Source organism: Aliiroseovarius conchicola (assembly GCF_041403445.1).
GTDB classification, from domain to species: domain Bacteria; phylum Pseudomonadota; class Alphaproteobacteria; order Rhodobacterales; family Rhodobacteraceae; genus Aliiroseovarius; species Aliiroseovarius conchicola.
The window spans coordinates 1-55,520 of record NZ_JBGEHL010000014.1 but is presented as its reverse complement, the minus strand read 5'-3'; the positions used below and the strand labels follow the sequence as shown (position 1 = coordinate 55,520).

The following is a 55,520-nucleotide window of genomic DNA, read 5'->3' as shown; positions in this document are numbered from 1 at the left end:
TCCGCCCGGCGTCGCGCGTTCTCGGGGTCAGCCACTCATCTGTCAGCCGTCATTTGCGAGAGCTTGAGGACTGGATCGGAACCGATTTGATCGACCAGACAGGCAACCGTCGTCCACTCGCATTTACAGCTCAGGGTGTTCAGTTGGGTGAGACGGCGCTGCGCACCCTCTCAGACTTGCGCAAAGTAACCGACAGTTTGCGGGAACGCCGTTTGAACAACTCGGTTCTGGTTGACACTACCCCATCATTTGCTGCGCGTTGGTTACTGCCTCGGCTGCCCGCATTTGAAGCTGAAACACCATGGGTCGAGGTCTCGGTTATTGTTGATCAGCGGCAACGCAGCCCAGATACGCTTGGCTGTGATTTGTCCATTCGAATGGGCCCGGGCCCTTGGGAAGACAGATTGGCCTCTCCACTGATGCCTGACCGGCTGATACCTGTGGCGAGCCCGAGATACTGGAGCCTTAACCCAAAACCGAAAACACCCGATGATCTCAAACGTCATAGTTTGTTGCATGACCGTGACCCCAACACCTCTTGGCAACGCTGGTGCGAAATACATGGCCCGTCCGATCTGGATACGCGCAAAGGACAACGCTTTGGGTCATCCGATCTGGTTATACGTGCTGCCGAGCAAGGGTTGGGCGTAGCACTTGCCCATCGTCAACTGGTGCAGGACAGCCTGACATCTGGCTTACTTGAACCGGCATATGGGCCCCTGTCTCTCGATCTGAAAGATGCCTACTGGATCATATTCGCCCACAAGGAACGCACCAAAGCAGTGACCGCATTTGGCGATTGGTTGAGGGTGAGTGCCGCAACGTCGTAGTGGCGGTTCAAGCGTCCGTCTCGTTTTTGATTGAAATCAGGACCGCAACCAGAACAACAGAACCGCCAAGCAACGTTGCTGTGCTGGGAAACTCTGCAAACACGATAAACGCCAGCATCGGGGCAAGCGGGGTCTCAAGGGCGCTAATGAGTGCCGTCTGGCCTGATGGAACACGCTTTGCTCCCTCGGCGAGGGTGACGGATGCAATGGCGAACAATAGGCCGAACGCTGCCAGTATGAATATCTCGAATGGGTCTGTCTGGAACGGCGCGCCCAGAATGAAGGAAGGTGGCAATAGGAACAAGGACTGCAAAACCGATGGCCCGGCCCCCGGTGTGTTTGGATATTTGCGGTAGATAACCATGATTGTAGCCATGGCAGCGGTCATAACAAGGGCGAGGGTGTCGCCCTGAAGGCTGATCTGGCCCAGGGAGCCAGACACAATAATGCCGACTCCGAAAAGCGCGCATATTGATCCAAGCATGGTACGGCCAGTGATGCGTTCACCGATGGCAAGCCAAGCCAGAAGTGCTGCGATCATGGGCGCAACTGCATAGATCAAAGAGACATTTGCGATGGACGTTAGCTTGAACGCGGGTATGAAAGCTGCCGTGCCAATTGCCCCAACAATGCCGACAACCCAACCGCTGCGGCCCATTTCAAAGAAGTTGTGCCGGAATGTGCCTCGGTTGATGGTCCAGCAAGTTGTGAAAGCCGCTGCAAACAACCCACGCCAGTATATCACCGCCCAAGCCCCGGCAACGACGCCTTTGGTGAAGATGCCTGCTGTACTATAAGTCACGGCAGCAGCAATCAGTAGGAGAACACCGATGGAATATTGCGATCTCGTGCTTGTTGCTGCCATAGTTTCTGCTCAATGTTGTATTTAATCTAATCCATATTCTAGACGCACAAACAGCTATTCTGGATTATCTTATTCATTCAGGTATATATATTTGCAATCCAGATCATCTGACAAACGACAATACCTAAGTCGGTACAATAGAAAAAATAATGTATACCACATGACACGCAATCTCCCTTCTCTAAACGCGCTGCGTGCCTTTGAAACCGCTGCGCGTCATCTCAGCTTCAAGATCGCCGCCGACGAATTGAATGTGACCCCCGCCGCTGTCAGCCATCAGGTGAAAGCACTTGAAGACCTGCTTGGCACGGATCTGTTCTATCGTTTGACCCGCGCCTTGCGATTAACCAAAGCGGGTCAAGCGGCGTTACCGGTCTTGATCGAGGGATTTGACAAACTTGCTGAAGGCGCGGAGCTGATGCGGGACTTCAGCCAAAGAAATATACTGAGCGTCAGTGTCAGTCCTTCCTTCGGTTCAATGTGGCTGGTCCCAAGACTCGACCGATTACACCGGAAACACCCCGACATTGAGATCAGAATCGATGGAACTGACCGCATTGTGGACGTAGCGGGAGGTGAATTTGATGTAGCGGTGAGATACGGGCCAGGCGACTACAAAGGAGTTGAAGTGGATTACTTGTTCAACCAACTCAATACGCCGGTATGCAGCCCCAATCTTTTAGAAGGCGAAAACGCGCTGTTGCGTCCCGAGGACTTGGCTCAGCACACGCTTCTGCACATTGATTGGAAAGATGCGGAAGCGAGCTGGCGTATGTGGCTGCTCGCGGCTGGCCTTCACGATGTCGACCCGAACCGTGGACCACGCTTCACACAGGAAAACATGGCAGTACAGGCAGCTCTGGATGGGCAAGGTGTGGCACTGGTTGGGGATAGGTTGGTGTCTGACCACCTAGCAAACGGGCGTCTCGTATGTCCGTTTGGCTCGGACCTGATGACACCGCTGACGTTCTCATACTACCTGCTAAGCTCACGGGGTAGCTCATCGACCCCCAAGGTATCGGCATTTCGGAACTGGCTGATTGAAGAGATTGGTAGGGCAAATACAGCCAAGTAGCTGCCATTGGTAGACAGCTCAGCATTCGGCACTTTGGGCTCTCCTGACACCTTAGCCGCGATCTACACCAAGGGCCGGTTTGTTATGGATCGACTTTCGCTGCACGCCGCATGAACTGGCACGACGCGGGACAAAGCGACTGTTCGGTGCCAGTGTTTGAACGGCTGCTATGAACGCGATGGCTGGGGGCTAGTCAGTAGTAGGATCCCAAAAATGCACATCGTGATACCTGACACCCGCTGCATAGTTGGAAGCTTGTCTGAGGCGAATTTTGATGCAAAGCGGCCCGCCAGAGCATAGGCAAAGATTGCTACTGCTTCCATTAGCAAAAACGCTGCACCCAACATTGCATAGCTTTGCCAGTAATTTTCCAGAACGACGAATTGTGGGAAAAATGCTGCGAAAATGAGGATCGCCTTTGGATTACTCAGGGCCACCATTGCCTCGCTCCTGAACGCCCGCCCCAAGCGTGCAGGGTGCGCACTGATCTGTGCGACCTCCATCGTGCGCGCGCTACGCCACAGGCTTACCCCAAGCCAAATCAGATATGCTGCACCGACCGCCTTAACTATCCCGAAAACCAATGCCGAGGCTGTGAGGACGACACCAAGACCCAGCGCACTCACAGCAATCATCGGGACAAAAATCAGCAACCGACCAAGAGCGGCCTTCTGAGCGAAGCCAACACCTGCTTTTGCACCGTGTGTCATGGCAAGGAGATTGTTGGGGCCAAACGCCAAGTTCAGTGCGAAGCAAGCCGGAATGAAGAAAATCCATTCAATCATGTTGTTTCACCCTTATTCGCATGGCCCACTTCTAGGCACCGCTTTGCCGCAATCACGGGCGAGCTACGGACTGGAATACCTGTATCCGCTAGCTTGGCTTCAGCCTCACGCATAGATGCCTGAGCCAAAACAATGCTCTTTATGCCCGGTTCCGCTTCAGTTTTTGATTTAATGGATGCCGCGATTGACGCGGCGTAGGCTTCCATATCTCCCGCTTCAAAGAAGGCCCACGCATCACTACAAATTACGACGATGGGGGTGATGTTTTGACCCGCGTCTTTCGCACAATCCCTGAGCAAATTGAGGGTCGCCTCGCGCGTGCTTTCCAAGCACAGGGCGACCAAGACCTTGTCGCCATCCGCGCAGGCCTGCTCCATCAATGGACGATCAATTCTTACAATAGCGTTAGACGACTTTGCGGCATCATCTGCCAGCGGCCCCAACGTGGAGCAGGTGCAGAGCACGGCATCAGCTGTACTTAAGTCTAAGAGCAACGTTTCGACATCTGCACGCACAGCATCGATCCCATCTCGCCGCGCTCTTTCGAGCAAGCTCGCATCGACGTGATGTGTGAGCTGAACATCGCTATCTAAGCTGTCAAAAATCTGATCGAAGGTCGCGACGTGAACGTCAGCGGTATGAAGAAAGGCAATACGCATTGTGAATCTCGTGAATTACTGGAAGGCAGACCTTCGCTGCAAAGCAGAAGGATTGCAATAAGGGCTCAGACCCGCCTTTCGCCACGAAAAACACGAAGGGCCGGTCTGGGATGACGCGCCGTTCGCCGCGCGGCGCACAAACTGGTCTGATGCGGACAAAGTGAGCTTTCGCTGCGGTTGCGCTAACGGCTGCTTCCGTTAGGTGGCGATTGGTTTCGAATGAACGGTTGACTCGATTAGCGTCGCCCGCCTGCGCTCGTGTTGACGAATGCTCTTGCCGACCTTCATATATGAGCATTGCACCTATTGCAGTATCGGGAATTAAAAAGACGCGAAAAAGAGGTGACATGGCCAAACAGTTCGATGCATTGAATGCGAGCCATCGCGATTTCATAAACAGCCAGCAGGTTTTTTTCACGGCCTCGGCGACCCACGACAGTCGGGTCAACGTCTCTCCTCGCGAGATAGGAGCGCTTCGCATTGTCGATGACAACACGGTCATCTATTTGGACCGAACCGGAAGCGGGAATGAAACAGCAGCGCACATGCTGGTCGATGGGCGCATGACCATAATGTTCTGTGCATTCGCAGGACCACCTAAGATTATGCGCCTTTATGGCACAGGTTCTTCGCTGGGTTGGGAAACCACCGAATTTTCTGCACTTATCGCAGAGCACTACTGCGGCGTCATTCCTCTTGGAACACGGCAAATTATGAAGCTCTCTTTTGAGGTGGTGCAAACCTCCTGCGGCAATGGAGTACCGTTGTTTGGCTACCAAGGTGAGCGAGCCGCAATAGAAAACTGGCACAATCACAAAGGTCCCGAAGGTATTAGGGTCTACTGGAAAGAAAAAAATCTCAAGAGCATTGATGGGCTTCCAACGGGTCTCAAGGTGCCGGAGAGCTGATCACCAACCGAAGGCAAGGTGCTGCACCTTATGATTGGTTAGCTTTCTCGCTGGCACGTTATGCCGACTGGCGAAAACGCGCAGCAGGTTTTTTCTACGCTGCAGAAAGGCCGCCATTCGCACACCGCGCAGCATTGGGGTCGACTCTCGCTCGGTGCAGAATAGGACGGTAAGGGTCTTAGCTCGGAATGATAATATATTGCCCCTTCTCTACGTCGTGTCTGAACTGAAAAGATGCGGACAAACCTGACATTTGCGAATTAAGAAGGTATTGTAGATCTGACCGCAGATTGACGTCTGCTTGAAGAGCACTGGTTCGTACATATGGAAGAACTCTGGCTAGAGTACGCAAAAAGACTTCAAGCGCTTGCATCGACAGGGGCTGCATTTACTCGTGATCAGTACGACCGGGAAAGGTACGACGAGATTGCTCAAATTGCCATGGAAATGATGGCTCGGATCGGCGATGTTCCAGTTTGTCGCATCGAGGCGTTAATCGGTCCCTATGCAACAGGTTACATGACGCCCAAGGTCGACGTTAGAGGAGTCGTCTTTGAGAACGACCGACTTTTGCTTGTAAAAGAGAAAAGTGATGGGAAATGGGCACTTCCAGGCGGCTTCGCAGATGTCGGGCTTTCACCTGCTGAAAACATATCGAAGGAAATCTTGGAAGAAGCAGGGCTTGTAGTGGATGTCGCGGCACTGATTGGTGTCCGGCATAAGAGCATGGGGCGCTCTGAACCCGATTCAAGAGATTTCTACAAACTGTTTTTTGCCTGCAACGGTAAGGGCAAAGCGGCTGGGCCCAACGACCCCAGTATTGCAGACCATGCCTACTTTGGGCGCGACACCATTCCAGATTTATCAACTGGCCGCACGACCCTAGTCGACATCGAGATGGCTTTCGACCACCTCAACAACGTCGGAAGAGCAGCTTCCTTTCACTGATTTCTTGGGTGAAAAGGGCTCAGACCCGCCTTTCGCCACGAAATACACGAAGGGCCGGTCTGGGATGACGCGCCTTTCGCCGCGCGGCGCACAAACTGGTCTGATGCGGGACAAACGCGACCTTGGATTTCCAACCTTCGCTGACGCAGTATCTGTTCGCAGGTGCAGCATGTTCATCGCTGCGATGTAGCTGATGTCGCTAGAATGGTCGTCAAGTCGGGCAAAAATAACAGTAACCCAACCTATTGAATTTAATATGATAAAGCTCGTTGACCTCAACTTAACTTGAAGTTTTATGCTAACCCTCTGTATTGTCAGAAAGGACTAGGATGAGCCGACTAACGTACTTTACTCTCGCTAACTTTCTATCCTCGGTCTCTATGGGAGTGTTTTTGATTGCCCTACCATGGTTGATCGTGAAGGCACTCGGGGGCAATGCGCTGATCGCAGTCAGTGCTTTGGCGATGCTGGTACTATTCCTTCTAAGACGGAAAAGCGGAGCGCTCGTAGATTCTGCACCGCGCGGCAGGTTGTTCGCTAGCGCAATGGTTGGGATGGCCCTGCTCCTTGCTGTGCTTGCCGTCGCGCCTACGGATACGGCGTTAACGCTCACTGTATTTTTCTGCGGTCAGATTTACTTATTCTTCTATTATGTCATCCGGTCTGCAATCACCCGTGAGATCGTGCCGGAGGGTCAATTTGGCCGCTACAATGGAATTCTCGAAATTGAGGGACAGGTATCCACGTTTTTGGCAGGAGGAGTGGCGGCTTTCTTCTTCGCGCAAAATACGGAGTCTCTGTCACCAATCTTGTGGACCTCCGCAGCGGGTATGCTGATCTCGTCGCTGATCGTGCTTATCAAGCTGCCCACCGCCGCGCCGCAGCATAACTTTAACGAAACTGAATCGGAAACACCTGCATCGCAGGCCTTTCCGCTCTCTCTGATGCTCTTAGCCTTCTGCGGGAGCATACCATTTATCTGCGTGATGCTACTCAACGTGATCAAGCCAATAGTTGTTGTTGATCTCCTGCAACTCTCGGGGGAAGTACTCGCCCTCACAAGCGTGTTCTACACTATCGGTGCCATTGGTGCCGGCGTGTTCGGCGGGCGTGGCTGGATCGAAGCAGGACAGAATCTGGTTATCAGTACGACGTTGCTTGGCTTCCTGGTTTTCTGCCTACTGCCAGCTATCGCACCTACACCGGTGGTCCTTTATATCGTAAGCGTTGCATCTAGCCCCCAATTGGGGTCTTTCGATCAAGCAGCTGCCGCAGTATATTGGCCTCACGGCCAATATATAAAGCAACAATTTGAACGCGTTCGGCCCATACCGGACTCTCAACACCTTTATCGGATGCTGCGGTCGCAGCCCGCATAGCAGACATTGACCCGTGAGTGCAGCATTTTGACGTGCTGGATGACCGCTTTCTGGGATTGTTCCGAAAGGACTATGACCGCTCGTTACTGCAACCCGTGATGGGGTAAAGTAAACTAATCAGCAATGACCGCGTCTACTTCAATTTCGACCAACCATTCGGGGTTCACAAACCGTGTGACTGCCATAATAGTATCGACAGGACGGGCATCGATGCAGTACTTTTTTCGTGCTTCAATCGCTTCTTTCCAAGTGTCGATATCTGTCAGAATCACTCTGTTGCGGACGATATCCTGCAAGCCCGAGCCAGCCTGCTCCAAAGCTACTTTGATAATTTCAAAGCACTGCGTCGTCTGAGCAAAAACATCCCCTACACCAACCGTTTTACCATCCGCATCCACCGGAGCAGTGCCGCCAACGGAAATATAAGGTCCCACCCGGACCGCTCGGCTGAACCCGACGATTTCCTCCATCGGGTTCCCATTCGAAATGAGTTGCCTTGTCATTTTCAATTTATCACCTTCCTGACGCTGTGCATTGGACCGTTTTCAAAAGCCGAGCGAACTAAGCTACTGTTTCATATCAACCAAGAGGTCATTCACCGTAACCTCAGGCGCAGATGCGAAGTGCTGGCTAAAAGCTGACATCGTGCTTTTGAATTTTTGGCTTTTACTCATCCGCCGGTATGAACCTATATCGCTCCAACTTGCTAAGACTGTCACGATATCGGTTTCACTATCGAAAATCATTTGTGCACCATGCCAGTCCGGCTCATTTTCAACAAGGTCTGGGTTACTTTGTCGAAATAGATCAGCGCATTGTTCACTGGTGCCGGGATGGAGCCTCACTCTGGTCATCACAACGTACATAGATCTCCCCCTAACCAAGTTTCGCCAATAAAGGCAAAAACCGTCACCAATGCAAATAGCCGGGACCATAGGGCTCTCCTCGAACGTGAGCAGAAAGTGGAACCGTGGGCGGCAACGCGGACCTTGTTGCCGTTCGCTTCAACTGCTTTGGTCATTCTTCTCGACTCAAAGGGTCGTCACAGCCATAGTCTCCAGATTGATAAAAGGTCATCCTTATGAGTTATTCTGACAAGATTTCGAAACACTATCATCATGGAAACTTGCTATCGGCCATTAAAGCTGGCCTCGAAAAACAAGGCATCAAACCAGAGAATGCCAGTGTCGAAGACCTTGGGCCTGTCGATGAATTTCACATCGGTGGACGGCTTGCGAGCGTGCATTTCTTGGATCAGCTTGAGATTACTGCACCCCAAAACATCCTTGATATCGGTTGTGGCCTCGGTGGCTCGGCCCGATTTGTGGCAAAAAACTATGGCGCAAAGGTTACGGGGATCGACCTGACACCTGAGTACATTGAGACCGGAAAAGCGCTTTGTGGTTGGGTTGGGCTTTCAGATCGGATTGAACTGCTTCAGGGCAATGCGCAAGCACTGCCTTTTCAGGATGCAAGTTTTGACTGCGCATACATGATGCATGTTGGCATGAATATCGAAGACAAGTCAGCGATGTTTGCAGAGTTGTCGCGGGTCCTCAAGCCGGGTGCAAAGCTTGGTATATACGATATCATGGCAACCAGTGATGACGATCTGATTTACCCTGTTCCTTGGGCAACGACATCAGAAACAAGCTGGCTGGCAAAACCAAAAGACTATCGAGCGGCCTTGGAGAACAATGGGCTACATGTGGTCAAAGAAACGGATCGCCATGACTTTGCGATAGATTTCTTTGCCAAGATGAAGGTGGCAAGCGCAGCCGCCGATGGTCCGCCACCCTTGGGTTTGCATTTGCTTATGCAGCAAACAACGGCCGAAAAAATACCTAACATGGTCGCCAATTTGGCAGCCGGGCGTATTTCACCAATCGAGATGATCGCAACAAAGCCTGTCTGAAGGATCGGTGGTCACCGATGAAAAGCAAGCTGCCACATTTCAACACGGACCTCTATCTGACCTATACGGGGATGGAGACCGATCTGCTTTTCACACAGAACGTCGATCTTCCCGGATTTGCGTCCTATCCGTTGCTAGAAACCGACCACGGGCGGGCGCATCTCAGTCGATATACCGCCGACCTTATCGCGCCAGGACAAGAACACAGTGTTGGTGTCATTTTGGAAAGCGCGACGTGGGTTGCAAACCCTGATCGAGGCGCGGCCATCGGCTATACGCCTGAAAAACTGATTGAGTTGAACAAAAAAGCCATTGCGCACGTTAGCGAGGCGATAGACAAGTTCGGTCAACCGGTGTCCGCCGATACTGTTTGAAAAACTCTTCAACACGAAATTCGCCTCGAAAACTTGGAACTGTGTTCTCGCCAAGAGCCGTCTGGTGAACCTCGTTTGTGATATCGCCATTTTTCGGAAGGATGTTCCGCTGAATTGACCGCCATCGCCTGAACAACGAGTTTTTCAACACAATCCGCCCGATCAAGCGGCCTGCTCGTAGGGAGCGTGTATATATTTTTCAGTTGGCGAATGCCCCATGCGGCAATGTTTGGGTGCATTCCATGGGAGAAGCTCGTCATATCTGCTACGGGGCAGCTTCTTGGAAATCTGGTTCAAAACCCAATACAGGTACTTGTAGCTATCAATCCCATGCATCTTGCAGGTTTCAAACAGGGTTGAGTAGATGGCCCATGCCTCCGCACCATCAGTACTCCCCGCGAAATAGCTGTTCTTCCGCGTTCGAATAATCGGCTTGAACTGTCTCTCCACAGCATTGGTGTCGAGATCCAGGCGTCCATCATGAATAAACTTCGTCAAGCCCTGCCACCGCTTCAGCGTGTACCGGATCGCTTTGGCCACATTCGCTTCACGGAGATGGCGTTCCAACGCTTTCTCAAGCCATTCCTTGAACTCATACAGGATAGGCTGCGAACACTCTACTCGAACACGCACTCTGGCATCAGGGCTGTGGCCTCGAATGCTCTTCTCAATCTTGTACAATCGCTTGATAAAATCCAGGGCGGTGTAGGCGTCATCTGCCTCGGTGATGATCGCCGCATCCGAATAGTGTCGTCGTGCATGTGCCCAGCAGTCCGCCCTGTTTTTGTGGAAATTGTATCCAGCATATCCATCGGTCTGGAGAAGTTCTGCGTAATCTCCGAGGATTTCCTGTATGTGATAGCTAGCTCGCGTAGATCGCGCAAAATAAGCGGTTATGGGTGGGCTGGTTCCGCCGAATGTTCTGTCATCACGGGTGATCGCATACATGTAAAACTTGGCCACCTTACCCGTCCCGGGAGCCAGAATGGACACCGGCGTTTCATCCATGGTCAATCGCGATGACGTGTTGAGCAAGATTGAAATCACTCTCAGATAAATCGGCGACAGCGCCTGCAGTGCAACGCGATTGAGATATCTGTTGCAGGTCGAGCGATCCAAGGTGATGCCGTTATTGCGCATCATTTGTTCCTGCCGGTACCCGGGGAGTCCCCAGACAAACTTGTTGACTGCAACACCAGCGATCAAGGAGTTGTCAATGTTTCCACCGGGTAGGACTTTGGGCACCGACGGAATGGAGTACATACCTCGATGCTGGCAGCGGTAGTTGGCATACCACCGGACCTCGATTTCGTACCGACCGGGAATATAGATGACAGATTTGCGTGGCTTAAAGCTGCGAAAGCTGCCTCCGCAGCCGCAGGGGCATTTGTTGTCCGCGGTCTTGAACACACGATCTTCTTCAACGGCGTTCTCACCAAAGTTGGCTTTACCCTTGCCTTTGGGCTTTTGCTTCGGCAGGCGCTTCTTTTTGCTCTTGTTTTGAGTGCCGTTCTCTCCCGATTCATCTGGATTTTGCTGTCCATCTTGCGTCTGACCGGGAGGGTGGTCTCCCTTCGGACCGTGTTCGTCGCGAAGTAGTTTTGCGATCCTGCGCTGCAGATGCTCATTCTGTTTAGCGAGTTTCTGGTTCTCAGCAATGAGGGTGTTGATGACCCCCATGACATCGTCAAAACTGACCGTCAGGCGCTCGCCAACGGCAATCAACCGGCCATCTTCCGACGACAACATCTCCTCAAAGGTCTTCTGATGCTCTTGCACCGGATCCATGGATATAGCTCATCCCTCATGTGCTGCGAGCGCAGCTTGTTTGGCCGCGCCCGATGTGCCGGGCGCGTTTGCTCTTGATTTCCGAACAAGGAAATGGGATGAAAAGGGAAGAGATCGTCGACCAAACGATTTTACGAGCCCGGTTTTTGGATGCTAGTCCGCCGGGCTCAACCTTTTCAAAGCTTTGATTTATGTGATGAGACTCAGATCATGGCGTTTCCTCCGTCTGATCGGAGTAGTATTCCGGCCAGATTTCCCAGAGTTCTTTGCCGATGGTATCTGCTATGGCCTTCTCAACGCGAGCGGACCGAGTGCGGCCATTGGCGACGGTCTGTACAGTGCTCACACTGAGCTTCAAGCTCTTGGCAAGCGATGTAAAAGATGATCCGGCTAAATTTAGCTGGTGCCGGATTTCCAGCCGACGCTGTCTGTTTTGCTCGTTCATTGGCGGTCCGAATAATCGACTGATTCGGTTTCTTGTCGCGCAAAAAACGGAGCGGCGCAACGGATAATATGCACTCAAGGCATAAAACCGCACTGAAGCGGCGTCTAATACCATCATTATCTAGAATGAGGATTAGACCGGGTCAAGCGCAAAATGTAACAAGTAGAATTAAAAGTAGACTTATCAGGCGTTGGGTTCTGCGTTCATTTGATTGATGCCAAAGCCCAAATATGCGGCGGGGACCGTATCGGTCAGCCATACGCCATTGTCGGCCTGGAAGAACTCATACCCGCCCGTATACATTCCCGCACTATCGACGCGAAGAACTGTCGGCTTCCCGTGTCTTTGACCGACACGTAGTGCGGTATCCGGATCGAGCGACAGGTGAACCTGCTGACGGCGACCCGGCTTCAGGCCGTCCACGAAAATAGAGTCCAGATTGGCGCTCGCAGTTCCGTGATACAGTTCATTGGGAGGCTTCTCGGGCGTCAAATTGAGATCTACCTCAATCGAATGCCCTTGAGCGGCCCGAATGCTCCGGCCATCTTCCGACAGGGTGAAGCGTCTTTTGTCGTTGGTTTCGACGAGCGCAACCAGCCCCTCGTGAGATAGCCGCCGTCCAGCTTTTTTCATTCTGCGAAGCAGGTCTTCGATATTTGCCCAGCCGTGCCGGTCCAAGCGCAAACCTATTTCTTCAGGCTTGTGCCGAAGGACAAGTGACAGGAATTTACTCTCTTTGCTCATAACGCGCGTCTCGAGATTGGTGCTGTTCCCGGATAGCATGGGGTTCACAAGAGTTACACCGCAGAAATATGAAGCGGCCGGTCCGAGCCAGAGCCTCGGCCATTCAGGCTAGCTGCAGAGAGTGACAGCTTAGAGCCCTCAGCGGAAGTGTCAAAATTTTGCTGCACGTGCACTCTGCGCAGATTTTTCTGCACAAGCACGAAATTCCATGACGCAGCGCGACAGTGAATTCGGACATTCGCAAAACGCGCAGCACTTTTGAAGGGGTAAATTTACAGTTCGCAGGACTTTGCTGCCGTCGCGCATCAAGCCATTGTAGAGACTCCTGAAGAAGATATCTTTCGAGGACTTAAAAATGGCAACACCACTCGGGCGGTTAGTGATCTACACCAAGAAAGTCGATCAAATGGCAGACTTTTACGCAAACTACTTTGGCTTCTTGGTGGTGCGATCTGAAGACGACCGGATTGTCGAACTAAGACCTCAAACCTCTGGTGTGGCAATTCTTTTGCACCCGGCAGCGTCGAAGCAAAAAGAAGGTCAGGTTCTGGTGAAACTGGTGTTCGACGTTGAGGATGTATCGGCCTTTTGCGAAGCTGCCAGCGCTAACGGGCTTCAGTTTGGCAAGGTCCATAAAGCCAGCGGGTATGAATTTGCCAACGCTAAAGACCCTGCAAACAACTCAATTCAGGTGTCGAGTCTTCGTAGTGTGACGGTTTGGGCTTCTGTGGTTGCCGCCCAGGATGCAAGAAGTTTCTGACTGTCTGGGAAGGTGATCGAGTGCGGTCTTCTGTCAGGCCTCAGTGTGCGGCGATTTCAGAAGCCCAAACTACACGATGCTGCACTCTGCGCGAAGGTCAGCTCTGGCAGATGGCTGATGAAAGAAGAGCAAAAGAATGGCTACGGGAGCTGCCAGAGGGGCAATTGTGAGGAGGGTAAAAAAGGGTCGCAGCCGTTCTGTAGAACAGCGGTTTAGTCATTTTGAGCCGCGCTAGATGTGTGACAGGTCCGGTCAAGTATTTCCATCCGTGGTTTGTGCCGATGCTTGTATAGGAACTTGGCCCAAACCGAGAATGGTCTAGTGAACCAACCGGCATCAATCTGAATCGTGTCCGAAAGAGTGCAACCTGTTTGGGTTGACGTAACTTGCAGCGTGTGCTGCCAGCTTTTCACGCCTGCCCCCCACTCTGACGATACAAGCCGCATCGCATCGTCATCAAAGTCGACAACTTCCATGTGGTAGGGCTGCGCAGGTAATTTGCCAAACAGGGATACCATGACTGTCATAGATTGGCTTGCTTGCACCTTGCCGTTGGGCAGCCCTTCAAACCGAACGAGGCCATCCATTGCCTCGGCAAGGTAGTCATAGTCGATAGCGACCTCCCAGACTTCGCGCGCGGAATATGGGTAGTCGTGGGTAAGGCGGATCGTGCGCATGAGGTTCAGTCCGGGTTTGCGGTTTCAAGCAAAGTCGCGATATCAACGGCGAATCCATCGGACAGATCATCCAAAAGACCCGTCGCAAAGGCGCGTCCAACAAAGGCCCAAGTGAGAAGAACACTTCGATCACTTGCCGCCGATTTCGACAGACCATGTTCCAACAACAGCGCAGTCAGATAATCTGCGCGGATCCGGTCCACCTCAGCCAAGGCTCTGGCTACATCTTTATTCGCGCCACCCCAACGGCGCATGCCGCGTTCCAACGGTTGTGGTGTATCAATTGTTTTTTGTAGTAGCGCGGCCAGTTGTTCGTCGGTGTTGGACATAGCCTGCAATTCGGCGATGACGTCTTCGGTGTTTTGCGTGCGCCAGGCATTCAGAAGGGCGCTTTGGAAGTGCTTGAGGCTCGAAAAGTGCCAATAGAAACTACCGCGCGACACGTCGAGCGATTTGCACATCGTGTCGGCTTTCAGCATTTCGTGACCTGGTCCGCGCAGTACGTCAAAGCCGTGGGCGATCCAAGCATCCTTAGTCAGTCTTTCTGTCATCCCTTTACCATACATAAGTGTCTTGTTGTGTCCAGACAGTAGTGTATGTTTTGTTAGCATTCCTTCGATCGCCTGCCATTTGCATTCATGCCTGCGCTAAGCCCAGCCTGATGCTCCTTCAATATCCCAATAATCTGTTCTTCGCTGAAACGGCTTCTCTTCATCGTCTGTCTCCTTCTGGGAGAACAGGCTAACAATTAACACCGGACTTTTCAGGGGAGCAGGTCAGGGTTTGTATTCAGCTGCCGCCGCATTCTTGTTTTGTCGTGCGAAGTTGTGGGTTAGTGTTCACAGGAAAGGAAGAGAACCATGCCATCTCTTGAACTCCTATTAGCCTTTGCCACTGCAACAGCGGTCTTTGCCTATTTGCCCGGACCAGCGATGCTCTATACGGCCGCGCAGACGATGGCACGAGGCCGTAAAGCTGGTTGGTTGGCAGCGGTTGGTATCCATATCGGTGGGTATGCGCATGTTGCAGCCGCGTCACTAGGGCTGGCAATCTTGTTCGAAGCGGTCCCTATTCTTTACACCGTGCTCAAGTTCACTGGGGCGTTCTACTTGCTTTATCTTGGTGCCAGATTGTTTTTCTCACCCGAAAACATCACCACATCGGTTCTTGAGATGGACGCCAAATCGCCAAAGCGAGCCTTTTGGGAAAGCGTGACTGTTGAAGTTCTCAATCCAAAAACTGCGATTTTCTACGTAGCATTTCTTCCGCAGTTTACCGATCCTGCGGCGAGTTTTCCGATCTGGTTGCAACTGTTCATTCTTGGCACGGTCGTAAATGTCATGTTTTCAAGCGCTGACGTAATCGCGGTGGTATTGGCGGATAAGGTCACTGCAAGCCTCAAACGTTCGGTCGCGGCCGCTAAGGTTATCCGCAGGGTTGGCGGGAGTATTCTCATCGCGCTCGGACTGAACGTCGCGCTGTCTCGCCAATAAGCGCCAAGTCCACAGACACTAGCTTTCGGGCTTCCAATCTGGTTGGGTCGCGAAAGAAACCACATTTTCTCCAAGCCGATCCCAATGAGACTTGTCACGCTCAAATATTACAACTTCAACATCCAGCCCGCAGGCGTTGTCCATCGTGCCAAGCGACAAAGTGAGATGATTTGGTATTCGCGTGTTCTTCCCATAAATTGGGCTGCCACAGTTTGCGCAGAATGCCTTGGTTACCGCAGAGCCTTTGTCAGATGAGTAACTGAACTCACTCAGATTTCCCCTCACCGTTACTGCATCTGATGCGAACATGGCACCTACGGTATGACCTGTTCCACTTAACCGGCGACACTCTTCGCAATGACATTGAGCGACGACGACGGGCTGCCCTACGGCAGTATATGTCACTTCGCCGCAAAGGCATTTTCCAGTGTAATTCTTAGCCAACTGTCGGATCCCATATCATAGTACGAAGAAAGAAAATAAAGTGAAAGGCGGTCTCCGGGCATTGCCACCAATTCAGCCCAATGCTCGCTCAGGAGTATACGACTTGCCCCAAGCAAAGACCGCATCAAGCACGCTTTCCAACGCTTGACCTTTATCCGTCAGAACATATTCAGCCCGAGGCGGATGGGTTGAATACATCTGACGGTTCAGTATGCCAGATTGCTCCAGGTTTTTAAGTCGCGCAGACAGAGTATTTGGCGACAGCCCTAACTGCTCCTGCAAGTCAGCGAATTTCTGCGGCCCCTCCAGAAAGAACTCTCGCAGGATCAAGATCGACCACTGGTCACCCATCTCATCGGTTGCCCTGAGGATTGGGCAGTTGCTTCGATTAACTGTTTTCATCATGGCAAACATCATAGCAGGAAAATCCAGAATGTGAATTGACTATAAAAAGAATAGTGACTATTGATTCAGTATCAACCTTGGAGATTCGACATGGTCATGAAAAAGTTCGAGGATCGGATTTTTCAGAGAGTAGCGCCCAAGGTCATCCGCTATCTGAACAAACCAAACCTCGCGCCCACCAATCCGACATTGCGTGCAGTGTACCATCAAGCCTCACAAGAGTTTCAACTAGCGCCTCCGCTCACCATCCACAGTGCCGATCCGGAGTTACTCGCCGGACTCTGGCACGCCACGCGCGAAGTATTTATCGTCGCCCCCAAAGGCCGAGCTGTGCGCGAAGCGGTTGCAGCTGCAGTGTCAGAGGCCAACTCATGCCCCTACTGCGTCACTGTGCATTCGGGCATGTTCTCGGCGGCAGGTGGCGGTCAGTTGAGCCGAAACAACGCTGAACTTCCAGCCAACGTCAGGGACGCACTCGACTGGGTCAGGGCATCACTTAAGCTGCAAAATAAAACGCCTATTCGTACCGCGATTGCCCGGGCTGACAGACCGCAAATCTTCGGCACTGCTGCTCTTTATCACTACCTCAACAAGATGGTCAGTGTATTCCTCGATGAAAGCCCCGTGCCAATCCCTGGCTCAGCCACCCGATCGGGTCAGTGGCTAGCGCAAGCGGCGATGAAGATCATAGGTCGGAGGATTGCAACCCATATCGCCGCACCGGGTCAGGCGGTGGTGATCTGTGACGCTAAGCTCCCAAACGCTTTTGCGTGGTCCAAACCCAATCCAACCGTAGCACGCGCGTTCGCCCATTTCGCCCAAGCTGCAAGATACGCTGGGCAGGAAGCAGTGCCTGAACCCGTGCATAAGATCGTGCGTGATCATCTCGCTTCATGGCGTGGCGAGGCGGCACCGCTGTCGAGGGTTTGGGTTGAAGACGCAATGAGTGGTCTTGCCGAGGTCCACAGACCCGCTGCTCGACTAGCGCTTCTGACCGCACGAGCGCCTTGGCAGGTCAGCGACGCGCAAATCTCCGCTTTCCGCCAATTCACCAATGGCGATAGGGCGCTGGTTCAAACCACCGCTTGGGCGGCCTTTGCCGCAACCGAATGTCTCGCGGCACGGTATCCGTCTTGAACTGGATGGGGCTGAAACAAGTCAATCAACTACAACGAGACCCGGAAGCCCCGGAGTATCTAGGCGATCAGGAAAGGACGAAGAATGCAACGCATCGAAACAACACCTCAGGCCGTCAAAATAGGAAACAAAGGAGTTATGTTAGCGATCGTTCTTTGCATGATCTGGGTGATTGCGACCTCAATCGCTGGTGCGTTTGACTTCTACGAAGACATCCGTAGCGGATCGCACGCACGGGTCCTCGTAACTGTATTCCTGCCTTCAGTATTCTTCGCCATTCTATTCATGCTACGTCCCGCCGTCCGTGATTGGACCCGCCACCTCAACCCCGCAATGCTGGTCTTACCGCACGCCTGGCGGACAGTGGGTTTCACATTCCTGGTGCTCTGGGCCTACGACATTTTGCCCGCTGGCTTTGCTGCTCCTGCTGGTTTCGGCGATTTTGTGATTGCCATGGCAGCGCCGTTCGTTGCTGTCGCATTGTGGGTACAGTGGAAGGGCGCAGTTCGTACGGCAATCTGGTTCCATGTGCTCGGCTTCGCCGACCTATTCATTGCATTGCTGACTGGAATTACAGGGTTTGGCATGCAAACTGCGCAGATGGGACAGATCGACCCGATGACAACCTTTCCCCTGGTATGGATTCCGACTGTCGCGGTTCCTCTCCTGATCGCCGGTCATCTCATTGCGCTTTTGAACCTTTACATGAATAAAGTAAGCAGATGACGGTCAGGCACTGGGGTATGATCTTGCTGGCTGCGGCGCTTTTCGGGTCGTCATTTGTGTTCATCAAAATTGCCGTAGCTGACATCCCGCCGCTCACCATCGCCGCCGGGCGGGCAACGATCGCTGCGATCGTGATCATTGCGTTTGCTCATGCCCGGGGTACGCACCTTCCACCAATCGGGCCCGAATGGAGGCCACTTGTGATCGTGGGTGTTTTAACCGCGATCATTCCGTATGTCGGAATCTCGTTCGGGCAAGCCCTTATCGACAGTGCCCTCGGTGGTATTCTTTTTGCTGCAATCCCGTTGTTTACGGTCTTCCTTGCACATGTTTTCCTGCCCAATGAGCGACTCACCGCCGTTCGTCTGGCTGGTGCTCTGATCGGGGTGGCTGGAGTGGTGGTGGTTCTGGGACCGGCAGCACTGGCAGGGTTGACAAACCAGATCACCGGAGCGGGGTTGACCTTGGTGGCAGCCGCAAGCTACGCGGCCGGGGCGATCTACACTCGCACGCAGTCGCAGATTGCGCCACTGATTATGGCTTCAGGACAAATATTTTCCGCGGCCTTGGCCCTGACAGCACTCAGCATAGGCATCGATAAGCACTGGACACTTGCCCCACCCACTAGCGCAGTGGCGGCGCTGATTGCTGTTGGTTTGATTAGCACAGCCGCCCCTGTCCTGCTGTTTTTTCGCATGGTGTATGAGATCGGTCCAGCCCGCACCTCGACCCTGACATTCTTCATGCCGGTCTTTTCAGTTCTGTTCGGCTTTGCGTTCTTGGGCGAGACTCTCAGCTCTACGGCCTTCTTTGGCCTCGCCCTGATCATCGTTGGGGCTGCAATGATCAATCGACGGCCTACGGATGGCTAATGTAGCGTTGAGTGATCCCCTGATGTTCAAATTCACGGATATCGCAACTGGCACCTCGGAATCTATCAACGCGAAAAACCCGATATGAATTGATGAGATTGCAAGCACGTAATTTGGGTTAGATTGATCACAAGTGATTGCTCGACTAGTCAGTACATTCGTTCTTTGCCGATAGGTGCTAAATTGAAGGCTAAAATTACGTTCACACGGCTATCCAAAATTGAGCCCGCCGAAATAGTCGACCACATGTCCGACCCTCGGGTTGCGGAGCACATGCCGCTCATGACTTTCGAGTGGGACGCAGTAGCGGTCGCCAATTTTATTGCAACCAAGGAAGAGCGATGGGCACAGGACGGTCTTGGACACTGGGCGATCCTATCTGATGGCAAATACATCGGTTGGGGTGGTTTTCAAAAGGAGGGTCACGAATGGGATTTTGGTCTGGTCTTGAGGCCAGACGCATTTGGTCTTGGCACACGTATTTCAAGAATGGCAATCGAATTTGCCGTCGCCGACGAACGCATCCCATTCGTGACCTTTCTTCTACCGCCATCTCGCATGAATTTAAGTGCTCTTGAGAGACTCGGGGCAAGACGTATCGATGATATCGAGTACAATGGTGTAATGTTTCTCAAATTCCGGTTAGATACTCGGTGACGGAATCACCTCGCTTCTTCGCGATCATGGTCCTCGTAGCCGGGTTTTTGTCACTGTCGCATTTTTGAATAGGCCTGCCATATGACAGGACGTCCAAAACTCGCCGCACTTGCTGTCGTAGTCAGAGACGGTCGCGTACTTCTCGTCAAACGGCGGAACCAACCGGAGGCTGGTTCCTGGGGGTTTCCGGGTGGGCATGTTGATTTCGGTGAAACCACAATGCAGGCTGCAGTGCGTGAGTTGCGCGAAGAGACCAGTGTTCTCGGGCGCCCAGTCTGCCACTTAACGAACGTAGAAATGATTGACCGGGACCATGAGGGGTTTATCCGCTTCCATTTCCTGCTGGCTGCAGTCAAGTGTGACTACCTCTCGGGCAAACCCATAGCTCAGGACGACGTGAGCGCTGCCCGATGGTGGGTGGTTTCAGATGTCATCAATGGAAAAGTGGAATGCAGTAAACACGTCGATCTGGTCACAAGTATCGCTTCTGGCTGAAAATGGAAACTTGCTCAATTACGACTAAACCTTCGTTCGAGGATGTTTTGGACCTGTCGCGGTTTGATGCGCCCCTTTGATAGCATTTACTGCAGCAAAGGAGACGAACTATGGGATTGAAACGGACGGACGAATTCCGTGCCGATGCGGTGCGGATTGCGTTGACGAGCGGGCTGAGCAGGAAGCAAGTGGCCTCAGATTTGGGCGTTGGCCTGTCGACGCTGAACAAGTGGGTCACGGCGCATCGCGACACGGATTGGTGTCTGACAAGGACTTTGAGCGGACGTTGGCCTTCAGATCACTAACGACGGCTCCGTCCGCGTCAGCGAAGGTTGAAAACCCAAAGTCTGTTTCGTCCTGCGTCTCGATTGTCTGAACCAGTCGCGGCGAAAGGACGGTCTCAAACTTTTTTGTGATCAGCTCAGGTGAACGGCTCCTTTGGTGAAATCCGCTGCGCTGCCGCAAATGCCACGCCGCAAGTGCGATGGTTTTCCGCGCAAGCAATAGCCGCGTCAGCAAAAGGCGGCTCCGTCCCGCGTTGCAGCAGTTCGCCCAACCCACACTGAATGTCCGTTTTCTACGCGATAAGCTCAAACCCGTGCGGGTCGTTTAGTCCGCCGTGACGCGACGCGTTTCCAGTCAAGCCCTTCGAACAGTGCTTCGAACTGTGTTTTGCTGATGGAGATTACGCCGTCCCGCATCTGGGGCCACTCAAACCCTTTGCCCTCGATCCGCTTGTAAACCAGTACCAGCCCGGTGCCATCCCAAACGATCAGCTTCAGCCTGTCTGCCCGCTTGGAACGGAAGATGAAGATCGCACCGCTAAACGGATCGAGATCAAACTCATTCATCACGATCGCCGCAAGACCATCCATGCCTTTCCGGAAATCGACCGGTTTCGATGCCAGATAAAGTTTGAAATTGCCCGCTGGAGAGATCACGCCCGGTTCTCCATTGCCAAAATCACTTTCACCAAATCCTCCACCGGATACGCAGCTGGTAGTGAGATTTCGATTTCACGGCCGCTGAGATGAATGAGACTATCTAATTTATCCTCGTAACATTCATTTGTCGCGTCTTCTTCTATCAGAACCTCTGAAAAGAATTGTTTTTCGTGAACAGTCTTGGTCCTGACACGCGCGCGCTTCACATCTGCCCGCCATTTGTAGACGAGAGATTGAGAAACGTTGCATTCTCGCATGACTTCACCCACGGTAAGCTTCCCTTGGTCGAGCTTTTCTTTGATGAACCGCTTGAAGCTGGGAGGCCAAACTCTGCGCCCACCGGCGTGGACCTCAATGGTGAAGCCGTAAACGTCAAAAGATTGAGGAAACCTGCCCATAATTCCTGCCTTTCGTTTTCGGCACTATGTCACAGAGCAAAACTGCTGGTGAGGGGGCAAATAGGGGGCTCTATGCAACGCTTACTTTATATCAGCTCAGTCATCTGGGGTATCAGCAACGGATTGAGCCGGATCACATGGCAGACAGCAGCCATGAGCCAGATCAGTAATCGGAGGATTGGAAACTTTTTTGCCACAGTGAACGCTGGAGTTGGTGTCATGCGTATCGGCCTACTGTTCGGCTATTGGGCGATATCCGCACTTTGGGGGTATGAGTTGTCATTCGGCTATCTCGCATTGATCTGCGCCATTGGTTTCGCCGTATTTGTCACAGCGGGCTTTAGACCGCGAACCTTCTAACGATTGTATCGAAGATCGCCTTCGTCGTTATGGTTGGGCAATAACGCCCGCACACCCTGCTGCAATACAGCATGATATTTCTCGCTGTTGCAGTGGTGGCAGCGCTGTAAGCGCGCGTAGCCAGATTTGGGCACTTCCGGTTTGGGCTCACAGCCGACATCGGAGCAAGAGCGGCATCAACACTATCCGACGCCTACTGGTAGGTGATCCCGGCCCAGAGCCGACATTCGCCTTCCTTGGATAAGCCGCGCGTTAGTTTCTACAAAGCCGACATTGGTACCAGTTTGAAAACTCGGATGTGCCAAGTGACCGCAGTACGGAGCAACTCGGTTATTGCTAGCTGACTTCAGCCTGTTCCGCAGTCTTATCAATACAAGTGACGTTATCTTCACCAAACCATAGTTTGGCCTTTTCGATGGATACCGCCGAAGGCCCGTTGAAATACACTACGAGTTCTTCCCGTGCGCGAGTACAGCAAACGTAAAAGATTTTCCGACTTCGTTCTAAGACACTGGCGGTGCCGCTCTCGGAAAATAAGTATTCGAAATTATAGAGGTTCCAGTTCCCGTTATCTAAAGCCACGAAAACTCTTTCGAACTCGTTACCTTTGACTTTATGTTGTGTTGAGAACGGAGTCCGCCCTTCGAGGTACTCAAACAAATTCATAAACTCTTTGTATCGCACCGCAGACAGCCGGTGATATAGATACGGTTTACTTGTCTTGAACACCTTAATCCGATCATCCAAGCGACGCAGTCCGGAAGTATCGCAAAATTCCAAAACCTCTCCAATGCTGGAGTCAGACATACCTCGAAGTTTGGTAATCGCGTCAGCAAGTCTTTGTTTGTCGGCCAAACTGTGGACTTTCAGGTCTGTTCTTTTAAGGAATTCAGACACCTCTCCGCGACTATACAAGAACAAAATCGACTGGATCGAGAACAAGTGCTTTATCAAATCATCTCGTGTCGATCGGGTTGACCCTTCCTCATTCTCACTGTCTTTTTTGTCGTCAATCAGTTGTTCTTTGGAAACAAATAGCTTTCGAAAAACCTCATAGTCTTGAGCCCGTGCTAAAGCGAGTAATTCGGGGTTCTCATCTATAAAACGCTGCATTCCTGCTGTCGGTAGCACCTGCTGTTTGTTTGCAACCGACCCAACTAGGGAATCAACTACTTCACCAAATGTCTTACCCGAGAAATCTGTCTCAATGCCCTGCGTCTTAACATACCTTGAAATCCGCTGCTTATAGTCAAGGATTTTGTCCTTGTCATAAATGTCCATCAGGGCCGGGTAACCTGCCCTGGGCGCATTCAGGTTATGTGTCAGATTCAACTCTTTGGTGTTCTGAGCGTCAGAAAAATCCCAACCGAGGCCGTTTCTTACTTCATCCGTGTCGAGGGCTGAATCCATCGAATAAATAAATCGAACAACTCCCATCTTCACCTGACCGTCAGTCATGTTGGGCGCGCTTTCATCAGAGGAAGGCAGCTGGGTTAGTCCGTCGTTGCGAACAGCGTTTGCGATGTCGATAACAGATTGCGGGTTGCGGCGGTTTTGTTGCTTGACGACCTCGCGAACTCTTCCGCATTCAAGATAGTCATTAAGATCGCCGACCGTTTTATCGTATATGGACTGCATGGAGTCCCCAAAAAAACCAACAACTGCAGACTTACCGCTCGATCGAAAGTGATCGAGTAGAATTCTTACAACATCAGGGGACGTATCTTGGTACTCATCTACCAGGATGAGTGGATACATGCTTTGTGCGATGTGAGAAAGTTTCGGATAACTAGCGAACAAAGCCTCGGATATCTTAATCACCTCATCGTGCGAAACAATGCCTGAGCGCACCGCAACGTATTCTTTATATTCAACTTTCTCTTCTTGTAAGTCCTCTAGGGCTATGTCGGTCCCAGTGTAGCGTATTCGATCATCTTCTGTATCGTTGTGAAGTTCCACGAGAGTCTTCTTCAGCTCTCGCTGAAACGGTCTAACGATGCGCCAAAGGAAATCGTGTATCGTGCCGACATCAAGGTTTTGATGATCAATCCGCTCTAAGACTTCTTTAGCCGCTGCATTCGTGTAGGTCATACACGCAATTTTGATCGATGGATGCTGGCGAAGAGATTCCTGAATGACCTGAACTAGTGAGTAGGTCTTTCCGCTCCCTGCGCCCCCGCTTAACAAGAAGTTCTCACCATTATCAATGAGCCCAAGTATATCAACTACTTCTTTTTCCAGCATCAGCTTTGCCTCAGCCAGATCAGACCAGCTTGGATGTACTCAGGTGTATTCCAATTTCCGAACAGATGAAGGTGGTTTTGCTCTTCGAGCTCTAGGCCTTCATGCGGCTTTACTGTCTTTGGTTTCTCCTGACTGTTTAGCAAGACTTCGATCGCAAATGATGGTTTGCTGTCGATGCCGTTTTCAGCCATTTCATAGGCTTTCCCATTGGCCAAGAATGTTCTGAGATGCTTGTTTGTTAAACTTGGAAAAGGATGATCTTTTTTGACAGCCCCATCGTCCATGGTGCAGGCGTCGCTGAGTAGATCGTAGTTCACATGCAGGAAGGCATCTTCAAAACTACGCGCTTGGTATTTGGTGCCCTTTGAATTGGTCTCTTCAGTTTGGAACGCAACGCGCAGTGTTCCTTCCTTATGCCCAATCCAACTACCGTTTTCAGCAAGAAAAGCCTTCTTTCCAAATGGCATATCTTTCAAGTTCTGGAATGAGATCGGGCTTGTTCCTTCGGGAACACGGAAGAACTGCTTCAACGTCTCGTTAGTTGTCAAAGTAGCGTTATCAGTTGCGCAGATTTCATTTCTTTGCTTTTCAGTCCCATCTGCGTTTTGCTTCGGGTTCCCATCATCGTCGAGTACCGGAACTCTCCGTCCACCGTCCAAATCAGTAATCACAAGGCACTTCAGGCCAATAAACTGGACAAACTTCTCAAAAGTTCTGAAGTAGTTGCCTACCTCGACTATAGAAATGTTTTGAGATCGGAGCGGCAAACTGAGGTCGGTTCCCGACTCCAGTTCTTCGATTAGGCAATCTTGATCGGCTTTAACAATCATCGCCGGCATCAGGATACGCTCTGTATCACCCTCGATGAAAATTGCTTTGTCCGCGAAAAAGAGCTCGGAACGGTGAACAGTCAGATACTGCTTTAGAAACTTAAACCAACCCGGCCTGTCTGAGTATCTGTTCTCCAAATCCTTCAAGTTTAGTGCTTCAACTTCTCCTTCATTGCGTCGCAAGTATTTGATGTCATCAAAGCTGCTTTCCGAAACGATATGTGAGGAGTGAGTTGATAAAATAGTTTGCAGTTGAAAGGCAGGTCGCCCGACTGGATTGCACGATCTATTCAATAACTCTTTGATATTCTTGATGAAGACATACTGAAGTTGTGGGTGCGTATGCGCCTCCGGTTCTTCAATAAACAAAAGGTTGATGTTCGCCGGGGGCGCTTCCACTGTTCCGGAAAAATCTTGCATTACCCCCCTCAGCTCAAAAATCATACTGATTAGATTGAGGTAACCTAAACCATTGTGGTTCTCCGGCAGATCGTGGCCGTCATGACCGCTGGCATATTTGACGATAGTATTGTCCTTGAGAAGACGGCTGCTCCGTAAGGCCGAAACTATCTTAATTCGGCTTTCATCTTTCTGTACCCCACCGAATTGAGCGACATCATTTAGCACACCTCCGAAAAGCTTGTTGTAAACTCCGTCCAAATCTCTGTCTGCCTTTACGAGACTATCTTTAAATCTTTCGACTTCTTCCAACTCTCCATTGGTAGCGACTATTCGATCATATTCCCCAGCAGATTGGGCAGACAGCGTATTGTCAGATTCCTTATTTGAGACGTCACGACGTGCACCGATAGCGCTAAATCTTATAATACGGTCAAGCTTGATCTTCTCTTTATCTAAGTCGGTGTAGTGCTCAAAATCTGGACGGCGGTGCTCCAAATCAAACAGGACGCTTTTTCTGCGCGTTTTGAAATACTTATCATGTTCTTGACTTAGGAAATCGATGGCGGATACGGAGTCTATTTTTACCTCGTGTCTGCGCTTATTTTCATTGATGAAGTCCTCCTGAATTCGGTCAAGAGCAGCGGCATCAACTCCATACTCGAACGATAACACAATGGTAGAATTGTTTGGATCCAAGTCCATCAGGATCGTATCTCCGACTGCGGAAAGATCGTCGCTTTTGTCATACGTAATAAACAAGAGCATCTGGATTTTGACATCCTCGGGTCGGTTCTGCTCCGCACCATCGGATGTGATCCACGTTGCGAGCGCCCGCCCAACATCTAAGTTCAAGTCTTCGAAGGCAAAAGACGACGCGCCTCTTCCAAGAAACCTTTCGAGCAGCAAAAGAAGAGATGTCTTGCCACAGTTGTTCTTGCCAATAACTAATGAAAGATCATCCTCCAGATCGAGGCGTACATCTTTGAGTAACCTAAAATTTCTAATTTCAACCTTTGAAATTTTCATATGTTATACCTTGGTTGAGTCAATGAACTCACCATAGACCAGCCGACAAAAAACGATAGACCGTTCTGGTTGTATGTGTGCCAGCGAATGCACTGAGATGACAGATCCTTGAAGGTCGGCTTTGCGAAAATTGGAGACCCACACTGCAATTGCAGCGAATGGCCGCAACCCGCCCATTCTGTGGAAAAACAACGTATTGCTGGCGCAGAAACTGGCGTCTTGAAGAGGGCGCATGCGCCTTCGCTATCAAGCTTTGTGCGTTTGCTGCGGTGCAGGAAAGATTTTGGCTAGTTTGCGAAGGTTTTGGGCGGTGGCAGCGAGTAGAAATTCGTCACTTGCACCACATGGTCCACGCAGTCGCAGTCGACCCAGCCCTAGAATGCGTTTGAGATGTGCGAAGAGCATCTCGACCTTCTTTCGGAGTTTCATCGAGATGTCGTACTGGCGGGTTTTGGCGATATCACGGGCGACCTGGCGTGCGTCTTCGTGTTCTTCGCGCGTGATCTTACGGGCATCAGCATTTGGACAGCACCTTGCTTTGGATGGGCACGCTTGGCAGGTCAGCTTCAGGGCGCGATATCGCGCGACCCCTTTGCCGGTCGGTCCCCGGTTTGGGTCCGAGTAGTTCCGCCGGAACTGTTTCAACGCATGACCTTCGGGGCAGATGTATTGATCGTTCTCCGCATCCCACTCGAAGTCTGCGCGGGACCAAGTCCCGTCTGAACGGCCTGCTTTGTCAAAGACTGGGATGTGTGGCGCGATCTTGCGGTCGACCAGCCAACCCAGCATCGGCCCAGTGCCGTAGGCAGTGTCAGCGATCAGGCGTTCAGGATGCAGATCGAATTTCTCTTTGACCCGCTTCAGCATGGTCTTCGTTGATCCGACTTCCGCTTGGCGGATGGATCGGGTCGCCTCCACATCGACGATGACGCCGTGATCGGTGTCGATCAGATAGTTGTCAGAATAGCTAAAGAAAGCAGGGCCTTTGCGGGCCGCCGTCCATTGGCTGGCTGGATCGGAATGGGACGTAAACTTCGGTTGCACCTCGCTAGCGGCACCGAATGCAGCTTCATCCAGCGTGTTGAGATACTCGCGAACGGCGCGAGGGGCGCCGGTCGGTTCGATGTCGGAGACGTCCCATTCTTCTTTGGGTGTCGAATTCTGCTTGTTGGCATCCGCTTCGATTAGGCTGGCATCAATTGCCATGCGCTGGCCGCTGACCAGTCCTTCATGGATGCATCGCGCCACAGTTGTCTCAAACAGATGCCTCAGCAGTTCACTCTCGCGGAAACGCCCCCTCTCGGCAGATTGCTTTGCAATCACCTGCCGGGCAACGCATGTCGGTTCTTGGAAAACGTCGAGTGATCTGGCACGCGGTCGCTCAGATCAAGGTGGCAGAACCAGCGATAGGCGGGGTTCAGATGGACCTCATCGCAGAGCCGCCGCTCGGATCGGATGCCGAAGCAATACCCGACCAGCAGCATGCGGATCAGAAGTTCAGGATCGACCGAAGGACGGCCCGTGTGGCTGTAGAAGTCGGCGAGATACGCCCGGATATTGCTCAGATCGACGAAGCGATCAATCGACCGCAACAGGTGATCTTGGGGAACATGATCTTCCAGCGAGAACTCGTAGAACAGCGCCGCCTGAGCCTCTTGCCTCGGTCCCATCATCGCCAAATCCCCCAATCAATACAGGAATTGAATCAGCGAATGCCCAGTCGGTCAAGTCAGAGCTTTTCAACAAAATAAGCCCAGATTCACTACATTGGTCGAACAGTGTGTCGTGAGATTCCCTCTCATGATAGCAAAGCTGGCCGGCAATTAACTCCAATCACCCTTCCCAATCTTCCTGACAATCAAAACAAGCGCGAAATACGATAAGTTCAATGTATGATGTCACAAAACTCAGTCTATTTGTCACAAAATCCAAACTATCATGTCATTTCAGAGTGACAACACTCACACCCAATTCACCCACATTTCGAGTGCCCACATGATGCGCAAGTCATACAGCCCTCCACCATACGCATGTCGTATTGACCGCAGCTTGGGCAGGCTGGACCGCGTGGGGCGTTGCCGAGGCTGACGACCTCGGCGTGGGGATCGGTTTTCAGGCCCATCCCCTCGCCTTCGATGAAGCCGGTTGCGACCATGTGGCGTTCGATGACACCTCCGATAGCGGCAAGAATCGACGGGATGTATTTACCTTCCATCCAGGCACCACCGCGCGGGTCGAAGACGGCTTTCAATTCTTCCACCACGAAGCTCACATCGCCGCCACGCCGGAACACGGCCGAGATCATGCGGGTCAGGGCCACAGTCCACGCGAAATGCTCCATGTTTTTGGAGTTTATGAACACCTCGAACGGGCGGCGATGGCCGTTTAGGACCAGATCGTTCACGGTGATATAGATCGCGTGCTCGCTGTCGGGCCATTTGACCTTGTATGTGTGACCTTCCAACGATTGCGGGCGATCAAGTGGTTCCGAGATATAGACCACATCCGCGCCGGTATCTGCTTCGGGCGTCTGTTCGCTTTCCTCCGACACCGACAGGACTGACCCGGTCACATCATTCGGGCGGTAGGTCGTGCAGCCTTTGCAGCCGCTGTCCCACGCTTCCATATAGACGTCCTTGAACGCCTCGAAACTGATGTCTTCCGGACAGTTGATGGTCTTGGAAATCGAGCTGTCGATCCATTTCTGTGCGGCGGCCTGCATTTTGACATGCGCCAGTGGTTCCAGTGTCTGAGCGTTCACGAAATAGTCGGGCAGCTCTTTGTCACCAAACTTATCGCGCCACATCTGAACCGCATAATCGACGACTTCTTCTTCGGTGCGCGTGCCATCTTTTTGCAGAACCTTGCGGGTGTAGGCATAGGCAAAGACAGGCTCGATACCCGAAGATACGTTGCCCGCATAAAGGCTGATCGTGCCGGTGGGGGCGATTGAGGTCAGAAGAGCGTTGCGGATGCCGTGTTCCCGGATCGCATCGCGAACATCGTCGTCCATATGCTTCAGCGAACCGGAGGCGAGATATTTCTCGGCGTCAAACAGCGGGAACGGACCCTTTTCTTTGGCCAGCTCAACCGATGCCAAATAGGACGCGCGCGCGATTTGCTTCATCCACGCCTCGGTCTGGGCCGCAGCTTCGTCCGAGCCATAACGCAGGCCGAGCATCAACAAAGCATCCGCAAGACCAGTCACCCCAAGCCCGATACGGCGTTTGGCCTGCGCCTCTTGCCGTTGAGCTTCGAGCGGGAAACGGCTAGCGTCGACGACATTGTCCATCATGCGAATGGCGGTGGCGACCAATTCGGACAGGGCATCGCCGTCAAGCTGGGCGGCCTCTTCGAACGGATCGGTGACCAGCCGTGCCAAGTTAATCGACCCCAGCAGACAGGCGCCATAGGGCGGCAGAGGTTGCTCGCCACATGGGTTGGTCGCCGCGATTGTTTCGCAATAGGCCAGATTGTTCATCTGATTGATACGATCGATGAAGATCACACCCGGTTCGGCATAATCATAGGTCGCCTTCATGATCTTGTTCCAAAGATCGCGGGCTTCGACGGTGTGATAAACACGGTCTTCGAATTTCAGCTCCCAGCTGGTGTCATCTTTCACGGCTTGCATGAAATCGTCGGTCACGAGCACCGACATGTTGAACATGCGCAGGCGGGCGGCGTCGGATTTGGCGGTGATGAAATCCTCAATATCCGGGTGATCACAGCGCATGGTCGCCATCATCGCACCACGACGCGAACCTGCGGACATGATGGTCCGGCACATCGCGTCCCACACATCCATGAAGCTGAGCGGCCCAGAGGCATCCGCCGCAACACCCTTCACATCTGCTCCACGTGGGCGAATGGTGGAGAAGTCGTAGCCGATCCCCCCACCCTGCTGCATGGTCAGCGCCGCCTCTTTCAGCATATCGAAAATGCCGCCCATGCTGTCCGGGATCGTCCCCATGACGAAACAGTTGAACAGAGTGACAGACCGTCCGGTCCCTGCCCCGGCTGTGATCCGACCAGCGGGCAGAAATTTGAAGTCTTCCAGCGCGCCGTAAAACGCATCTTCCTGCGCTGGCTCCGCTTCGGACAGTGCACGGGCGATACGGCGCCATGTATCCTCGACCGATTTATCCTGAGGCGTGCCCTCAGCCGTTTTCAAACGGTATTTCATATCCCAGATTTGTTCGGCGATGGGGGCGGCAAAGCGGCTCATGCAAGCGATTCCTGTGCGAAGTGGAAGGTCTTTCAGAGTACATCCCGCGTCCGGTCGGCGTCAATTGCCAAAGGTCGGGATTCGGCGTAAAGTGGCAAGCCAACCACAACATCTGGGGCTTTGCCGTGGCTGACACCATAAATCTGGTAAAACTCTGCGTCGGAGCAGAGAAAGTCGAGGATCTTGATGCCTGGCAAGCCATGCGTATGGGGCAGTCAGGTTTGCCCAACCCCCGGCACGTCACCCGCATGTGGCCAAAGCGCGAGGCCGAGCTGTTGAACGGCGGGTCACTTTATTGGGTGTTTAAGGGGTTCATTCTTGCCCGCCAAAGCCTTGTGCGGCTGGAAGAGGTGATCGGTGATGACGGCATTCGCCGCTGCGCACTCGTTTTGGACCCGAATGTCGTTCGAACCGAAAGCCAACCGCGCCGCGCCTTTCAAGGATGGCGCTATTTGACGCCCGAGGATGCACCGCGTGATCTGGCCACAGGCAGTGCAAACAAAAACGATACCGCATTGCCGCACGAGCTTGCGGCCGCTCTTGCAGATATTGGTATTCGTTAACCCGCGCCTTGCTGTCACAAAACGGAATCGTTTGTGGGCCAGTCTGACCCTGCGACCGATTCCCGATCAGGCTGGTGGCCCGCTGGTCCGATCAAGTCTCGCGCAGCGCGTGCTCCCGTCACCGTCTCGCACGCGACGAACCCCCAGCAGCGATCCCCAAGCCGCTGGGGGTATTCGTTCTGCAAGCATCATTCTCGCAGGCCCCGATCCGGGTCTGGACACTCGACTGCGCCCTGATACTCTCGCGCCAACATTTCAGGAGGCTCAGATGGCAACCGGCACCAATATCCGCACTTATTTTAATGGCACATGGCACAATGGTGACGTTCCAATCATGAAGGCCGCCGATCACGGGTCTTGGCTGGGCACGACCGTGTTTGACGGTGCACGATATTTCGAAGGCATTCATCCCGACCTGGAACCGCATTGCGCCCGCGTGAACCGATCAGCCAAGGCACTGATGATCACGCCAACGGTCACCACACAAGACATGGTCGAGATCGTGAAAGAGGGCTTGTCGGCTTATCCGAAAGATGCCGCCGTCTATATTCGTCCAATGTACTGGGCCTTGGACGGGGGTGATCTGGGTGTCGTGCCCAAAGAGGGTGCGACCGGCTTTGCGGTGGCGCTTGAAGAAATCCCCATGGCGCCCCAGACCGTGTCGACCACCTTGGCGACCACCCGGTTTCGGCGCCCAGTTATGGATGACGCCGTGGTGGATGCCAAAGCTGGCTGTCTCTATCCAAACAACGCCCGCATGCTGGCCGAAGCCCGCGCAAACGGCTATGGAAACGCATTGGTTGCGGATGCCCTTGGCAATGTCGCCGAAACCGCCACCGCCAATATATTTATGATCCGTGATGGGGAAGTCTTCACCCCCATCGCCAATGGCTGCTTTCTGGCAGGCATCACCCGCGCGCGCCACATTGCCAATATGCGTGCCGATGGGATGAAAGTGCACGAAACCGTTCTGACATTTGATGATTTCCGCAACGCCGACGAGGTCTTCATGTCCGGCAATATGATGAAGGTCACCCCTGTCAGCGAGTTTGATGGCACGATGTATAACTCGGGCCCGGTAACCCGCCGGGTGCGCGAGCTTTACTGGGACTGGGCCCATTCCAATGCGTAAGATGCGCATCACGGTTCTGACCCTGTTGGTCGGGACCGTTGGCGCGGCCATTGCATGGGCCATCGACATGCCGATGGGATATCTGGTTGGTCCCGCTCTGACCGTGGCCGTCGCAAGCCTTTATGGGATGAAGACAGACATCGCGCCACCGATCCGCAATGTGATATTCGTTCTGGTCGGCCTGACTGTTGGCTCAATGGTCACGCCAACAAGCATCGAAGCGGTCTTACGCTGGCCCATCGCCTTTGCGCTTTTAGCCGCGCTGACCGTCGCCACCCCATTTATCGGCCGGTGGTTTCTAACCCGATACATGGCGTTTGGTCGGGACGAAGCCTTTTTGTCTGCCGCTCCGGGTCATCTAAGCCTTGTCGTTTCGCTATCTGATAGCCTTGGCATTCCAATCGCGCGACCGGCCATCTTGGCGTCATTCCGGGTGCTGGCACTCAGCCTGTTTGTCCCGATCGCTGCCCGCCTGTCCGGGATCGACCTTGGCCCCGGCTTGCCCCTGGGGCGCGAAACCTCACCTTGGTTGATCATCGGGATCGAGCTTGCCCTCGCCCTCGCCCTCGCGCCGATCCTTGTCAGGTTGCGACTGCCCGCACCGGTGTTGCTCGCGGCCATGATCGTTGCTGCGGTCTTTCATCTGGGCGGGGTGGCCGACGGGAACCTACCTCCATGGGTCAGCCAGGTCGTGCTGGTAATGATGGGATGCCTAATCGGCACGCGTTTTTCTGGTGTGACTTGGCACGAGCTGCGTCACAATCTTTTCGCAGGGTTGATCGTCGTCGTCCTGACCGCCACGCTGGCCGCAATGTTCGCGACGCTTGCGTCGTATGTTTCGGGCCTACCGTTGATTGACGTCCTGATCGGGTTTGCTCCCGGCGGGCTTGAGACCATGATCATCGTCGGTGTCGCCATGGGCGGCGACCCTAGTTTCATCGCCTCGGCCCATGTGGGGCGCCTTGTTTTATTGGCTATCGTGATCACCGCTTATGCGACAAGAATTGCGCGCCAGAAACCGGGTGAAAACGATGGACAGCCCCCCGCGCCTCGGGCAAACTGATCCCGATTTTGGAGGACGAACATGCGCAAGTTTCTTGTGATCCTGGATGACAGTCGCGAATGCCTGAACGCGATGCGATTTGCCGCCATGCGGGCGGCCAAAACCGGCGGAGGCGTCGAGGTACTTTCGATCATTCCCCCAGATGAATTCAATCACTGGATCGGTGTCGGCAACATCATGCGCGAAGAAGCGCGAGAGCGGATCACGGTCCATTTTGAGGTATTCGCAAAGTGGATGCGCGACCGTCAGGGGATCGACCCCGAACTGGTCATCCGCGAGGGCGAAGCTGTGCCCGAGATCATGGCACAAATCAATGAAGACCCCGAAATCGGTGTCCTTGTCCTTGGGGCGGGGGCCGAAAAACAGGGTCCCGGGCCGATTATCAACCAGATGATGCGGGCCTCAGCCACGCTGCCGGTTCCGATGACCATTGTACCCGGAGAGATGTCGAAAGATCGGTTGGAAGAAATTTCCTAACCCCCGGCCCCGCTTGACTCTGGCTCGTATGGCACCCATATCAAACCTGACAATAAAGGTGCGCCAATCATGTTCATTCAGACTGAATCCACTCCGAACCCCGCGACGTTAAAATTCCTACCCGGCCAAGCCGTTTTGGGTACCGGTACGGCAGATTTTCCGACTGCGGACACTGCGGGAAGTTCGCCTTTGGCAGAACGCATTTTTAAGGTGCAGGGCGTGACTGGCGTTTTCTTTGGTGCGGATTTTGTGACCGTCACTAAGGGTGAAGACACCGAGTGGGACCACATCAAACCCGCCATCCTTGGCGCGATTATGGAGCATTTCCAGTCTGGCCAACCCGTCATGGCAGGTGAAGCAACCGCGCCTTCTGGCCACGCTGATCACGACGGTGAAGATGGCGAGATTGTAGAACAGATCAAAGAACTGCTTGATACCCGTGTGCGTCCTGCCGTTGCGCAGGATGGCGGGGACATCACGTTCCACGGCTTTGATCGCGGCATCGTTTACCTGCACATGCAGGGTGCCTGCGCGGGTTGCCCGTCCTCAACCCTGACGTTGAAGATGGGTATCGAAAACCTGCTGAAGCACTATATCCCGGAAGTGGTCGAGGTTCGTCCTGTTGCCGCATAGTCCATTGATACTGGCGTTTGACACATCGGCCGCGCATTGCGCGGCCGCTTTGCTGTCCGGCGACAAGATCATCGTGTCGCGACACGAAAACATGGCACGGGGACAGGCAGAGCGCCTGATGCCGCTGCTGGAAGAGGTCCTTGCCGAAGCACAGAAAACATGGCGGGATCTGAACGCCATTGGCGTCGGCGTCGGTCCAGGCAACTTCACAGGCATCCGAATCTCAGTCGCGGCGGCGCGTGGGTTGGCCCTATCGCTGGGAGTGCCCGCGATTGGTGTGTCTTCCCTTGAAGCGCAGGCGCTGGATGCTCAGCGTCCAGTCTGGTCATTGATTGATGCACGCCGTGATCATCTTTATGCGCAATATCTGCGTCCAGATGGGGAACATGAACACCCCACCCTTCTATCAGCTGCCGAGGCCTCTGCTCTGGACGGCGCGCGCATCGGTCCGCTGACATCGATCGATCCTGCGCCGGCGATTGCATTTTTGGCGCGCGACAGGCTGGCGGTTTCCGACAAGCAGCCTATTCTTCGTCCCGCGCCACTTTACATCCGGTCCGCTGACGCGGCGCCACCTCGGGATCCCGCCCCCGCGATCCTGCCCTGACCTGCTATAACCCCTCTATGTCCGGCATTCCGAACCCATCCCCCTCCGCAATGGCTCAGATCCATGCGGCCGCGTTCCAAGAAGCGCGGCCATGGAGCGCGGACGAAATCGACACGCTTATGTCGTCCAAACATGTCTTTGTCGTGATGGTTGATGACGGCTTTGCAATGGGGCGTGTGATCATCGACGAGGTGGAGCTACTGACCATCGCCGTGCGTCCGGAAGCGCAAGGACAAGGTCTGGGTCGCGCGCTTTTGTTGGGCTTCGAGGAAACTGCATATCATCGCGGCGCCTGTCGCGGGTTTCTGGACGTCGCAGAGGACAATATCTCGGCACGCCACCTGTACCGGTCATCAGGTTGGACCGAATCTGGTCGGCGCAGGAACTATTATGCACGCCAAACGGGTGATTTTGTCGACGCGATCCTGCTGAGCAAGTAGTTTCCGCAGCGTGAACCTCCTGAAAAATAGGCCTTACGCGCCCGACGAGAAAACTTACTGTTGACCCTCCCCTTGCCCTCCGCTCAAAATCCCGGATGATCCTTTTCAGCGATCTGCTCGCAGACTTTGGGAATCGGCCGACATACCGTCTGTCCCCAACAACAAAAACAAATGGGAGTACACACATGACCCTGATGAAAACCCTACTTGGCGCAGCCGCGTCGTTGGCCCTGACCGCAGGCGCGGCGCTGGCCGAACCCGCGATCATTTTCGACCTTGGCGGCAAGTTCGATAAATCGTTCAACGAAGCTGGCTACAACGGCGCTGAGAAATGGGCCAAAGAAACCGGCGGTAAATATCTGGAGATTGAACTTCAGTCTGAAGCCCAACGCGAACAGGCGCTGCGTCGTTTTGCCGACACGGGTGCAAACCCGGTGATCACCATGGGTTTTGCGATGTCGACACCAATCTCGGAGGTCGCACCCGACTATCCTGACACCACGTTCGTCGCGATTGACGGCTGGTCTGACGCGCCAAACGTCCTGAACATCGCGTTCTCGGAGCATGAAGGCTCTTACCTTGTGGGCATGCTGGCCGCTCAAGCTTCGAAATCCGGTACCGTCGGCTTTATTGGCGGCATGGACATTCCGCTGATCCGCAAATTTGCCTGTGGCTATGCCGAAGGTGTAAAGGCCGTAAACCCAGACGCCAAGATCATCGCCAACATGACAGGCACCACGCCTGCGGCATGGAACGACCCGGTTAAGGGCGGCGAATTGACCAAAGCACAGATCAGCCAAGGCGCTGACGTGGTATACGCTGCCGCTGGTGGCACCGGTCTTGGTGTTCTGCAAACCGCAGCCGACGAAGGCGTTCTTTCGATCGGTGTGGATTCGAACCAAAACCACCTGCATCCAGGCAAGGTTCTGACCTCGATGATGAAACGCGTGGATGTTGCTGTTTATGAATCCATGAAAGCGGGCGCTGACCTGAAACCGGGTGTGCAGGTGATGAACCTTGGCGCAGAAGGTGTTGGCTACGCACTGGACGACAACAATGCAGCACTTATCTCGCCCGAGATGAAGGCCGCTGTTGACGCTGCTGCTGCCAAGATCATCTCTGGTGACATTGCCGTCCACGACTATACGTCGGACGACACCTGCCCGAACCTGGACTTCTGATCCAGCGATGTCAGATGTGAACAAAGGGGGGCAACAGGCGACTGTTGCCCCCGCTATCGAACTTCGCGGCATCTCGAAGGCCTTTGGCCCTGTGCAGGCGAACAAGGACATTTCGATTTCTGTCCAACCCGGTACGATCCATGGGATCATCGGAGAAAATGGTGCGGGTAAGTCGACGCTTATGTCCATCCTCTATGGGTTTTATAAAGCCGATGAAGGTCAGGTCTTCATTCACGGTAAGGAAACCCAGATCCCCGACAGCCAAGCCGCAATTCGCGCTGGCATCGGGATGGTGTTCCAGCACTTCAAACTGGTTGAGAATTTTTCAGTGCTTGAGAATGTGGTGCTCGGGGTCGAGGAAGGCGCGATGTTGCGGCCATCCCTTGCAAAAGCACGCAAGTCGCTCAAGTCACTGGCCGAGGAATATGAACTCCACGTTGACCCAGACGCCCTGATCGAAAATTTGGGGGTCGGTGTTCAACAACGTGTTGAGATCCTAAAGGCGCTCTATCGCGAAGCCGACATTCTGATCTTGGACGAGCCGACCGGTGTGTTGACCCCGGCCGAAGCGGACCACCTGTTTCGCATCCTGAACGGTCTGCGTGATCAGGGTAAGACGATTATTCTGATCACCCACAAATTGCGCGAAATCATTGAGATTACGGATACTGTATCCGTGATGCGTCGCGGTGAGATGACGGCGACGGTCAAAACCAAGGACACAAGCCCCGAAGAGCTGGCCGAGCTGATGGTGGGGCGCAAAGTTCTGTTACGTGTCGACAAAGTACCCGCCCAACCCGGCGAAAAAGTCCTTGAGGTCAATAATCTACACATGGTCGATAGCCATGGCGTAGAGCGGCTGAAGGGCATCTCGCTTGATGTTCGCGCAGGCGAAATCTTGGGTATTGCTGGTGTTTCCGGCAACGGGCAGTCTGAATTGATGGAGGTGCTTGGTGGCTATGCAACCGCCACCGGCGAGATCCGCGTGAACGGAGACCCCATTGATTTGACAGGAAAATACTCCGATGGGAGATCACGGCGCGCACGCGGTATCGCGCATGTGCCCGAAGACCGGCAAGAGCATGGTCTGATCATGGATTTCCCCGCCTGGCAGAACGTCGTTTTCGGATACCATCACGAGCCAGAGTACCAGAAAAACAAGTTTCTGATGGATAACGCGAAGATGTTGGAAGTGGCGCAGGACAAGATGGACCGGTTCGATGTCCGTCCTCCAAACCCTCAGCTTGCGGCCAAGAATTTCTCGGGCGGCAACCAGCAAAAAATCGTCGTTGCGCGCGAGATTGAGCGCAATCCCGATTTGCTGCTGGTCGGTCAGCCGACCCGTGGCGTCGATATCGGGGCGATCGAGTTCATCCACAAACAAATCATCGCGCTGCGCGATCAAGGCAAAGCCATCCTGTTGGTGTCGGTCGAACTGGAAGAGATTCTGTCTCTTAGTGACCGAATTGCCGTCATGTTCGACGGTCACATCATGGGCGAGCGCCTGCCAGACAAAACCGATGAACGCGAGCTTGGTCTGCTGATGGCCGGTGTCACCGGAGAAGGTGAAAACTAATGGACAAGATGCCAAAATGGGCCGATGTGGCCCTTATTCCGTTCTTAAACCTACTGATTGCCTTTGTGCTTTCGGGGCTGGTTATTCTTGCCATCGGTGAAAACCCGATAGAGGCGCTGAAAACGATGATCACCGGCGCGCTGGGTTCGACCTATGGCTGGGGTTACACGCTGTACTATGCCACCAATTTCATCTTCACTGGGCTTGCGGTCTCGATCGCGTTCAAAGCGGCGATGTTTAATATTGGTGGCGAGGGTCAGGCGATGATCGGGGGCTTGGGGGTTGCGCTTGTATGCCTCTATATCCCGTTCCCCCACTGGTCGGTCGCACTTATATTTGCGATGGTCGGTGGCGCCGTGTTTGGCGCGGCGTGGGCCGTCATCCCAGCCTTCTTGCAGGCCCGCCGTGGCAGCCATGTGGTGATCACGACAATCATGTTCAACTTCATCGCGGCATCGCTTCTAAATTACGTTTTGGTCAACGTCCTTCGCCCGACTGGTTCAATGGACCCGGCCACAGCCAAGTTTCCCGAGGCAACGCACTTGCCAACTTTGCACGACATCCTTGCACCATTGGGTATCGCGTTCTCGAAGTCTGCGCCGGTAAACGTCTCGCTTTTCATTGCACTGATTGCCTGCGTTGTCGTCTATCTGCTGATGTGGCGGTCGCGACTGGGGTATGAGATCAGATCCTTCGGCCTGTCACCCGGCGCATCGACATATGCTGGTATTTCGTCCTTCAAGATCATTATGATCGCGATGATCCTGTCGGGTGGGCTGTCTGGCATGATGTCCATCAACAACACGATGGGCGAGGCTGAGCGGTTGGTTCTGAACTCGGTCGAGGGTGCAGGGTTTATCGGTATTGCCGTGGCGCTGATGGGACGAAACCATCCTTTCGGTGTGCTATTGGCGGCCCTGCTGTTCGGTTTCCTTTATCAGGGGGGCAGTGAACTTTCACTTTGGTCAAGCATTCCACGCGAACTCGTCATCGTTATTCAGGCGCTGGTAATCTTGTTTACGGGCGCATTGGACAACATGGTCCGCATGCCGGTTGAACGCGCCTTCATTCGCGCAGCGAAGCGGAGGGCCAACTGATGGATTTCCTAACGATCATCCAGATTTCTGACAGCGCCCTGCGCCTCGCGACGCCGCTTCTGCTGGCTTGCCTTGCAGGGTTGTTTTCTGAACGCGCCGGTATTTTCGATATCGGGCTAGAGGGTAAAATCCTTGTCTCTGCCTTTTTGGCTGCCGCCGTGGCGTCCGCCACTGGCTCGGTTTGGCTGGGGCTTCTGGCCGGGATCGCCGGTTCACTGCTGTTCTCGGCTGTGCACGGCGTTGCGTCGATCACCTTTCAAGGCAATCAGCTGATCTCGGGCGTTGCGCTGAACTTTTTGGCTTCGGGCATCACGATCCTTATCGGGACCGCGTGGTTCAGTCTGGGTGGCCGAACCCCCAGCTTGTCGGGAGGCGAGAGGTTCTCGCCCGTTGAACTGCCGTTCGCAAACGCCGTCGCAGACGTGCCGTACCTTGGACCGATATACTCCGACCTCCTGTCCGGTCACACGATACTGGTCTATGTCGGGTTACTTATGGTGCCGCTGTCCTGGTTCGTCCTCTATCGCACCCGCTTTGGTTTGCGTCTGCGCGCGGTCGGGGAAAACCCGGCGGCGGTGGATACAGCCGGTATTTCGGTTGTGAGACTGCGGTACATTTCGATGGCCATCGCTGGTGTGCTGTGCGGTTTGGCCGGCGCATATCTGTCCACAGGTCTTGCCGCTGGCTTCGTTAAGGAAATGAGCGCTGGCCGCGGATATATCGCGCTGGCTGCACTGATCTTCGCAAAATGGCGCCCATGGTACGCTCTTTATGCGACACTGCTATTCGGTTTGCTTGAAGCGATTGCCAACAGGTACCAGAATATCGACCTGGGTGGCTTTATCGTACCTGTACAGTTCATGCAGGCCCTGCCTTATATCCTGACTGTGGTCATCTTGGCAGGTTTCGTTGGCAAGGCGGTCGCTCCGAAAGCAGGTGGGCAACCCTATGTCAAAGAACGCTGACGCGCTCGCCCAACAGGTGCGGGCGCTGGCAGGCCCGGAACCGGTCGAAGTTGGGCTGGTTCTGGGGTCGGGCCTCGGACACCTCGCCGACACTGTTGATGGGATTTCAATCCCCTATGACCAGTTGGACGGGTTTCCACAACCGCATGTGTCGGGCCACAACCCCAAACTGGTCATCGGCCAGATGGAGGGTACCCGCGTGGCCGTCTTTGGCGGCCGGTCGCATTACTACGAAGCCGGCAAGCCCGACGCCATGCGCTTGCCCTTGGAGCTTTTGAAAGCTCTCGGGGCAGATCGGTTGATCCTGACCAACGCGGCGGGTTCCATGCGGCCTGACATACCGCCGGGCGAGTTGATGTTGATCTCGGATCACATCAATTTCTCGGGTCTGAACCCGCTGATTGGAGAGCCATCAGACGCGCGTTTCGTCCCGATGGGCGGGGCCTACGACGCCGACATGCAATCCGCATTCTCCAAAATTGCCGCAGATGAAGGTATCACCCTGACCCCGGGTATCTATGCTTGGTATTCTGGCCCGTCATTTGAAACCCCCGCCGAGATTAAGGCTATTCGCACGCTTGGTGCGGATGCTGTCGGCATGTCGACTGTGCCCGAAGTGATTCTCGCCCGGTTCCTGGGTTTGCGTGTCGCTGCCTTCTCGACCATCACAAACATGGCTCAGGGCATGTCGGACGAGGCAATTAGCCACGAACACACCAAGGCTATGGCACCACTTGGAGCTAAAAAGCTGGAAAAACTGGTTCGGCGCTACTTAACGCGTGACTAAGCCCTGCCTTTTAGGCCAATAAAGGCGCAATCACACACAGACACGCATCCAGCCTAGAGTTCATTGCACTATGCAGATTTACCTGCCGATCGCCGAGGTTTCCGTTAACGCCTTTTTGCTGCTCGGACTCGGGGGGCTTGTGGGCGTACTTTCGGGAATGTTTGGTGTCGGCGGTGGCTTCTTGATGACCCCGCTTCTGTTTTTCATCGGCATCCCTCCGGCCGTCGCTGTTGCGACCGAGGCCAACCAGATTGTCGCAAGCTCGTTTTCTGGCGTTCTTGCGCATTTGAAGCGAAAGACGGTGGACCTCAGGATGGGTGGGGTGTTGCTGGTCGGTGGCTTGATCGGCGCGGCACTGGGTGTACAGCTCTTTAACGCCCTGAAAGCCATCGGTCAGGTCGACCTGTTGGTCAAACTGTCCTACGTCCTGTTTCTTGGCATTATCGGCTCTCTCATGTTTGTGGAAAGCCTTCGTGCGTTGATGAAGTCGCGCGGCGGTGCCGTGCCGAAACGGCGTAAGCACACATGGGTACATAACCTGCCCTTCAAGATGAAGTTCCGCACGTCTGGCCTGTATATCTCGGTCATTCCGCCCATTCTTGTGGGCGTGTTGGTTGGTATCCTTGCCGCCATCATGGGCGTCGGCGGTGGTTTCATCATGGTGCCGGCGATGATCTATCTTTTGGGGATGCCAACCAAAGTCGTGGTCGGAACATCACTGTTTCAGATCATCTTTGTGACCGCATTCACCACGCTTTTGCATGCCACAACCAACTATACCGTCGACATGGTGTTGGCCGTGCTTTTGCTGATCGGCGGCGTCATCGGGGCGCAGATCGGGGCGCGGATCGGCGTGAAGCTTAAAGCAGAGCAGTTGCGGGTATTGCTGGCGCTTATGGTGCTTGTCGTGTGCGGCAAACTTGCGCTCGATCTGCTAATTCAGCCCTCTGAACTGTTTGAAATCGGTACAGGAGGAGGTCACTGATGCGTCGTCTGTTTGCCCTTCTTGCCCTTACCGTTCTGAGCGCCCTGCCCCTGCGGGCGGAAAGCGTCGTGGCTGGTCTGAGCCAGAACCATGTGTCGATCACCGCCACGTTTGTGGGTTCGGAAATCCTGATTTTTGGTGCGGTGAAACGCGACACTCCGCCACCAACAGATGACGCACTTCAGGTGATCGTCGTTGTTGAGGGCCCATCTGATCCCGTGACTGTACGCCACAAGGCCAAGCGGTTTGGCATTTGGGTGAACACCGAGTCAATTGAGCTGGCCGCGGCACCTAGTTTCTATGCCGTTGCGACATCCGGCACGCTTGAGGAAACCGTATCGACCCTGGACGACCTTCAGCGGCAGATTTCGGTCGAACGCGCGATCCGCATAAGCGACAACCCCTTCACCAACGAAGACCCGCGCGAATTTACCCGTGCGCTTATTCGTATCCGCGAGAAGTCGGGGCTGTATAAGCTCATGGAAGGTGAAGTGAATCTGCAGGAAGAAACGCTGTTTGACACCCGCATTGCCCTGCCCGCTAACTTGACCGAGGGCGACTACCGTACCCGCATCTATCTGACTCGCGCTGGCCGCGTGGTCTCGGAATATGAAACGGTTATCGACGTTCAGAAGGTCGGGTTAGAGCGCTGGATTTACAACCTCGCGCATGAACAGCCATTGATCTATGGTCTGTTGTCTTTGGTAATCGCGATTGCCGCTGGCTGGGGCGCGTCTGCGGCGTTCCGTGTGCTGCTCCGCACCTAAGCGACGGCCTATCCGCGCCCGATATAGGGCATTTTAGTCGCCATCACCGTCATGAATTGCACATTCGCCTCGGGCGGCAGCTGGGCCATGTGCAATACCGATCTGGCCACATCACCGACGTCCATGGTCGGCGGCACCGGTGCCGCCTCGCTGGCCGCTTTTTCGATAACACCCGCCAACAACTCGGTCCGGGCGTTGCCAATATCGATCTGGCCGCACGCGATATCAAAGGGCCGGCCATCAAGGCTCAACTGTTTGGTCAGCCCGGTTATCCCATGCTTGGTAACGGTGTAAGCCACAGCCCCGTCGCGAGGGACATGGGCGCTGATTGATCCGTTGTTGATGATCCGCCCACCCTGTGGATCCTGCATGCGCATATGCTTGAAAGCGGCGCGTGCGCAAAGAAACATGCCGGTCAAATTTACTGCAACCGCACGGTCCCAATCGGCGACAGGCACCTCGTCGATGGGCGCAGCTTCGGTAAACAGCCCCGCATTGTTAAACAGAACATCCAGCCGCCCGGCCTGCGATTGGAACGATCCAAAAGCCGAGGCCACCTGCGCAGGATCACAGACATCCGCCGGAATTACGATGGCGTTCGGCTTGTCCGACGCAATGTTTTGAAGCACATCCTCGCGACGCGCCAACAGACCGACAATCCAACCCTCCGCCAAAAACAACTCTGCCGTTGCGCGGCCGATGCCTGCGCTGGCGCCGGTAATCAAGATGCTAGGCATCATCCACCCCCTGCGCCTCTAAAGCCAGCGCCACGGGTTTGGCCGGCAGATCACCGGTCGACAGATCGCCTTCGGGCCGTGCCATCGCATAGCGTTTGACCCAATGCAGCCGCGTCTCGGCCCGCGTGATCGCGACATAGGCCAGACGCTTCCAAAGCGGCAAACCAGCTTCGGTACGCCCTGCACGAGACGCCGCCCAGATATCGGGTGCAAAGACCTGCACTTCGGGCCATTGCGAGCCCTGCGCCTTATGGATCGTCACGGCCGCGCCATGCAGAAATGCGGCGCCCATGCGCGCGGCATAGGGTATGAAAGGCTCTTCTTCGTCCGGCAACTCGATCTTGATGATAGATGCCGCAGAAACCTGAGGATCCTCTGCCCCCAACACATGCAACCGAGAAAAGCCTTCGCGTTTGCCGGGACCAAGATAAACACATTGCGCCCCTTTAATCAGCCCGCGCGCTTCTAGATCAATGCGCTTCTTGCGGTGTTTCAATGGCAATTCGATCCCATCGCAGATCAACGGCTCCCCGGGCAATAGTTCATGATCCGGCGCACCAAACGCATTTCGGAATGCGCTGATCAAACGCACACGGGTCACATTGCGCCAAACCAGAACGGGAGATCGCGCCATCAGATCGGCATTCACACGGGGGGCCAGCACGACGCGGTCATCGGATGCGGCGGCATCCTCGATCATCCGTTCAAATGCCGGAAAATCCAGCGTGTCATCCGCAAGCGCATGAGCCAGATCAAGGATCGGATTGTCCAGTTCCTGCCTATGGATACGGTGCAAGACCATCTTTCGTTTGTCACCCAAACGATCAAAAATCATCTCGCCGGACTGACCAACCGGAGCCAATTGCGCGGGATCACCAAACAGAACAAGTGTTGGGAATATCTCTCTTAGATCGTTGAATTGCTTTTCATCCAACATCGAGCTTTCATCAACAAAGCCGATGTCCAACGGATCATCCCGGCGTTTCCAGCCTGTTATGAAATCGGACCCACGCAGTCCAGCAGCGGCGAGCGCACCGGGTATCGATTTCTGGGCCTGATAAAACGCGTAAGCCCGGTCCAGCGCCTCGTCCGTTAACCCCTCGATTTCCGGTCGTTCACCATTGCCTGCCAGCCATTCGGCAATTTTCTCGTACTCCGGGTCGTAGACGGGCGTGTAAAGGATCCGGTGGATCGTCGTCGCTGGAACCCCGCGATTGCGCAATACACTGGCGGCTTTATTGGTGGGGGCCAGTATGGCAAGTGTACGGCGATCCTTGCGCCGTTTCCCTTCCCAATCACCCGACACAATATCGACGCCAGCCTCTTCCAAAGCCTTATAAAGCTCGGCCAACAGCATGGTTTTGCCGGAACCCGCTTTCCCGATGACAGCCATCACATGGGACTTGCCGTCGGACAGTGGCGTAAGGAGGGCATCGTCAAGATTAACGCCCGCGCCACGCAGCATTTCTGCCACGCGGTCATGGGCGTCAGCTTGGTCGTCAGAGTAGGTCAGGGGCGCGCCTGTGGTCATAGCGCGACCCTAACCTGCGCTCTAATCATGCGCCAGCAACTAGGCGCATGTTGGTCCGATAATCTTACGCGGTGGCGGGCATCGCCTCTGGTGTAGTGACACGCTGGCCAAGGCCCAGCGAATACCGCAGCCAATTCTTGCTGGTCTCACGGCTTACACCGACGCGTTCCAGCGTTGGTTCGAACGCCTCGTCATTCATCGACCAAAGGCCGACCCCGATACGATCTTTACCCTCACCAGACGTGCCAACCACTTCCGGTTCAAGTCCCATCAGGCGATAGATGCGTTCCATCCGAGGGTCGAAGACACCGACGTAATGGCGCAGCTTGAAGGCATCCATGATCTCGCCAGCGCCCAGTGCCAAAGCAGCAGAAGCGCGACGATCCGCACCTGGAGCGAGGCAAAAGCGCGTGCATTCCCAGATCAGCGGGCTTTCGATATGCACGCCATCGGTCAGATGATCAAAGTGGTCGTTGACCATGGTCTGTCCCACCGTGGGTAGAAATCGCATCGACCCGCCGTGACGGCCGTCGGCCTGTTCCCAGATCACATAGAGCGGATTCATCGCGTCGTATTCGTCCCGCTCGTGGCCCGCCTCGTCAACATGAACGTCCCAGCCCAAACGGCGTGAGAATTGTTCAGCCCGATCACGGAACATGGTGTCTGCAAGCAGCGGAAAGTTGTTTAAATCATTACCATAGAGATAGCGCAGCATCGGTTTGGCTCCTTTGTCCGATAAGTTAGCCAAATCATGGTCGCCGTATGGTTAAATTAAGGCAAATGTCTTATGCGTTTTAGGCGAATTTTATACTATTATGATCCCTGTCGACAACGCACGCGCTACCGCATGGGTTGTATTCATGGCGCCTAATTTGTGCCGCGCTGATTCTATATACACCCTCAGAGTGTGTTCTGAGATGCTCATCTCAGCCGCTGATTGCGCGCGGTTCATCCCCTTGGCCAGGCAGGTCATGGCAGATAGTTCACGCGGAGACAGCGCAGGGGACTGCCCGTCCTGCCCCCAATTTTCGAATTCCAGTGCCTTTTTATTGAGCTCATGAGAAATGATCATCAGGTCACGCGTATTGTCATCAACAAAGGCTTCCCATACGTCATCTTCAGCCGTGTTATTCATCGTAAACAGGGCAAATTGACCGTTCGGGCCACGGATTGGAATGGTGAACCCTTGGTTGCCAAGACCGTGGTCCATAGCGTCCTGATACATCTCGCGTGCAGCTTTCGACGACCAGTCTAGTTCCTTCCACACGACAGGTGTAAATCTTTGAAAACAACCAAAAATCACTGGGTCAATGCGCAGATAGTCTTTCTCAAGATAGCGATCAACCCACTCCGCGCTGTAAGTTCCAGCACCGAATCTTTCGCCCACGGAATTGACCCAATGATAGACCGTATGCGCGACCTCATAGTGATCGCGCAGCGCTTCGGTTACGCTTTGAAGATCTTCAAGCGAGCTCGCCGCCTGCAACGTAGAGACAAGGTCTTCCAGCCGATTTCTCATTTACGCGCGTGTTCTCCGTCTCTTGACGTGAAGCGCTCGCAATTTCGGTCATCGCGATCAATCGCGCGTCATCCAGCTGTTCAGCTGTAATGTCCAAACCGTTTTTCACCGCGTAAGCTTTCAAGTCAGTAAGAACATCAATGATCCATTCGTCAGACATGTAAAGCCTCGATCTCGCATTCTGGGAAAACAACTTTCGCATGTGAAATTTTATCTTTGTATTCACGCATTTGACCTCCCCATAAATAGCGAGGTAAAATTTGCTAAGTAACTGATGTCGAGTATTATCGACCAATTGGTCAAATTTGCAGTTCAGGTGATTCGGCTTTTATCCCTACGAAGTCATTCAAATTCCGCACAAAAAAGCCCCTCGCCCGAAGTGAGCGAGGGGCTGGATTTTCACCGGGAAACCGCTCTACTTGGGAGCGCTCTCCAAGGCATCTTCAAACGTACGAAGCCCAGTCTTCGGCGCTTGTACCAGCACCGACATGTTGCCCGGCTTGTGCTCATTTCGATACATCTTCATGTGTGCCGCAGGAATTTCATCCCAAGGGAAGACTTCTGACATGTGAGGGTCGATGCGACGCTCAATCATAAGCTTATTGGCCGATGCGGCTTGTTTAAGATGCGCGAAGTGCGATCCCTGAAGGCGTTTTTGATGCATCCAAGTGTACCGCACGTCGAACGTGCAATTGAAGCCGGTGGTGCCTGCACAGATCACGACCATGCCGCCCTTCTTACAAACAAGGTTCGATACCGGGAAGGTTGCCTCGCCGGGGTGTTCAAACACGATGTCAACGCTGTTACCTTTGCCTGTGAACTCCCAGATCGCCTTGCCGAAGCGGCGGGCTTCCTTGAACCAGGCATCATATTCGGGCGTGTTCACGGTGGGCAATTGTCCCCAACAGTCGAACTCCTTGCGGTTGATCACACCCTTAGCGCCCAGACCCAATACGAAGTCACGCTTGTCTTCGCCCGAGATCACGCCGATGGCGTTCGCACCAGCCGCGTTGGCCAGCTGGATGGCATAGGAACCCAAACCGCCCGAAGCGCCCCAGACCAACACGTTTTGGCCGGGCTTCAATTCGTGTGGGTGGTGACCAAACAGCATCCGGTACGCGGTCGCCAGTGTCAGCGTGTAGCAGGCGCTTTCTTCCCAGGTCAGGTGCTTGGGGCGCGGCAGCAACTGCTGCGCCTGAACGCGGGTAAACTGCGCAAAAGACCCATCTGGTGTCTCATAGCCCCAGATCCGCTGGCTTGGTGAATACATCGGGTCGCCGCCGTTGCATTCCTCATCATCGCCATCGTCCTGGTTACAGTGGATCACGACTTCGTCGCCCACTTTCCAGCTTTTCACCTTGTCACCGACAGCCCAGACGATGCCGGAGGCGTCTGATCCCGCAACGTGATAGTCCTGTTTGTGAACGTCGAACATGCTGATCGGCACGCCAAGACCTGCCCAGATGCCGTTATAGTTCACACCGGCCGCCATCACCATCACCAACACCTCGTGGCTGTCCAGCTTGGGTGTTTCAACGACCTCTACTTGCATCGCCTGATTGGGCTCACCTTGACGCTCGCGGCGGATCGCCCAAGCATACATTTGCTCGGGCACATGACCCAAGGGTGGCATTTCGCCGATTTCGTACAGGTCTTTTTTCGGGGCATCGTATTCCGCGATGCTGGGTTGCGTGTCCAAAGCCATGAGGGCCTCCTGAAGTTGCGCGTTATCTGATTCTTGTGCCGCAGTGCAGAAATGCGGCTGCTAATGCAGCATTACGGATCAGCTCGCAAGATTGCAACCTCAATTGATCTATTTTTGTAATTTTATGTCGCGCTGAAATTCCGTATCCATATCGTCATTCTGGCAAAACGACTGCATCCGCGACTTCAGCCGGAGTCAGGTCCGAGATATGAACGGTGCTGATTTGATCGGACAGATGCGCGATGGAGTTGGCATAATAGGCTAGGATCAACCGATCAGGTTGGTTGATCTTGAATATCGCGTCCGCCCCTTCGCCCGTCTCAGTGATCAGCTTACGCAGCTTTAATAATCTAATGCCAACCTCGGCAGCATATGACAGATCACCACGCGGCAAATGTACATGCGCACCTTTGCCCTCCATATCTGCAATGAGCTCCTTGAAGCGCACTTCGATCTGCTGACGCGTGTGTACTTCACCTTCAAGCATGATTGCGGCGACCAGCGGAACCGGTAAGACCGGTACAACATCGCGAATACGGGACATCAACTCCTCGCCCAAATCCTCAAGCACATCTTCTGATGTGTGATCTGCCAGAAAGCCCTCTAACGACAAAGGTGCCCCGAACGACACACTTGCATAGCCAAAGCGATGGAACTTGCCGGTCAGGCGCTGCCAGAAATGTCGCCCCACATGGCGCGCAACGTACTTGAAGCGTAGCCCAAACCGGCGATTGCCTTTGATGTCCGCCGTCACCAGAACCCGATCCTCAAGAACGCGGTCATAGTTCATTGCAACAGGTACGAAGACCACATTTCGGTTCTGTTCAGGATCGAAGTCCTGAACGAGATAACTCAGCAGACCAAGCTTCGGCCCGCCTACGGTCCCGTTCAGGCTTAGCCCGCCTTCAGGGAACATGGCCTGTGTGACGCCGCCGTCCGTTGCCAACCGCACATAGCGCGACAGCACTTTGCGATAGAGCGCATTGCGGCTTTTGCGGCGGATAAAATAGGCGCCCATGGACCGGATGAGCGTTCTAAGTGGCCAAACCCGCGCCCATTCTCCGACCGCATAAGAAAGATGAGATCGCTCTGCCGCAAGCCAAGTGACCAACACATAGTCCATGTTCGAACGGTGGTTCATCACAAATACCACTGTCGAATCTGCGTCGATCTCGCTCAATCGCGCCTCGTCAAACGCGCCAAGGCGCACGCGATAGAACGCTCGGCTCAGAAGTTTTGCGATCCAGATACCAAAGCCGAAATAGGCCGTTGCCGAAAACCGAGGGACGATTTCGCGGGCATAGCGCTGCGCCTGCTCAAACGCGACCTGCTCTGGCACTCCGGACTTGCGGGCGTGTTCGACAATCGCCTTAGCAACCTCGGGGTCATAGGACAGACGCTGAACCATGTCGTAGCGGCGCGCGAGCTTAAAGGGCTCAATCGGGCGCTCGAGCTTTTCGTTCAGTTGCGCCACGGCCCGTTCCAGTCGCTTTCGGAAAAACCAGCGAACAGATGGGAACAAAAAATGCGAGGCAAAGGTCACGATGGCAAAGGCCAGGACCAGAATTAGCAACCAAAGAGGCAATTCCACCATACGCGTCATTGCGCTAGATTTTCAGGAAACAGCGGCAAGGTAAAGGCATAGCACACCAGCGATTTTGTGACCGAACCAAGTGCACGCGACGGGTTCCGGTCCGCAACCCAGCCCAAACAAAGCATGACGTAATATTGTTCCGATAAAAATCCCCCCTTGCGTAATATTCTTGCGTCTGCGAAAAATGCTGCAGCGCAACATAAGGTGAGTCTCTGCCATGTCTTCGAACAGCCCGAATGCCCCGGCCCGCCCTTGGCTTTTCCGCACCTATGCGGGTCATTCGACCGCGAAAGCCTCGAACGAGCTTTACCGCACCAATCTGGCCAAAGGTCAGACCGGACTTTCCGTTGCCTTCGATCTGCCCACACAAACGGGCTATGACAGTGACCACAAGCTGTCGCGCGGCGAAGTTGGTAAGGTAGGTGTACCGTTAAGCCATCTGGGCGACATGCGCGCGCTGTTCAAAGACATTCCGCTTGAGCAGATGAACACTTCGATGACGATCAACGCTACTGCGCCATGGCTATTGTCGCTCTATATCGCCGCCGCCGAAGAACAGGGCGCCGATGTCTCGAAATTGCAGGGCACGGTTCAGAACGACATCATCAAAGAGTATCTAAGCCGTGGCACCTATGTATGCCCACCGAAACCATCACTGCGCATGATCACAGATGTCGCCGCTTATACGCGCGAGCACCTGCCCAAATGGAACCCGATGAACGTGTGTTCCTATCACCTGCAAGAAGCTGGCGCGACGCCCGAGGAAGAACTGGCATTTGCATTGGCCACGGCGATCGCCGTTTTGGATGACCTAAAGGAAAAAGTCCCTGCCGAGGCTTTCCCCGCTATGGTCGGCCGCATCAGCTTCTTCGTGAACGCCGGCATTCGCTTCGTCACAGAGCTGTGCAAGATGCGCGCCTTTGTGGAGCTGTGGGACGAGATCACCCGCGAACGCTATGGTGTCGAGGACCCCAAGTTCCGCCGCTTCCGTTACGGTGTGCAGGTCAACTCGCTTGGCCTGACCGAGCAGCAGCCAGAAAATAACGTCTACCGCATCCTGATCGAGATGCTGGCGGTGACCCTGTCGAAAAACGCCCGCGCCCGTGCGGTGCAGCTGCCCGCTTGGAACGAAGCGCTTGGCCTGCCCCGCCCGTGGGACCAGCAGTGGTCGCTTCGTATGCAGCAAATTTTGGCGTATGAGACCGACCTTCTGGAGTTCGATGACCTCTTTGATGAAAACCCAGCAGTGGAAAGCAAGGTATCCGAGTTGAAGGACGGGGCCCGGGCTGAACTGGCGCAGATCGACGGTATGGGGGGCGCCGTGGCAGCCATCGAATACATGAAGTCGCGTCTGGTGGAATCAAACGCCGCGCGCATCGGCAAGATCGAGGTCGGAGACACCACTGTTGTTGGCGTGAACAAGTGGCTTGAAACCACAGAAAGCCCACTGACCGCCGGGGATGGAGCGATCATGGTCGCCGACCAAGAGGCCGAAGCGGATCAAATCACACGTTTGGAACAATGGCGGACGGATCGCAACGACGCGGATGTGACCAAAGCGTTGAACGCCCTGCGCGCCGCCGCCAAGTCAGGCGAGAACATCATGCCCTCGTCCATTGCAGCTGCAAAAGCTGGCGTGACAACCGGCGAATGGGGCGAGGTTATGCGCCAAACCTTCGGCCAGTATCGCGCGCCGACTGGTGTGTCCAAGAACCCATCGAACCGCACCGAGGGGCTGGATGAAATCCGCGCCCGCGTAGATGCTGTGTCCGATGCCCTTGGCCGCCGCTTGACCTTTCTTGTCGGCAAACCCGGGCTGGACGGTCACTCAAACGGGGCGGAGCAAATCGCCGCCCGCGCCCGCGATTGCGGAATGGACATCACCTATGAAGGCATCCGCCTGACACCCGAAGAACTGGTCGCCTCGGCGCTCGAGACAAAGGCACATGTGGTCGGCCTGTCAATCTTGTCCGGCAGTCACATCCCGCTTCTTGAAGAGTTGATCCACCGAATGAAAGAAGCCGGTCTGGGCGATGTGCCTGTTGTGGCGGGTGGCATCATCCCCGATGACGACGCCGAACGCCTCCGCGCCATGGGCGTGGCTAAGGTTTATACGCCCAAGGATTTCGAGCTGAACACGATCATGGAAGACATCGTGACACTGGTCGCGCCCAAATCGGTTGCTGCTGAATAGACGCTATTCGTCCAAAGAACCCAGTTTCTTAACAAGTTGATCGTAGGAATAGGATTGGGCAACCTTGCCCATGTCACCTTCTTCAAATTTTGCATCCATCGGCAGACAACCGATGCCGCAAATTTGACTGGTCACCATATCTTCGCTGTCGACGTACCAAAGGCGTCCGCCCGGCGTCGCAACCCATCCGTCAATACCTTCGGCTTCATCACCTTCCATATCCTCGCCCGATGGCACCTCGTTTGCATAACGGCGCGAGAACGCCCCATGGGTGTGATATGATGCGATAATCGTTTCAATATTTAGCGGATCATCGGGCAGGCAAGATCCCTTACGCCCCCGTTTTGCCTTCGAGGCGACCAACTTGCCGCTGTCACTATATCCGATATACCCGCAGAATTCGCGATTGGCCTTAATCGAAATCGGCTGCAGTTTGGCAAACACCTTCTTGACCAACTGAAGCTCTCCGGGCTCTTGCGCTAGGGCAGGAAGAGGGACGATAAAGAGGGCAAAGAACAATTTACGCATAAGATACTCCGGCATCATTTTGCGTGACCTTACCCATAGGAGCTTCACATGACCATCCACATCGGGGCCGAACCCGGCCAAATCGCTGAAACTGTCCTTATGCCCGGTGATCCATACCGCGCACGTTGGGCGGCCGAGAATTTTCTAGAGGGCGCAGAGCTTGTCAACGAAGTGCGCGGAATGCTTGGCTTTACAGGTACTTACAAAGGCAATCGCGTCTCGATCCAAGGGTCCGGGATGGGCATGCCCAGCTTGTCGATCTATGCCAACGAATTGATCCGCGACTACGGGGCAAAGACGCTGATCCGCGTCGGGTCTTGCGGCGGGATGCAGCCTCAGGTCAAAGTGCGTGACGTTGTGATCGCTATGACTTGCACGACCGTTGCAACGCCGTCCAGCACCATGTTCCGCGAGCTGAATTTCTCGCCTTGCGCTGATTATGGCCTGCTGGAGGCGGCGGTTGCCGCGGCCCGCACCCGCGATGTGGGCGTCCATGTGGGCGGCATCTACAGCTCGGACACGTTCTATGACGAGCGCCCTGATCTAAACGAACAGATGACCCGTCACGGCATTCTCGGGGTCGAGATGGAGGCGGCCGAACTATATATGCTCGCCAATCGTTACGGTGTGCGTGCTTTGGGCATCATGACCGTGTCAGATCACTTGCAAACCGGTGAAGCACTGCCGTCGGACCAACGTGAAAAGAGCTTCGGTGATATGATCGAGATCGCTCTGGAAGCGGCCTTCGCGTAAGAATCCCAGTTGAACTAACTAAAAAGAGGCGCCAATTGGCGCCTCTTTTGCTTTGTGTCTTAACCTTTTTCGAGCGGAGCCGATGCGTCAGGTTTTGGGGCGGCTTCAGGCCACGGTTTTTGTGCCTTTCGGCGACCAAACCAACCTTGCCCCGGCCCATCCTCGCCATACCATTCTTCGTTTCTGGTGGCATACATCGTGGCCCCGATCGCCACAAACGCCAGCGTCGCGCCGGCCAGCAAAGCGTAGTCGGTGGAATAGAGGATCAGATAGAGCACAGCATACAGCAGCACCAACATCGCCCCCAGCACCCAGACTCGGGACCCGAGCTTCAGGGCAAACCTGCCAAACATGACCAACAGCAAAACCAGCGCGGCGGCGGCCCCGAGATAGGCCATCCCAAAGCCAACTTGTTCGGCATACGCCAGCATAAGTAGCGTAAACACCGCCTGAGATAACCCGATCAGCAAATACTGCACCGGGTGCACAGGTTTGCGGCTTTGCATGTCGATCAACAGGACTGTTAGGAACGTAAGCGACACGAACAAAATGCCATACCGCGCCGCCCTCCATGCCTTTTGGTAAAAGTCATTGGGCTGATAAAAGCTGACCCCAAAGGCCGTTTGATCGCGTGCGGTGCGCTCCATATCGACCCGAGAAATCTGTGGCAGGCTGCGGGCAAGGTGTGGGATCGTCCAAGTCGCCGTGAAGCCGGTTTCATTGATGTCTGATCCGTCGGGCAAAAACGCACCGCCGAAGCTGGGGTCCGGCCAATCGCTGATCATCTGCACATTGCTGGTACGCCCCACCGGTGCCACCCGAAGGTCCGACGCACCGTTAAAGGAAAGCGAAAGCACAAAGTCCTTCATCGCCTTGGCATCCGCAAGATCGGCCCGCAAACCGGCCTGACCGCTAAGAGGTTCCAATAGCAGGCTTTGGCCGTCTACGATCAGACTGGCCTCGCCGCGCAATGCGCGATTTGAGCTTACAGACAGCCGAAATTCGGACTGATCCCAAACGGCGTATTCGCCCTCGTTTAATGTCGCCTCAACCCGGTCAAATGGAAACTGGGCCGAGATGTCCGCCACCGCCTGATAGACCGGCACTTGAAAAATACCACGGTGGCGCATCTGCGTTTCGGTCGTGACCTGGACATCAAAGAGGTCGGGATAGATAAACAACGGCTCGCGTGTTTCGACCCGCTCTTCCTCGACCAGTTTTTGAAGGTTCTTGCCAGTTTCAGGGTCGCGTTCCACCAGCCCGGTCTCGGGGTCAATGACGTTGCGCAGCTCGCTCACCTTGACCCGCGCTTTCACCGGCACGACGATTTGCGGGCCCGAGATTGTTTGCGCCCCACCCCATTCCTGACCAACAGTCCTGATCGTATCTTCGGAATATGCCCGCCGCGAGTTGACGATGTCAGACACCATCATCAACGGGATGAACATCACAAGGCAAAGAATGCCAACAATAACAAAACGCCAACCTAAGGATCGCATTGGATACTCCACACTAATTTGGGTTGTAGAATATGCCAAAGCAGAGCGGCGACAAGCCTTTGTTATTCGCGGCCATGTGTCTGGTCATAGCCGCTGTGTTTCGGCGATTCCCAACCTGTCAAAGCACCATCTGCGGGCGCGAACACTTCGACCAGCAACGGATAGCAGGCGGCCTCGTCCGAACTATGTTCAGAAGAACAATCGCCGCCCGGGCACGCGCTGAGCGCGCCCAGCAAATCTATCTCGGCAAAAAACTGAACGACTACCGGCTGGCGCCGGTAGGATCGGCGATGTGATTTTCCAAGTACTGAAGTACGATGTCCTCTGTGATGGCACCGTTGGTGGTCGAGAAATACCCACGGCCCCAAAATCGC

57 protein-coding genes and 4 pseudogenes (1 of these 61 running past the window's edge) are annotated in these 55,520 nt (G+C 54.2%); 32 read left to right on the top strand and 29 right to left on the bottom strand.

The window, feature by feature from the left end; genetic code table 11:
* Nucleotides 1-830 carry the 3' portion of a LysR substrate-binding domain-containing protein gene (locus V6N04_RS16710; RefSeq protein WP_371171335.1) on the top strand. 52 nt of this gene lie to the left of the window's left edge, so the window shows 830 of its 882 coding nt (coding positions 53-882); the start codon falls outside the window, past its left edge; its stop codon occupies nt 828-830.
* A gap of 7 nt (nt 831-837) precedes the next feature.
* On the opposite strand, the gene V6N04_RS16705 is transcribed toward V6N04_RS16710, so the two are convergent.
* Nucleotides 838-1,695 carry a DMT family transporter gene (locus tag V6N04_RS16705; protein WP_371171334.1) on the bottom strand — a complete coding sequence of 286 codons (858 nt, stop codon included), beginning with the start codon at nt 1,693-1,695 and terminating at the stop codon, nt 838-840.
* A 160-nt stretch (nt 1,696-1,855) separates the two neighbouring features.
* Between V6N04_RS16705 and gcvA the strand changes: the two genes are divergently transcribed.
* Entirely contained in the window at nt 1,856-2,770 is a 915-nt protein-coding gene (gene gcvA / locus V6N04_RS16700; RefSeq protein WP_371171333.1) for a transcriptional regulator GcvA, read from the top strand.
* A 167-nt stretch (nt 2,771-2,937) separates the two neighbouring features.
* On the opposite strand, the gene V6N04_RS16695 is transcribed toward gcvA, so the two are convergent.
* The gene (locus tag V6N04_RS16695; protein ID WP_371171332.1) at nt 2,938-3,555 is read right to left on the bottom strand and encodes a LysE family translocator; all 618 of its coding nucleotides are present in this window, start codon (nt 3,553-3,555) and stop codon (nt 2,938-2,940) included.
* Entirely contained in the window at nt 3,552-4,214 is a 663-nt protein-coding gene (locus V6N04_RS16690) for a hypothetical protein (RefSeq protein WP_371171331.1), read from the bottom strand. Before V6N04_RS16690 ends, V6N04_RS16695 begins: the two co-directional genes overlap by 4 nt.
* 347 nt (nt 4,215-4,561) lie before the next feature.
* On the opposite strand from V6N04_RS16690, the gene V6N04_RS16685 reads away from it, so the two are divergent.
* From V6N04_RS16685 to V6N04_RS16675, 3 genes are all read left to right on the top strand, one after another.
* Entirely contained in the window at nt 4,562-5,122 is a 561-nt protein-coding gene (locus V6N04_RS16685) for a pyridoxamine 5'-phosphate oxidase family protein (protein WP_371171330.1), read from the top strand.
* A 324-nt stretch (nt 5,123-5,446) separates the two neighbouring features.
* Entirely contained in the window at nt 5,447-6,070 is a 624-nt protein-coding gene (locus V6N04_RS16680; RefSeq protein WP_371171329.1) for an NUDIX hydrolase, read from the top strand.
* Between the two features lie 329 nt (nt 6,071-6,399).
* Nucleotides 6,400-7,449: an MFS transporter gene (locus V6N04_RS16675; protein ID WP_371171328.1), complete on the top strand. Its 1,050-nt coding sequence runs from the start codon at nt 6,400-6,402 to the stop codon at nt 7,447-7,449.
* Between the two features lie 113 nt (nt 7,450-7,562).
* Here the strand turns inward: V6N04_RS16675 and V6N04_RS16670 are convergent, their stop codons facing one another.
* A complete protein-coding gene (locus V6N04_RS16670) occupies nt 7,563-7,919 on the bottom strand; it encodes a Rid family hydrolase (protein ID WP_371171327.1) in 357 nt (118 codons plus the stop codon).
* A 96-nt stretch (nt 7,920-8,015) separates the two neighbouring features.
* Nucleotides 8,016-8,315 (bottom strand): antibiotic biosynthesis monooxygenase family protein, encoded by a 300-nt coding sequence (locus V6N04_RS16665; protein WP_371171326.1) that lies wholly within the window; start codon nt 8,313-8,315, stop codon nt 8,016-8,018.
* Nucleotides 8,316-8,530: 215 nt separating this feature from the next.
* On the opposite strand from V6N04_RS16665, the gene V6N04_RS16660 reads away from it, so the two are divergent.
* A complete protein-coding gene (locus V6N04_RS16660) occupies nt 8,531-9,364 on the top strand; it encodes a class I SAM-dependent methyltransferase (protein WP_371171325.1) in 834 nt (277 codons plus the stop codon).
* Nucleotides 9,365-9,381: 17 nt separating this feature from the next.
* Nucleotides 9,382-9,738 carry a homocysteine S-methyltransferase family protein gene (locus V6N04_RS16655; protein ID WP_371171324.1) on the top strand — a complete coding sequence of 119 codons (357 nt, stop codon included), beginning with the start codon at nt 9,382-9,384 and terminating at the stop codon, nt 9,736-9,738.
* 162 nt (nt 9,739-9,900) lie between these two features.
* Here V6N04_RS16655 and tnpC read toward each other — a convergent pair whose 3' ends face one another.
* From tnpC to V6N04_RS16640, 3 genes are all read right to left on the bottom strand, one after another.
* Complete coding sequence (gene tnpC / locus V6N04_RS16650; protein ID WP_371171323.1) at nt 9,901-11,526, bottom strand: IS66 family transposase; 1,626 nt, start codon at nt 11,524-11,526, stop codon at nt 9,901-9,903.
* Between the two features lie 208 nt (nt 11,527-11,734).
* Entirely contained in the window at nt 11,735-11,971 is a 237-nt protein-coding gene (locus tag V6N04_RS16645) for a helix-turn-helix domain-containing protein (protein ID WP_371171322.1), read from the bottom strand.
* Nucleotides 11,972-12,154: 183 nt separating this feature from the next.
* Complete coding sequence (locus V6N04_RS16640) at nt 12,155-12,754, bottom strand: RNA 2'-phosphotransferase (RefSeq protein WP_371171321.1); 600 nt, start codon at nt 12,752-12,754, stop codon at nt 12,155-12,157.
* A 340-nt stretch (nt 12,755-13,094) separates the two neighbouring features.
* On the opposite strand from V6N04_RS16640, the gene V6N04_RS16635 reads away from it, so the two are divergent.
* Nucleotides 13,095-13,475: a VOC family protein gene (locus V6N04_RS16635; RefSeq protein WP_371171320.1), complete on the top strand. Its 381-nt coding sequence runs from the start codon at nt 13,095-13,097 to the stop codon at nt 13,473-13,475.
* Between the two features lie 212 nt (nt 13,476-13,687).
* Here the strand turns inward: V6N04_RS16635 and V6N04_RS16630 are convergent, their stop codons facing one another.
* Nucleotides 13,688-14,152: an SRPBCC family protein gene (locus V6N04_RS16630; protein ID WP_371171319.1), complete on the bottom strand. Its 465-nt coding sequence runs from the start codon at nt 14,150-14,152 to the stop codon at nt 13,688-13,690.
* Nucleotides 14,153-14,157: 5 nt separating this feature from the next.
* Nucleotides 14,158-14,703, bottom strand: a complete 546-nt coding sequence (locus V6N04_RS16625) for a TetR/AcrR family transcriptional regulator (RefSeq protein ID WP_371171318.1) — start codon at nt 14,701-14,703, stop codon at nt 14,158-14,160.
* 309 nt (nt 14,704-15,012) lie between these two features.
* Here V6N04_RS16625 and V6N04_RS16620 point away from each other — a divergent pair, with 309 nt between their 5' ends.
* Nucleotides 15,013-15,645, top strand: coding sequence for a LysE family translocator (locus V6N04_RS16620; protein WP_371171317.1), 633 nt, complete (start codon nt 15,013-15,015; stop codon nt 15,643-15,645).
* A gap of 18 nt (nt 15,646-15,663) precedes the next feature.
* On the opposite strand, the gene V6N04_RS16615 is transcribed toward V6N04_RS16620, so the two are convergent.
* Both V6N04_RS16615 and V6N04_RS16610 read right to left on the bottom strand, forming a co-directional pair.
* Entirely contained in the window at nt 15,664-16,089 is a 426-nt protein-coding gene (locus V6N04_RS16615; protein ID WP_476774978.1) for a GFA family protein, read from the bottom strand.
* Between the two features lie 72 nt (nt 16,090-16,161).
* Complete coding sequence (locus V6N04_RS16610) at nt 16,162-16,494, bottom strand: winged helix-turn-helix transcriptional regulator (RefSeq protein WP_371171316.1); 333 nt, start codon at nt 16,492-16,494, stop codon at nt 16,162-16,164.
* 90 nt (nt 16,495-16,584) lie between these two features.
* On the opposite strand from V6N04_RS16610, the gene V6N04_RS16605 reads away from it, so the two are divergent.
* The 6 genes and pseudogenes from V6N04_RS16605 to V6N04_RS16580 all read left to right on the top strand — a co-directional run.
* Nucleotides 16,585-17,631, top strand: coding sequence for a hypothetical protein (locus V6N04_RS16605; protein WP_371171315.1), 1,047 nt, complete (start codon nt 16,585-16,587; stop codon nt 17,629-17,631).
* Nucleotides 17,632-17,715: 84 nt separating this feature from the next.
* On the top strand, nt 17,716-18,357 hold the full coding sequence (locus V6N04_RS16600) for a hypothetical protein (protein WP_371171313.1): 642 nt from the start codon (nt 17,716-17,718) through the stop codon (nt 18,355-18,357).
* Nucleotides 18,354-19,229: a DMT family transporter gene (locus V6N04_RS16595; protein WP_371171312.1), complete on the top strand. Its 876-nt coding sequence runs from the start codon at nt 18,354-18,356 to the stop codon at nt 19,227-19,229. The genes V6N04_RS16600 and V6N04_RS16595 overlap by 4 nt, the downstream gene beginning before the upstream one ends.
* A 165-nt stretch (nt 19,230-19,394) precedes the next feature.
* Nucleotides 19,395-19,886, top strand: a complete 492-nt coding sequence (locus V6N04_RS16590) for a GNAT family N-acetyltransferase (RefSeq protein ID WP_371171340.1) — start codon at nt 19,395-19,397, stop codon at nt 19,884-19,886.
* An 81-nt stretch (nt 19,887-19,967) separates the two neighbouring features.
* The gene (locus V6N04_RS16585; protein ID WP_371171311.1) at nt 19,968-20,381 is read left to right on the top strand and encodes an NUDIX hydrolase; all 414 of its coding nucleotides are present in this window, start codon (nt 19,968-19,970) and stop codon (nt 20,379-20,381) included.
* A 110-nt stretch (nt 20,382-20,491) separates the two neighbouring features.
* Nucleotides 20,492-20,638: pseudogene (locus tag V6N04_RS16580) on the top strand (transposase); the annotation flags it as partial.
* A 333-nt stretch (nt 20,639-20,971) separates the two neighbouring features.
* On the opposite strand, the gene tnpB reads toward V6N04_RS16580, so the two are convergent.
* The gene (gene tnpB / locus V6N04_RS16575; RefSeq protein WP_371171310.1) at nt 20,972-21,322 is read right to left on the bottom strand and encodes an IS66 family insertion sequence element accessory protein TnpB; all 351 of its coding nucleotides are present in this window, start codon (nt 21,320-21,322) and stop codon (nt 20,972-20,974) included.
* Entirely contained in the window at nt 21,319-21,723 is a 405-nt protein-coding gene (locus V6N04_RS16570) for a transposase (RefSeq protein ID WP_371171309.1), read from the bottom strand. Before V6N04_RS16570 ends, tnpB begins: the two co-directional genes overlap by 4 nt.
* Nucleotides 21,724-21,795: 72 nt before the next feature.
* On the opposite strand from V6N04_RS16570, the gene V6N04_RS16565 reads away from it, so the two are divergent.
* The gene (locus tag V6N04_RS16565; protein ID WP_371171308.1) at nt 21,796-22,083 is read left to right on the top strand and encodes a hypothetical protein; all 288 of its coding nucleotides are present in this window, start codon (nt 21,796-21,798) and stop codon (nt 22,081-22,083) included.
* 336 nt (nt 22,084-22,419) lie between these two features.
* Here V6N04_RS16565 and V6N04_RS16560 read toward each other — a convergent pair whose 3' ends face one another.
* From V6N04_RS16560 to V6N04_RS16545, 4 genes and pseudogenes are all read right to left on the bottom strand, one after another.
* Nucleotides 22,420-24,327, bottom strand: a complete 1,908-nt coding sequence (locus tag V6N04_RS16560; protein WP_371171307.1) for a UvrD-helicase domain-containing protein — start codon at nt 24,325-24,327, stop codon at nt 22,420-22,422.
* Complete coding sequence (locus tag V6N04_RS16555; protein WP_371171306.1) at nt 24,327-26,585, bottom strand: ATP-dependent nuclease; 2,259 nt, start codon at nt 26,583-26,585, stop codon at nt 24,327-24,329. Before V6N04_RS16555 ends, V6N04_RS16560 begins: the two co-directional genes overlap by 1 nt.
* 246 nt (nt 26,586-26,831) lie before the next feature.
* Nucleotides 26,832-28,258: pseudogene (locus V6N04_RS16550) on the bottom strand (transposase).
* A gap of 299 nt (nt 28,259-28,557) precedes the next feature.
* Nucleotides 28,558-30,813 carry an adenosylcobalamin-dependent ribonucleoside-diphosphate reductase gene (locus tag V6N04_RS16545; RefSeq protein ID WP_371171305.1) on the bottom strand — a complete coding sequence of 752 codons (2,256 nt, stop codon included), beginning with the start codon at nt 30,811-30,813 and terminating at the stop codon, nt 28,558-28,560.
* Nucleotides 30,814-30,938: 125 nt separating this feature from the next.
* Between V6N04_RS16545 and V6N04_RS16540 the strand changes: the two genes are divergently transcribed.
* The 14 genes from V6N04_RS16540 to V6N04_RS16475 all read left to right on the top strand — a co-directional run bounded on the left by V6N04_RS16540 (nt 30,939) and on the right by V6N04_RS16475 (nt 43,086).
* A complete protein-coding gene (locus V6N04_RS16540) occupies nt 30,939-31,376 on the top strand; it encodes a DUF1489 family protein (protein WP_371171304.1) in 438 nt (145 codons plus the stop codon).
* A 268-nt stretch (nt 31,377-31,644) separates the two neighbouring features.
* Nucleotides 31,645-32,508: a branched-chain amino acid aminotransferase gene (locus tag V6N04_RS16535; protein ID WP_371171303.1), complete on the top strand. Its 864-nt coding sequence runs from the start codon at nt 31,645-31,647 to the stop codon at nt 32,506-32,508.
* Nucleotides 32,501-33,571, top strand: coding sequence for an AbrB family transcriptional regulator (locus V6N04_RS16530; RefSeq protein WP_371171302.1), 1,071 nt, complete (start codon nt 32,501-32,503; stop codon nt 33,569-33,571). Before V6N04_RS16535 ends, V6N04_RS16530 begins: the two co-directional genes overlap by 8 nt.
* A 21-nt stretch (nt 33,572-33,592) precedes the next feature.
* A complete protein-coding gene (locus V6N04_RS16525; RefSeq protein WP_371171301.1) occupies nt 33,593-34,048 on the top strand; it encodes a universal stress protein in 456 nt (151 codons plus the stop codon).
* A gap of 69 nt (nt 34,049-34,117) precedes the next feature.
* A complete protein-coding gene (locus V6N04_RS16520; protein WP_371171300.1) occupies nt 34,118-34,681 on the top strand; it encodes a NifU family protein in 564 nt (187 codons plus the stop codon).
* Nucleotides 34,671-35,288, top strand: a complete 618-nt coding sequence (tsaB, locus tag V6N04_RS16515) for a tRNA (adenosine(37)-N6)-threonylcarbamoyltransferase complex dimerization subunit type 1 TsaB (RefSeq protein ID WP_371171299.1) — start codon at nt 34,671-34,673, stop codon at nt 35,286-35,288. Before V6N04_RS16520 ends, tsaB begins: the two co-directional genes overlap by 11 nt.
* Before the next feature lie 17 nt (nt 35,289-35,305).
* On the top strand, nt 35,306-35,728 hold the full coding sequence (gene rimI / locus V6N04_RS16510) for a ribosomal protein S18-alanine N-acetyltransferase (RefSeq protein ID WP_371171298.1): 423 nt from the start codon (nt 35,306-35,308) through the stop codon (nt 35,726-35,728).
* 185 nt (nt 35,729-35,913) lie between these two features.
* Nucleotides 35,914-36,909, top strand: a complete 996-nt coding sequence (locus tag V6N04_RS16505) for a BMP family lipoprotein (RefSeq protein ID WP_371171297.1) — start codon at nt 35,914-35,916, stop codon at nt 36,907-36,909.
* Nucleotides 36,910-36,916: 7 nt separating this feature from the next.
* Entirely contained in the window at nt 36,917-38,485 is a 1,569-nt protein-coding gene (locus V6N04_RS16500) for an ABC transporter ATP-binding protein (protein ID WP_371171296.1), read from the top strand.
* A complete protein-coding gene (locus tag V6N04_RS16495) occupies nt 38,485-39,582 on the top strand; it encodes an ABC transporter permease (protein WP_371171295.1) in 1,098 nt (365 codons plus the stop codon). Before V6N04_RS16500 ends, V6N04_RS16495 begins: the two co-directional genes overlap by 1 nt.
* A complete protein-coding gene (locus V6N04_RS16490) occupies nt 39,582-40,547 on the top strand; it encodes an ABC transporter permease (protein ID WP_371171294.1) in 966 nt (321 codons plus the stop codon). The genes V6N04_RS16495 and V6N04_RS16490 overlap by 1 nt, the downstream gene beginning before the upstream one ends.
* On the top strand, nt 40,531-41,334 hold the full coding sequence (locus tag V6N04_RS16485) for a purine-nucleoside phosphorylase (protein WP_371171293.1): 804 nt from the start codon (nt 40,531-40,533) through the stop codon (nt 41,332-41,334). Before V6N04_RS16490 ends, V6N04_RS16485 begins: the two co-directional genes overlap by 17 nt.
* Before the next feature lie 70 nt (nt 41,335-41,404).
* Nucleotides 41,405-42,319 (top strand): sulfite exporter TauE/SafE family protein, encoded by a 915-nt coding sequence (locus V6N04_RS16480; protein ID WP_371171292.1) that lies wholly within the window; start codon nt 41,405-41,407, stop codon nt 42,317-42,319.
* Entirely contained in the window at nt 42,319-43,086 is a 768-nt protein-coding gene (locus V6N04_RS16475) for a TIGR02186 family protein (RefSeq protein WP_371171290.1), read from the top strand. The genes V6N04_RS16480 and V6N04_RS16475 overlap by 1 nt, the downstream gene beginning before the upstream one ends.
* 8 nt (nt 43,087-43,094) lie before the next feature.
* Here V6N04_RS16475 and V6N04_RS16470 read toward each other — a convergent pair whose 3' ends face one another.
* From V6N04_RS16470 to V6N04_RS16440, 7 genes are all read right to left on the bottom strand, one after another.
* Nucleotides 43,095-43,823 (bottom strand): SDR family oxidoreductase, encoded by a 729-nt coding sequence (locus V6N04_RS16470; RefSeq protein ID WP_371171289.1) that lies wholly within the window; start codon nt 43,821-43,823, stop codon nt 43,095-43,097.
* Nucleotides 43,816-45,354: an ATP-dependent DNA helicase gene (locus V6N04_RS16465; RefSeq protein WP_371171288.1), complete on the bottom strand. Its 1,539-nt coding sequence runs from the start codon at nt 45,352-45,354 to the stop codon at nt 43,816-43,818. The genes V6N04_RS16470 and V6N04_RS16465 overlap by 8 nt, the downstream gene beginning before the upstream one ends.
* Nucleotides 45,355-45,418: 64 nt before the next feature.
* Complete coding sequence (locus tag V6N04_RS16460; protein ID WP_371171287.1) at nt 45,419-46,069, bottom strand: acyl-homoserine-lactone synthase; 651 nt, start codon at nt 46,067-46,069, stop codon at nt 45,419-45,421.
* 90 nt (nt 46,070-46,159) lie between these two features.
* Nucleotides 46,160-46,873: a helix-turn-helix transcriptional regulator gene (locus V6N04_RS16455; RefSeq protein ID WP_371171286.1), complete on the bottom strand. Its 714-nt coding sequence runs from the start codon at nt 46,871-46,873 to the stop codon at nt 46,160-46,162.
* Nucleotides 46,818-47,033: a hypothetical protein gene (locus tag V6N04_RS16450; RefSeq protein ID WP_371171285.1), complete on the bottom strand. Its 216-nt coding sequence runs from the start codon at nt 47,031-47,033 to the stop codon at nt 46,818-46,820. The genes V6N04_RS16455 and V6N04_RS16450 overlap by 56 nt, the downstream gene beginning before the upstream one ends.
* Before the next feature lie 255 nt (nt 47,034-47,288).
* A complete protein-coding gene (gene ccrA, locus V6N04_RS16445) occupies nt 47,289-48,578 on the bottom strand; it encodes a crotonyl-CoA carboxylase/reductase (RefSeq protein WP_371171284.1) in 1,290 nt (429 codons plus the stop codon).
* A 154-nt stretch (nt 48,579-48,732) separates the two neighbouring features.
* On the bottom strand, nt 48,733-50,172 hold the full coding sequence (locus tag V6N04_RS16440) for a 1-acyl-sn-glycerol-3-phosphate acyltransferase (RefSeq protein ID WP_371171339.1): 1,440 nt from the start codon (nt 50,170-50,172) through the stop codon (nt 48,733-48,735).
* A gap of 217 nt (nt 50,173-50,389) precedes the next feature.
* On the opposite strand from V6N04_RS16440, the gene V6N04_RS16435 reads away from it, so the two are divergent.
* A complete protein-coding gene (locus V6N04_RS16435; RefSeq protein WP_371171283.1) occupies nt 50,390-52,366 on the top strand; it encodes a methylmalonyl-CoA mutase family protein in 1,977 nt (658 codons plus the stop codon).
* Between the two features lie 3 nt (nt 52,367-52,369).
* Here the strand turns inward: V6N04_RS16435 and V6N04_RS16430 are convergent, their stop codons facing one another.
* The gene (locus V6N04_RS16430) at nt 52,370-52,894 is read right to left on the bottom strand and encodes a DUF4329 domain-containing protein (protein WP_371171282.1); all 525 of its coding nucleotides are present in this window, start codon (nt 52,892-52,894) and stop codon (nt 52,370-52,372) included.
* A gap of 48 nt (nt 52,895-52,942) precedes the next feature.
* Between V6N04_RS16430 and deoD the strand changes: the two genes are divergently transcribed.
* On the top strand, nt 52,943-53,647 hold the full coding sequence (gene deoD, locus V6N04_RS16425) for a purine-nucleoside phosphorylase (RefSeq protein ID WP_371171281.1): 705 nt from the start codon (nt 52,943-52,945) through the stop codon (nt 53,645-53,647).
* A 59-nt stretch (nt 53,648-53,706) separates the two neighbouring features.
* On the opposite strand, the gene creD is transcribed toward deoD, so the two are convergent.
* The 3 genes and pseudogenes from creD to V6N04_RS19010 all read right to left on the bottom strand — a co-directional run.
* Nucleotides 53,707-55,146: a cell envelope integrity protein CreD gene (gene creD, locus V6N04_RS16420; protein WP_371171280.1), complete on the bottom strand. Its 1,440-nt coding sequence runs from the start codon at nt 55,144-55,146 to the stop codon at nt 53,707-53,709.
* Between the two features lie 62 nt (nt 55,147-55,208).
* Nucleotides 55,209-55,406: pseudogene (locus tag V6N04_RS19015) on the bottom strand (hypothetical protein); the annotation flags it as partial.
* A 2-nt stretch (nt 55,407-55,408) separates the two neighbouring features.
* Nucleotides 55,409-55,520: pseudogene (locus tag V6N04_RS19010) on the bottom strand (IS200/IS605 family transposase); the annotation flags it as partial.

Excerpts from the sequence above, each read along its gene's own strand:
- V6N04_RS16525 (WP_371171301.1), top strand. The coding sequence starts at position 33,593 with ATGCGCAAGTTTCTTGTGATCCTGGATGACAGTCGCGAATGCCTGAAC.
- V6N04_RS16620 (WP_371171317.1), top strand. The coding sequence starts at position 15,013 with ATGCCATCTCTTGAACTCCTATTAGCCTTTGCCACTGCAACAGCGGTC.
- V6N04_RS16460 (WP_371171287.1), bottom strand. The coding sequence starts at position 46,069 with ATGCTGCGCTATCTCTATGGTAATGATTTAAACAACTTTCCGCTGCTT.
- V6N04_RS16705 (WP_371171334.1), bottom strand. The coding sequence starts at position 1,695 with ATGGCAGCAACAAGCACGAGATCGCAATATTCCATCGGTGTTCTCCTA.
- V6N04_RS16655 (WP_371171324.1), top strand. The coding sequence starts at position 9,382 with ATGAAAAGCAAGCTGCCACATTTCAACACGGACCTCTATCTGACCTAT.
- deoD (WP_371171281.1), top strand. The coding sequence starts at position 52,943 with ATGACCATCCACATCGGGGCCGAACCCGGCCAAATCGCTGAAACTGTC.
- V6N04_RS16495 (WP_371171295.1), top strand. The coding sequence starts at position 38,485 with ATGGACAAGATGCCAAAATGGGCCGATGTGGCCCTTATTCCGTTCTTA.
- ccrA (WP_371171284.1), bottom strand. The coding sequence starts at position 48,578 with ATGGCTTTGGACACGCAACCCAGCATCGCGGAATACGATGCCCCGAAA.
- V6N04_RS16605 (WP_371171315.1), top strand. The coding sequence starts at position 16,585 with ATGGTCATGAAAAAGTTCGAGGATCGGATTTTTCAGAGAGTAGCGCCC.
- V6N04_RS16505 (WP_371171297.1), top strand. The coding sequence starts at position 35,914 with ATGACCCTGATGAAAACCCTACTTGGCGCAGCCGCGTCGTTGGCCCTG.
- V6N04_RS16600 (WP_371171313.1), top strand. The coding sequence starts at position 17,716 with ATGCAACGCATCGAAACAACACCTCAGGCCGTCAAAATAGGAAACAAA.
- gcvA (WP_371171333.1), top strand. The coding sequence starts at position 1,856 with ATGACACGCAATCTCCCTTCTCTAAACGCGCTGCGTGCCTTTGAAACC.
- V6N04_RS16560 (WP_371171307.1), bottom strand. The coding sequence starts at position 24,327 with ATGCTGGAAAAAGAAGTAGTTGATATACTTGGGCTCATTGATAATGGT.
- V6N04_RS16570 (WP_371171309.1), bottom strand. The coding sequence starts at position 21,723 with ATGGGCAGGTTTCCTCAATCTTTTGACGTTTACGGCTTCACCATTGAG.
- V6N04_RS16690 (WP_371171331.1), bottom strand. The coding sequence starts at position 4,214 with ATGCGTATTGCCTTTCTTCATACCGCTGACGTTCACGTCGCGACCTTC.
- V6N04_RS16680 (WP_371171329.1), top strand. The coding sequence starts at position 5,447 with ATGGAAGAACTCTGGCTAGAGTACGCAAAAAGACTTCAAGCGCTTGCA.
- V6N04_RS16430 (WP_371171282.1), bottom strand. The coding sequence starts at position 52,894 with ATGCGTAAATTGTTCTTTGCCCTCTTTATCGTCCCTCTTCCTGCCCTA.
- V6N04_RS16485 (WP_371171293.1), top strand. The coding sequence starts at position 40,531 with ATGTCAAAGAACGCTGACGCGCTCGCCCAACAGGTGCGGGCGCTGGCA.
- V6N04_RS16435 (WP_371171283.1), top strand. The coding sequence starts at position 50,390 with ATGTCTTCGAACAGCCCGAATGCCCCGGCCCGCCCTTGGCTTTTCCGC.
- V6N04_RS16565 (WP_371171308.1), top strand. The coding sequence starts at position 21,796 with ATGCAACGCTTACTTTATATCAGCTCAGTCATCTGGGGTATCAGCAAC.
- V6N04_RS16695 (WP_371171332.1), bottom strand. The coding sequence starts at position 3,555 with ATGATTGAATGGATTTTCTTCATTCCGGCTTGCTTCGCACTGAACTTG.
- V6N04_RS16595 (WP_371171312.1), top strand. The coding sequence starts at position 18,354 with ATGACGGTCAGGCACTGGGGTATGATCTTGCTGGCTGCGGCGCTTTTC.
- tnpC (WP_371171323.1), bottom strand. The coding sequence starts at position 11,526 with ATGGATCCGGTGCAAGAGCATCAGAAGACCTTTGAGGAGATGTTGTCG.
- V6N04_RS16640 (WP_371171321.1), bottom strand. The coding sequence starts at position 12,754 with ATGCTATCCGGGAACAGCACCAATCTCGAGACGCGCGTTATGAGCAAA.
- creD (WP_371171280.1), bottom strand. The coding sequence starts at position 55,146 with ATGCGATCCTTAGGTTGGCGTTTTGTTATTGTTGGCATTCTTTGCCTT.
- V6N04_RS16450 (WP_371171285.1), bottom strand. The coding sequence starts at position 47,033 with ATGTCTGACGAATGGATCATTGATGTTCTTACTGACTTGAAAGCTTAC.
- V6N04_RS16480 (WP_371171292.1), top strand. The coding sequence starts at position 41,405 with ATGCAGATTTACCTGCCGATCGCCGAGGTTTCCGTTAACGCCTTTTTG.
- V6N04_RS16670 (WP_371171327.1), bottom strand. The coding sequence starts at position 7,919 with ATGGAGGAAATCGTCGGGTTCAGCCGAGCGGTCCGGGTGGGACCTTAT.
- V6N04_RS16660 (WP_371171325.1), top strand. The coding sequence starts at position 8,531 with ATGAGTTATTCTGACAAGATTTCGAAACACTATCATCATGGAAACTTG.
- V6N04_RS16475 (WP_371171290.1), top strand. The coding sequence starts at position 42,319 with ATGCGTCGTCTGTTTGCCCTTCTTGCCCTTACCGTTCTGAGCGCCCTG.
- V6N04_RS16520 (WP_371171300.1), top strand. The coding sequence starts at position 34,118 with ATGTTCATTCAGACTGAATCCACTCCGAACCCCGCGACGTTAAAATTC.
- V6N04_RS16645 (WP_371171322.1), bottom strand. The coding sequence starts at position 11,971 with ATGAACGAGCAAAACAGACAGCGTCGGCTGGAAATCCGGCACCAGCTA.
- V6N04_RS16545 (WP_371171305.1), bottom strand. The coding sequence starts at position 30,813 with ATGAGCCGCTTTGCCGCCCCCATCGCCGAACAAATCTGGGATATGAAA.
- V6N04_RS16685 (WP_371171330.1), top strand. The coding sequence starts at position 4,562 with ATGGCCAAACAGTTCGATGCATTGAATGCGAGCCATCGCGATTTCATA.
- V6N04_RS16555 (WP_371171306.1), bottom strand. The coding sequence starts at position 26,585 with ATGAAAATTTCAAAGGTTGAAATTAGAAATTTTAGGTTACTCAAAGAT.
- V6N04_RS16675 (WP_371171328.1), top strand. The coding sequence starts at position 6,400 with ATGAGCCGACTAACGTACTTTACTCTCGCTAACTTTCTATCCTCGGTC.
- rimI (WP_371171298.1), top strand. The coding sequence starts at position 35,306 with ATGTCCGGCATTCCGAACCCATCCCCCTCCGCAATGGCTCAGATCCAT.
- V6N04_RS16585 (WP_371171311.1), top strand. The coding sequence starts at position 19,968 with ATGACAGGACGTCCAAAACTCGCCGCACTTGCTGTCGTAGTCAGAGAC.
- V6N04_RS16535 (WP_371171303.1), top strand. The coding sequence starts at position 31,645 with ATGGCAACCGGCACCAATATCCGCACTTATTTTAATGGCACATGGCAC.
- V6N04_RS16500 (WP_371171296.1), top strand. The coding sequence starts at position 36,917 with ATGTCAGATGTGAACAAAGGGGGGCAACAGGCGACTGTTGCCCCCGCT.
- V6N04_RS16610 (WP_371171316.1), bottom strand. The coding sequence starts at position 16,494 with ATGATGAAAACAGTTAATCGAAGCAACTGCCCAATCCTCAGGGCAACC.
- V6N04_RS16455 (WP_371171286.1), bottom strand. The coding sequence starts at position 46,873 with ATGAGAAATCGGCTGGAAGACCTTGTCTCTACGTTGCAGGCGGCGAGC.
- V6N04_RS16665 (WP_371171326.1), bottom strand. The coding sequence starts at position 8,315 with ATGTACGTTGTGATGACCAGAGTGAGGCTCCATCCCGGCACCAGTGAA.
- V6N04_RS16470 (WP_371171289.1), bottom strand. The coding sequence starts at position 43,823 with ATGCCTAGCATCTTGATTACCGGCGCCAGCGCAGGCATCGGCCGCGCA.
- V6N04_RS16625 (WP_371171318.1), bottom strand. The coding sequence starts at position 14,703 with ATGACAGAAAGACTGACTAAGGATGCTTGGATCGCCCACGGCTTTGAC.
- V6N04_RS16490 (WP_371171294.1), top strand. The coding sequence starts at position 39,582 with ATGGATTTCCTAACGATCATCCAGATTTCTGACAGCGCCCTGCGCCTC.
- V6N04_RS16530 (WP_371171302.1), top strand. The coding sequence starts at position 32,501 with ATGCGTAAGATGCGCATCACGGTTCTGACCCTGTTGGTCGGGACCGTT.
- V6N04_RS16440 (WP_371171339.1), bottom strand. The coding sequence starts at position 50,172 with ATGGTGGAATTGCCTCTTTGGTTGCTAATTCTGGTCCTGGCCTTTGCC.
- V6N04_RS16630 (WP_371171319.1), bottom strand. The coding sequence starts at position 14,152 with ATGCGCACGATCCGCCTTACCCACGACTACCCATATTCCGCGCGCGAA.
- V6N04_RS16465 (WP_371171288.1), bottom strand. The coding sequence starts at position 45,354 with ATGACCACAGGCGCGCCCCTGACCTACTCTGACGACCAAGCTGACGCC.